General features: G+C 43.9%; 57 protein-coding genes and 1 pseudogene (1 of these 58 only partly in view). 37 read left to right on the top strand and 21 right to left on the bottom strand.

Annotated features, from left to right (window positions below; all coding sequences use genetic code 11):
* Together MKY16_RS26015 and MKY16_RS26010 are read left to right on the top strand one after the other, a co-directional pair.
* On the top strand, positions 1-230 hold the 3' end of the coding sequence (locus MKY16_RS26015) for a serine hydrolase domain-containing protein (RefSeq protein WP_069011683.1). Its footprint begins 1,672 nt before the window's first position; 230 of the gene's 1,902 nt are visible here — the last part of the coding sequence; its start codon lies beyond the left edge, outside the window; the stop codon is at positions 228-230.
* 99 nt (positions 231-329) lie between these two features.
* Positions 330-3,386, top strand: a complete 3,057-nt coding sequence (locus MKY16_RS26010; protein ID WP_340957795.1) for an endonuclease — start codon at positions 330-332, stop codon at positions 3,384-3,386.
* A gap of 220 nt (positions 3,387-3,606) precedes the next feature.
* On the opposite strand, the gene MKY16_RS26005 is transcribed toward MKY16_RS26010, so the two are convergent.
* Entirely contained in the window at positions 3,607-3,966 is a 360-nt protein-coding gene (locus tag MKY16_RS26005; protein WP_029514846.1) for a hypothetical protein, read from the bottom strand.
* Between the two features lie 363 nt (positions 3,967-4,329).
* Between MKY16_RS26005 and greA the strand changes: the two genes are divergently transcribed.
* Positions 4,330-4,809 (top strand): transcription elongation factor GreA, encoded by a 480-nt coding sequence (gene greA, locus MKY16_RS26000; protein ID WP_013310174.1) that lies wholly within the window; start codon positions 4,330-4,332, stop codon positions 4,807-4,809.
* Between the two features lie 134 nt (positions 4,810-4,943).
* On the opposite strand, the gene MKY16_RS25995 is transcribed toward greA, so the two are convergent.
* Entirely contained in the window at positions 4,944-5,483 is a 540-nt protein-coding gene (locus MKY16_RS25995) for a transcription repressor NadR (protein WP_039274627.1), read from the bottom strand.
* Positions 5,480-6,634 (bottom strand): IscS subfamily cysteine desulfurase, encoded by a 1,155-nt coding sequence (locus MKY16_RS25990; RefSeq protein ID WP_340957790.1) that lies wholly within the window; start codon positions 6,632-6,634, stop codon positions 5,480-5,482. The genes MKY16_RS25995 and MKY16_RS25990 overlap by 4 nt, the downstream gene beginning before the upstream one ends.
* A 166-nt stretch (positions 6,635-6,800) precedes the next feature.
* Between MKY16_RS25990 and nadA the strand changes: the two genes are divergently transcribed.
* The 4 genes from nadA to MKY16_RS25970 all read left to right on the top strand — a co-directional run bounded on the left by nadA (position 6,801) and on the right by MKY16_RS25970 (position 10,166).
* Entirely contained in the window at positions 6,801-7,907 is a 1,107-nt protein-coding gene (gene nadA, locus MKY16_RS25985; RefSeq protein ID WP_029514851.1) for a quinolinate synthase NadA, read from the top strand.
* Positions 7,908-8,076: 169 nt separating this feature from the next.
* Positions 8,077-8,397, top strand: a complete 321-nt coding sequence (locus MKY16_RS25980; protein ID WP_013310179.1) for a hypothetical protein — start codon at positions 8,077-8,079, stop codon at positions 8,395-8,397.
* Complete coding sequence (yidC, locus tag MKY16_RS25975) at positions 8,363-9,196, top strand: membrane protein insertase YidC (protein ID WP_039274618.1); 834 nt, start codon at positions 8,363-8,365, stop codon at positions 9,194-9,196. Before MKY16_RS25980 ends, yidC begins: the two co-directional genes overlap by 35 nt.
* 340 nt (positions 9,197-9,536) lie before the next feature.
* Positions 9,537-10,166 (top strand): phosphatase PAP2 family protein, encoded by a 630-nt coding sequence (locus tag MKY16_RS25970; protein WP_340957788.1) that lies wholly within the window; start codon positions 9,537-9,539, stop codon positions 10,164-10,166.
* Positions 10,167-10,252: 86 nt separating this feature from the next.
* Here MKY16_RS25970 and MKY16_RS25965 read toward each other — a convergent pair whose 3' ends face one another.
* Positions 10,253-10,903 (bottom strand): undecaprenyl-diphosphatase, encoded by a 651-nt coding sequence (locus MKY16_RS25965; RefSeq protein ID WP_340957785.1) that lies wholly within the window; start codon positions 10,901-10,903, stop codon positions 10,253-10,255.
* A 146-nt stretch (positions 10,904-11,049) separates the two neighbouring features.
* Between MKY16_RS25965 and MKY16_RS25960 the strand changes: the two genes are divergently transcribed.
* Together MKY16_RS25960 and MKY16_RS25955 are read left to right on the top strand one after the other, a co-directional pair.
* A complete protein-coding gene (locus tag MKY16_RS25960) occupies positions 11,050-11,763 on the top strand; it encodes a response regulator transcription factor (RefSeq protein WP_340957783.1) in 714 nt (237 codons plus the stop codon).
* Positions 11,760-13,136 (top strand): sensor histidine kinase, encoded by a 1,377-nt coding sequence (locus tag MKY16_RS25955; RefSeq protein ID WP_340957782.1) that lies wholly within the window; start codon positions 11,760-11,762, stop codon positions 13,134-13,136. The genes MKY16_RS25960 and MKY16_RS25955 overlap by 4 nt, the downstream gene beginning before the upstream one ends.
* 82 nt (positions 13,137-13,218) lie before the next feature.
* Here MKY16_RS25955 and MKY16_RS25950 read toward each other — a convergent pair whose 3' ends face one another.
* Positions 13,219-13,692: a C40 family peptidase gene (locus MKY16_RS25950; protein ID WP_340957779.1), complete on the bottom strand. Its 474-nt coding sequence runs from the start codon at positions 13,690-13,692 to the stop codon at positions 13,219-13,221.
* A gap of 353 nt (positions 13,693-14,045) precedes the next feature.
* Here MKY16_RS25950 and MKY16_RS25945 point away from each other — a divergent pair, with 353 nt between their 5' ends.
* Positions 14,046-15,080 carry a glycosyltransferase family 4 protein gene (locus MKY16_RS25945; protein ID WP_340957778.1) on the top strand — a complete coding sequence of 345 codons (1,035 nt, stop codon included), beginning with the start codon at positions 14,046-14,048 and terminating at the stop codon, positions 15,078-15,080.
* Positions 15,081-15,085: 5 nt separating this feature from the next.
* Positions 15,086-15,781, top strand: coding sequence for a succinylglutamate desuccinylase/aspartoacylase family protein (locus MKY16_RS25940; RefSeq protein WP_340957776.1), 696 nt, complete (start codon positions 15,086-15,088; stop codon positions 15,779-15,781).
* A 229-nt stretch (positions 15,782-16,010) separates the two neighbouring features.
* Here MKY16_RS25940 and MKY16_RS25935 read toward each other — a convergent pair whose 3' ends face one another.
* Together MKY16_RS25935 and MKY16_RS25930 are read right to left on the bottom strand one after the other, a co-directional pair.
* Positions 16,011-17,354 (bottom strand): sugar phosphate nucleotidyltransferase, encoded by a 1,344-nt coding sequence (locus tag MKY16_RS25935; protein ID WP_340957774.1) that lies wholly within the window; start codon positions 17,352-17,354, stop codon positions 16,011-16,013.
* 62 nt (positions 17,355-17,416) lie between these two features.
* Positions 17,417-18,253, bottom strand: coding sequence for a DUF6492 family protein (locus MKY16_RS25930; protein WP_340957773.1), 837 nt, complete (start codon positions 18,251-18,253; stop codon positions 17,417-17,419).
* Between the two features lie 208 nt (positions 18,254-18,461).
* Here MKY16_RS25930 and MKY16_RS25925 point away from each other — a divergent pair, with 208 nt between their 5' ends.
* Positions 18,462-19,301: a YheC/YheD family protein gene (locus MKY16_RS25925; RefSeq protein WP_340957771.1), complete on the top strand. Its 840-nt coding sequence runs from the start codon at positions 18,462-18,464 to the stop codon at positions 19,299-19,301.
* A 180-nt stretch (positions 19,302-19,481) separates the two neighbouring features.
* Positions 19,482-20,261, top strand: coding sequence for an ABC transporter ATP-binding protein (locus MKY16_RS25920; RefSeq protein ID WP_029514871.1), 780 nt, complete (start codon positions 19,482-19,484; stop codon positions 20,259-20,261).
* 18 nt (positions 20,262-20,279) lie between these two features.
* On the opposite strand, the gene MKY16_RS25915 is transcribed toward MKY16_RS25920, so the two are convergent.
* A complete protein-coding gene (locus MKY16_RS25915) occupies positions 20,280-21,206 on the bottom strand; it encodes an AEC family transporter (protein WP_039274593.1) in 927 nt (308 codons plus the stop codon).
* A 209-nt stretch (positions 21,207-21,415) separates the two neighbouring features.
* The gene (gene trhO / locus MKY16_RS25910; RefSeq protein WP_340957770.1) at positions 21,416-22,309 is read right to left on the bottom strand and encodes an oxygen-dependent tRNA uridine(34) hydroxylase TrhO; all 894 of its coding nucleotides are present in this window, start codon (positions 22,307-22,309) and stop codon (positions 21,416-21,418) included.
* 207 nt (positions 22,310-22,516) lie between these two features.
* Between trhO and MKY16_RS25905 the strand changes: the two genes are divergently transcribed.
* The 3 genes from MKY16_RS25905 (at position 22,517) to MKY16_RS25895 (ending at position 27,351) form a co-directional block, all read left to right on the top strand.
* The gene (locus MKY16_RS25905; protein WP_340957769.1) at positions 22,517-23,806 is read left to right on the top strand and encodes a glycoside hydrolase family 27 protein; all 1,290 of its coding nucleotides are present in this window, start codon (positions 22,517-22,519) and stop codon (positions 23,804-23,806) included.
* Positions 23,807-24,062: 256 nt separating this feature from the next.
* On the top strand, positions 24,063-25,106 hold the full coding sequence (locus MKY16_RS25900; RefSeq protein ID WP_029514878.1) for a carbohydrate kinase family protein: 1,044 nt from the start codon (positions 24,063-24,065) through the stop codon (positions 25,104-25,106).
* 505 nt (positions 25,107-25,611) lie between these two features.
* Positions 25,612-27,351, top strand: a complete 1,740-nt coding sequence (locus MKY16_RS25895; protein ID WP_029514880.1) for a proline--tRNA ligase — start codon at positions 25,612-25,614, stop codon at positions 27,349-27,351.
* On the opposite strand, the gene MKY16_RS25890 is transcribed toward MKY16_RS25895, so the two are convergent.
* Positions 27,348-28,112, bottom strand: coding sequence for a spermidine synthase (locus tag MKY16_RS25890; RefSeq protein ID WP_340957767.1), 765 nt, complete (start codon positions 28,110-28,112; stop codon positions 27,348-27,350). The two genes, MKY16_RS25895 and MKY16_RS25890, sit on opposite strands and share 4 nt — an antisense overlap.
* Before the next feature lie 218 nt (positions 28,113-28,330).
* On the opposite strand from MKY16_RS25890, the gene MKY16_RS25885 reads away from it, so the two are divergent.
* Both MKY16_RS25885 and MKY16_RS25880 read left to right on the top strand, forming a co-directional pair.
* Positions 28,331-29,050, top strand: coding sequence for a YebC/PmpR family DNA-binding transcriptional regulator (locus tag MKY16_RS25885; protein ID WP_013310214.1), 720 nt, complete (start codon positions 28,331-28,333; stop codon positions 29,048-29,050).
* A gap of 153 nt (positions 29,051-29,203) precedes the next feature.
* Positions 29,204-30,564 (top strand): IS1182 family transposase gene (locus MKY16_RS25880; RefSeq protein ID WP_340954273.1). Its coding sequence is split into 2 segments (ribosomal slippage): positions 29,204-29,771 and positions 29,771-30,564, totalling 1,362 coding nucleotides; the frame shifts between segments, so codons are not numbered across the junction.
* Between the two features lie 138 nt (positions 30,565-30,702).
* Here MKY16_RS25880 and MKY16_RS25875 read toward each other — a convergent pair.
* From MKY16_RS25875 to MKY16_RS25865, 3 genes are all read right to left on the bottom strand, one after another.
* The gene (locus MKY16_RS25875; protein ID WP_069011190.1) at positions 30,703-31,893 is read right to left on the bottom strand and encodes an oxalate decarboxylase family bicupin; all 1,191 of its coding nucleotides are present in this window, start codon (positions 31,891-31,893) and stop codon (positions 30,703-30,705) included.
* 86 nt (positions 31,894-31,979) lie between these two features.
* The gene (ybaK, locus tag MKY16_RS25870; RefSeq protein ID WP_069011189.1) at positions 31,980-32,459 is read right to left on the bottom strand and encodes a Cys-tRNA(Pro) deacylase; all 480 of its coding nucleotides are present in this window, start codon (positions 32,457-32,459) and stop codon (positions 31,980-31,982) included.
* Positions 32,460-32,476: 17 nt separating this feature from the next.
* Complete coding sequence (locus MKY16_RS25865; RefSeq protein ID WP_069011188.1) at positions 32,477-32,812, bottom strand: ribosomal protein L7/L12; 336 nt, start codon at positions 32,810-32,812, stop codon at positions 32,477-32,479.
* Between the two features lie 314 nt (positions 32,813-33,126).
* On the opposite strand from MKY16_RS25865, the gene MKY16_RS25860 reads away from it, so the two are divergent.
* The 9 genes from MKY16_RS25860 (at position 33,127) to MKY16_RS25820 (ending at position 43,723) form a co-directional block, all read left to right on the top strand.
* A complete protein-coding gene (locus MKY16_RS25860) occupies positions 33,127-34,035 on the top strand; it encodes an ROK family protein (protein ID WP_080658555.1) in 909 nt (302 codons plus the stop codon).
* 35 nt (positions 34,036-34,070) lie between these two features.
* The gene (locus MKY16_RS25855; protein ID WP_029515109.1) at positions 34,071-34,679 is read left to right on the top strand and encodes a DUF1349 domain-containing protein; all 609 of its coding nucleotides are present in this window, start codon (positions 34,071-34,073) and stop codon (positions 34,677-34,679) included.
* Positions 34,680-34,890: 211 nt separating this feature from the next.
* Positions 34,891-36,306: a glycoside hydrolase family 1 protein gene (locus tag MKY16_RS25850; protein WP_340957766.1), complete on the top strand. Its 1,416-nt coding sequence runs from the start codon at positions 34,891-34,893 to the stop codon at positions 36,304-36,306.
* A 232-nt stretch (positions 36,307-36,538) separates the two neighbouring features.
* A complete protein-coding gene (locus MKY16_RS25845; protein ID WP_069011186.1) occupies positions 36,539-36,919 on the top strand; it encodes a VOC family protein in 381 nt (126 codons plus the stop codon).
* Positions 36,920-37,272: 353 nt separating this feature from the next.
* The gene (gene yfcE, locus MKY16_RS25840) at positions 37,273-37,824 is read left to right on the top strand and encodes a phosphodiesterase (RefSeq protein ID WP_340957764.1); all 552 of its coding nucleotides are present in this window, start codon (positions 37,273-37,275) and stop codon (positions 37,822-37,824) included.
* 118 nt (positions 37,825-37,942) lie between these two features.
* Entirely contained in the window at positions 37,943-38,974 is a 1,032-nt protein-coding gene (locus MKY16_RS25835) for an agmatine deiminase family protein (protein ID WP_322252588.1), read from the top strand.
* A gap of 29 nt (positions 38,975-39,003) precedes the next feature.
* Positions 39,004-39,879, top strand: coding sequence for an N-carbamoylputrescine amidase (gene aguB / locus MKY16_RS25830; protein ID WP_029515101.1), 876 nt, complete (start codon positions 39,004-39,006; stop codon positions 39,877-39,879).
* Between the two features lie 705 nt (positions 39,880-40,584).
* Complete coding sequence (locus tag MKY16_RS25825) at positions 40,585-42,606, top strand: NAD(P)/FAD-dependent oxidoreductase (RefSeq protein ID WP_340932121.1); 2,022 nt, start codon at positions 40,585-40,587, stop codon at positions 42,604-42,606.
* 196 nt (positions 42,607-42,802) lie between these two features.
* Entirely contained in the window at positions 42,803-43,723 is a 921-nt protein-coding gene (locus tag MKY16_RS25820) for an aminoglycoside phosphotransferase family protein (protein WP_340957762.1), read from the top strand.
* A gap of 104 nt (positions 43,724-43,827) precedes the next feature.
* On the opposite strand, the gene MKY16_RS25815 is transcribed toward MKY16_RS25820, so the two are convergent.
* Positions 43,828-43,983: a hypothetical protein gene (locus MKY16_RS25815; RefSeq protein WP_245231687.1), complete on the bottom strand. Its 156-nt coding sequence runs from the start codon at positions 43,981-43,983 to the stop codon at positions 43,828-43,830.
* An 86-nt stretch (positions 43,984-44,069) separates the two neighbouring features.
* On the opposite strand from MKY16_RS25815, the gene MKY16_RS25810 reads away from it, so the two are divergent.
* The 4 genes from MKY16_RS25810 to MKY16_RS25795 all read left to right on the top strand — a co-directional run bounded on the left by MKY16_RS25810 (position 44,070) and on the right by MKY16_RS25795 (position 47,694).
* A complete protein-coding gene (locus MKY16_RS25810) occupies positions 44,070-44,519 on the top strand; it encodes an Imm63 family immunity protein (protein WP_029515094.1) in 450 nt (149 codons plus the stop codon).
* A 128-nt stretch (positions 44,520-44,647) separates the two neighbouring features.
* Positions 44,648-45,631 carry an ABC transporter substrate-binding protein gene (locus tag MKY16_RS25805; protein ID WP_029515092.1) on the top strand — a complete coding sequence of 328 codons (984 nt, stop codon included), beginning with the start codon at positions 44,648-44,650 and terminating at the stop codon, positions 45,629-45,631.
* Between the two features lie 33 nt (positions 45,632-45,664).
* A complete protein-coding gene (locus tag MKY16_RS25800; protein ID WP_069011182.1) occupies positions 45,665-46,690 on the top strand; it encodes a FecCD family ABC transporter permease in 1,026 nt (341 codons plus the stop codon).
* Positions 46,687-47,694, top strand: coding sequence for a FecCD family ABC transporter permease (locus MKY16_RS25795; RefSeq protein ID WP_029515089.1), 1,008 nt, complete (start codon positions 46,687-46,689; stop codon positions 47,692-47,694). Before MKY16_RS25800 ends, MKY16_RS25795 begins: the two co-directional genes overlap by 4 nt.
* Before the next feature lie 162 nt (positions 47,695-47,856).
* Here MKY16_RS25795 and MKY16_RS25790 read toward each other — a convergent pair whose 3' ends face one another.
* A complete protein-coding gene (locus MKY16_RS25790; protein WP_029515088.1) occupies positions 47,857-48,432 on the bottom strand; it encodes an NAD(P)H oxidoreductase in 576 nt (191 codons plus the stop codon).
* Positions 48,433-48,666: 234 nt separating this feature from the next.
* Here MKY16_RS25790 and MKY16_RS25785 point away from each other — a divergent pair, with 234 nt between their 5' ends.
* Entirely contained in the window at positions 48,667-49,038 is a 372-nt protein-coding gene (locus MKY16_RS25785; RefSeq protein ID WP_029515086.1) for a winged helix-turn-helix transcriptional regulator, read from the top strand.
* Between the two features lie 101 nt (positions 49,039-49,139).
* On the opposite strand, the gene MKY16_RS25780 is transcribed toward MKY16_RS25785, so the two are convergent.
* On the bottom strand, positions 49,140-49,568 hold the full coding sequence (locus MKY16_RS25780) for a VOC family protein (RefSeq protein ID WP_340957759.1): 429 nt from the start codon (positions 49,566-49,568) through the stop codon (positions 49,140-49,142).
* Positions 49,569-49,778: 210 nt separating this feature from the next.
* On the opposite strand from MKY16_RS25780, the gene MKY16_RS25775 reads away from it, so the two are divergent.
* The gene (locus tag MKY16_RS25775; protein WP_029515083.1) at positions 49,779-49,976 is read left to right on the top strand and encodes a DUF3934 family protein; all 198 of its coding nucleotides are present in this window, start codon (positions 49,779-49,781) and stop codon (positions 49,974-49,976) included.
* Positions 49,977-50,091: 115 nt separating this feature from the next.
* Positions 50,092-50,784 carry a pseudouridine synthase gene (locus MKY16_RS25770; protein WP_029515081.1) on the top strand — a complete coding sequence of 231 codons (693 nt, stop codon included), beginning with the start codon at positions 50,092-50,094 and terminating at the stop codon, positions 50,782-50,784.
* Positions 50,785-50,839: 55 nt separating this feature from the next.
* Here MKY16_RS25770 and MKY16_RS25765 read toward each other — a convergent pair whose 3' ends face one another.
* From MKY16_RS25765 to MKY16_RS25750, 4 genes are read right to left on the bottom strand one after another with little or no spacing between them, the layout of a single operon-like run.
* A complete protein-coding gene (locus MKY16_RS25765; RefSeq protein WP_340957757.1) occupies positions 50,840-51,940 on the bottom strand; it encodes a GerAB/ArcD/ProY family transporter in 1,101 nt (366 codons plus the stop codon).
* A gap of 12 nt (positions 51,941-51,952) precedes the next feature.
* Positions 51,953-52,180 (bottom strand): hypothetical protein, encoded by a 228-nt coding sequence (locus tag MKY16_RS25760; RefSeq protein ID WP_029515077.1) that lies wholly within the window; start codon positions 52,178-52,180, stop codon positions 51,953-51,955.
* Between the two features lie 6 nt (positions 52,181-52,186).
* Positions 52,187-53,395, bottom strand: a complete 1,209-nt coding sequence (locus MKY16_RS25755; RefSeq protein ID WP_318628355.1) for a Ger(x)C family spore germination protein — start codon at positions 53,393-53,395, stop codon at positions 52,187-52,189.
* A 14-nt stretch (positions 53,396-53,409) separates the two neighbouring features.
* Positions 53,410-54,837, bottom strand: coding sequence for a spore germination protein (locus MKY16_RS25750; protein ID WP_340932127.1), 1,428 nt, complete (start codon positions 54,835-54,837; stop codon positions 53,410-53,412).
* Between the two features lie 270 nt (positions 54,838-55,107).
* Here MKY16_RS25750 and MKY16_RS25745 point away from each other — a divergent pair.
* The 3 genes and pseudogenes from MKY16_RS25745 to MKY16_RS25735 form a co-directional block, all read left to right on the top strand.
* Positions 55,108-55,236, top strand: a pseudogene (locus MKY16_RS25745) (LysE family translocator); the annotation flags it as partial.
* Positions 55,237-55,394: 158 nt separating this feature from the next.
* A complete protein-coding gene (locus tag MKY16_RS25740) occupies positions 55,395-55,763 on the top strand; it encodes a hypothetical protein (protein WP_165150101.1) in 369 nt (122 codons plus the stop codon).
* A 125-nt stretch (positions 55,764-55,888) separates the two neighbouring features.
* On the top strand, positions 55,889-56,731 hold the full coding sequence (locus tag MKY16_RS25735) for an alpha/beta fold hydrolase (protein ID WP_340957756.1): 843 nt from the start codon (positions 55,889-55,891) through the stop codon (positions 56,729-56,731).
* 160 nt (positions 56,732-56,891) lie between these two features.
* Here MKY16_RS25735 and MKY16_RS25730 read toward each other — a convergent pair whose 3' ends face one another.
* Entirely contained in the window at positions 56,892-57,494 is a 603-nt protein-coding gene (locus MKY16_RS25730) for a TetR/AcrR family transcriptional regulator (protein ID WP_340957754.1), read from the bottom strand.
* Positions 57,495-57,671: the final 177 nt, after the last annotated feature.

The following is a 57,671-nucleotide window of genomic DNA, read 5'->3' as shown; positions in this document are numbered from 1 at the left end:
GTAACAATCAGATCGTGTATGGCTATTCCGCGTGGTATATCTGGGGAATTTGCACACTGCCACTCATTTCAGCACTCATTGCCGTGTGGGTATTGATCGTGAATGGCGCAAAGCTGATTACAGGGGAAAGAAGAACCCGGGCTGCCGGGAAAATCCTATTTGCGGTGCTCACATTGCTGCATACAGTGTATCTCTTTTATTGGAATTTCCTTCCTATCCATTATTCCTAAAGATTTACAAAACAATGCATATTCGAACATAAATGAATGCTAAAATTTGTATCTGATGCCCCCCAGAAGGGCTTTAAACCAACAAACAGGAGGGAAAGAATGGGAATCTTTCGTCGTTTTACATCCCGTAGCTTCAAATATGCAACTGCTATGGTTTTCACTTTATCGTTGTATGCTGGTGTTGCGGGCAGCATGCAACCGGTACGGGCAGAAGGTCCGGCGGACCCAGCCCCCTTCATTGCAGCGAAAGTGGTCAATGAGAACGCTGGTAAAAAAGTGCTGTTTGATAATACTCATGGACAGACAGCTGGCGCAGCAGATTGGGTGATTGATGGTGGATTTTCAGACTTCGGCCAAGCCCTCGCGAGCAATGGCTATGATGTACACGAGCTTCGCCAATCTACGCCCATTACTTACAATGATCTAAAGAATTATGATGTATTTGTTACAGCAGAGCCGAATATTCCTTTTAAACAGAGCGAACAGGCTGCAATGGAGCAGTATGTAAAAGCAGGCAATAGTATTTTTTTCATTGGAGATCATTATAACGCGGACCGCAACAAGAATCGCTGGGACGGATCGGAGAGCATTAATGGCTATCGTCGTGGTGCATGGGAAGACCCTGCGAAGGGAATGAGTGCGGAAGAAAAAAGCTCGGTAGCAATGCAGGGCGTAGTCAGCTCAGATTGGCTGGGCAGCCAGTTTGGTGTGCGCTTTCGCTACAATGCATTAGGCGATATCACGGCCAATCAGATTGTCGAGCCAGCACAGGCGTTCGGCATTACAGCTGGAGTGAGTAATGTGGCAATGCATGCAGGATCAACACTCGCAATTATCGACCCAGCGAAAGCCAAGGGAATCGTATATCTTCCTAAAACCAATCAGGCTTGGGGCAACGCGGTAGATCAGGGCGTGTATAACGGAGGCGGCATTCCGGAAGGACCTTATGCAGCTGTATCGAAAGTAGGACTAGGCAAAGCTGCTTTCATTGGGGACTCGTCTCCTGTCGAAGATGCAACGCCAAAATATTTGCGCGAAGAGACAGGAACCAAGAAGACAACGTATGACGGCTTTAAGGAGCAGGATGACGCCGAGTTACTGGTCAATATCGTAGACTGGTTGTCCAAGAAGGAGGAGTATACCAGCCTGACGGAAGTGAAAAGCTTACAGCTGGACCAGCCGACGGCATTACTGCCTTTTGAAGAGCCACAGGCTTCCACGGAACCACAAGCTGAGCCTTGGTCCGCTCCCGCAGCTGGCTACAAATGGTGGGATCAGCGAACCTTCAAAGCAGGGTCCTATGGCGGATCTACAGCCAGTGCGCAACCAGTGTACAGCATCGTTCGTCAAGAGCAGCTGCCCAATGCACAGCCTTTTCAAATTCGGATTACTGCCGACCAACTGGCTCCCAATAGTACGATTAGCGGATTCAGCACAGGTATTTATGTAGCGGGCGGCAATCAAGTAGCCCAAATTCAAAATCCGGATGGAAGCTGGCCAACCTCTTACGGCTATAGCGGAACATTTAGCCTGGAGTCCAACGGCAAAGGGCATGCCTATAAGGACTTGACGGTGCGGATCAAGCCGGGAACCAGTGGTTCAGCTAATCTTAGACTGAGGCAAAACGGCAGCAATCTGCTGACTCAATCCGTCGTGTTGGCTGATGTCCCGGCCCAGCCGTTGCCTGAGGAAGGAAATACGGTCCCAGCTCGTATCAGTGTCGCAGAAGCACGGAGTCTCCCGGCTGGCAGAGTCGTGACCTTAGAAGGTGTTGTGACGACGGAACCAGGTGCATTCGGTGGTCAAGCCTTTTACATGCAGGATGAAAGTGGCGGTATTTATGTATATCAGAACCAAAGCGGCTTTCACCAAGGGGATCGAGTAAAGCTTACAGCAAGCTTGGCACTGTTTAATAGTGAGCTAGAGTTAACCGATCCAGTGGCAATTGAAAAAACGGGAGAAGGACAACTTCCGGAAGCTGTACAAGTCACCCAACTCAGTGATGCGAACCAAGGACAGTTGGTTGAGCTTCCTACGGCAATGATTCGTAATGTGATAGACGCGACTCCCGTAGGTTCGTTTGAATTTGATGCAGTATCAGGTGAAGTAAGTCACCATGTGCGTGTCGATGCACGTACAGGCTTAACACGGACAACTTTTCCATACCAAGAAGGACAGCACGTGAAGCTAAAAGGAATTTCGGCGATTTTCAAAGGGAATTATCAGTTGAAACCGCGTGGACTGGATGATTTTTCAGCTCAGGCAGGTGCAGAGTTGCAAGAAGTAGAGCTTTCACTGGATCAAACGACCCTCAACATTGGGGATACGGCAGTGACACATCTCAAGGGTACGCTGACTGATGGCAGCAAAGCAGATTTAAACCGCGCTTCTGTTCAGTATGTCAGCAGTCATGAATCCGTTTCGCTGGATACGTATGGAGAACTTAAGGCCCTAAAAGAGGGGAGCGCGGAGATTACAGCCAGCGTTACCTTGGATGGTAAAACGGTCGTATCCAATCCTGTAACTGTTAGAGTCGAAAAGACTGCTGTAGGTGAAGTGCCGGGTAAACCTGTGCTGTCGCATGATAACGGGCAGGACACTGGGCTGAAGGATGGCAATTACAACATCACTATGGATCTGTGGTGGGGTACGAATGGTGATGAACTCAAGTTGTACGAAAATGACAAGCTGATTGGCACTCAATCGTTGCAAGCGGCTTCTCCTGGAGCACAGCATGCAGTCATTCCTGTTACAGGTAAGACCAACGGTACCTACACGTATACTGCAGAACTGATCAACGCTTCTGGTAAAACGACCAGCGACCCGTTAACTGTCGAAGTGACCGATGCTTCTCCTGGCATTCCAGTGCTGTCTCATGACAATTGGGATGGTGATGGTGCCTATACTCTTGCTATGAACATGTGGTGGGGCACAAATGCGACGAAATACAACTTGTATGAAAACGGAAAGCTGATCGACGCGCAGGATCTGCTGAGCCAAAGTCCGCAGGCCCAAAGTGCAGTCACCAACATCCAAAATCAAAAGCCGGGTACATATGAGTATCGGGCCGAGTTAGTCAATACTTCAGGAGAAGTTTCTAGTCAAACGATAAGTGTAGAAGTAAAGGGGCATGAAGTAGAAATGATGGGCCGTTAAAAAGTAAGAGCATCTATTGACCTCGTGAGAGTCTATAGATGCTTTTTTATTTTTTACGAAGCGGGAATTATCATCTTAGGATTGGGTTGGCGAAGCGGAAAGTCCCTCTATATCTGAGGAGCCATAGAAGAACATGGCAACTAGAATCACAATAATGACAACCTCTGCAAAATATTCTCCATCAAACTCACTCACCGCATAAGTCTCCTTTCGCCACTTGTTAATTATTTATTTTCTGTGAAAAGGCTTGTATCACCTGGTCCAGTGTCATATTCCCGTTATCATTTAAAAATTTCACCATATTATCGACATTGGATGGAGTGGATGCTAGTGTTTTGTATTTTCCTGTGAGTCCTAAAAACAATGTTGCTTGTCTGTATAAAGTCACGGAATCGACGTTTAGTTTTCCTGTTAGTAGGAGGGCTGCCACAAGGACCTCCACATTTTTTCCTTGAAGCGCGGAAAAGATAGCCGAATTACTGTTTAATCCATTTTTCTTTTGACCGTTAGGTGGGGATTTGGATTTACGATTCCCGTTTCCATTGCCATTCCCATTGCCGTTCTTTCCTAAGGAAGCCATTGAATCTTCCTCCCGCCATATACTGCTCCTGTCTGGTTTCCTGAAATTTGGGACAAGGGCAGCGGCACTACAGTGCTCATCAAAATACGTTATGATCATACGATATGCGAATAAGAGAGCATTGGTTACTATAAGAATCACCCTGGCTGAAGGCAGTTGGCTACTGTTATCCAGTAATTTATTTCGCATGTTGGTCCGATTTAGAGTAAACTACAATAAAGCAAGCCAAATGATCAATTGCATAAATCCCAGAGCGTTTTCAATCAGCAATGTTTAGACTAAAACGGTTTAGTTCGTTTATTGTATTTTTGAGCGTTGAATTGGAATTAAGCAAAATGCTGAAATAGGAGTTGTAGATAAAATATGTCGAATGAAGAAGTATTGTTAACTAAAGAGGGATTGGCCAAGCTGGAGGATGAGCTAAAGGAACTGAAGACCGTAAAACGCAAGGAGCTAGCCGAACGCCTTAAGTTGGCTATCAGCTACGGCGATTTGAAAGAAAATAGTGAGTATCACTCAGCCAAGGACGACCAAGCGTTTATGGAAACCCGCATTCTCATATTGGAGAAGATGCTGACCAAAGCCCGGGTCGTGGATGAGAGTAATTTAGACCTTAGAACCGTTAGTATTGGATCGACTGTCATTCTGAATGACATCGAATTTTCAGAAAAGATGGAATACAAAATTGTAAGTCCTGCTGAGGCGGATGTTCTTGATAACAAAATTTCCTATGAGAGTCCTTTAGGCAAGGCACTTTTGGGAAAAGAAGTGGGCAGTATCATTCATGTGGATGCACCCATGGCTGTAATTAAATATGAGCTGCTTGAAATTAAGCTCACATAGTTCATTCCCGATTCCCTTATATGAGGGGGCCGGGATTTTTTTATTTCTCGCTGCTTACATACCGTCCATGTGGAGCACAGTTGCACTCCACATACACTGGACAGGATTTTCTTTACTCCGCTAAGCGTACTAAGTTAGTCCGTCATTAGGAAGCCTGCTTGCTCCAATGCAGCGCAGGCATCATTAATTTTATCTTCATCCGAGGCATTCAAGGTGTGCAGGTGGATGCCTCCCGTCAGCTGGGACAAATAAGTGGCCTGGGTGGAGCTGATTTTACGGATAAAATCGTCCACTTCCTTGCGAGTTCCAACCCGTATCGGAGCAGTCAGATCCCCGTATACCGGATGCTCAACAATAACATCCTGCACACTTACACCGTAGTCCACAATCAGCTTTAGTTCCTCTTCTGTCTGTTCAGGTCGATGTTTACACACAATAATACGTGAGGCTAAGGGAGTTGCTTGACTCGCAGGCTCCATATAAATGTATCCTTGACTCGTTGCAAGGATAGGCTCTTGGCTTGCCTTTAACAGGGAAATATCCTGTACAATTACTTGTCGGGAGACGGAGGATCTGCGCGCCAGTTCGCTCCCGGTCAGTGGTGATTCGCTCTTGAGCCACAACAGTAGCTGTTCGCGGCGATCCGTACCTGACCGTTTTAAAGATTCAGTCAACGGGATAAGCTCCTTTCTTTTCGATGCGTCAGGTCTGTCAAAATATCTACCAATACATTCAATTCCTCGATGGTGGTCGTTCTTCCGAAAGAAACACGGATAAATTGTAACGCTTCACGGCCGGATGCTCCAAGCGCCTGTAAGGCAGGCGAAGGATCGTGGTGTCCGGCAGCACATGCGCTTCCAGTGGATATACAGACACCTCTGCGATTACATTCCAGCATAACATATTGTCCCTCGTAACCGTGAAAAAAACAGCCTACTATATGATGAAGCGCTGCTTTATTCTCGCTTTCCTGTACCACCCAACGTAACGGAATGGATCTTTCCTGAATTTTCGTAATAAAGTGTCTTCTCAGGGTAGCATATCGCTCCTGATACGACTCCATCTGTTCGGTCATCATTTCTGCCGCCGCGACAAAGGCTGCAATCCCGGGAACATTAACCGTTCCAGGACGAAATCCGTTTTCATGTAGTGTATCAGGGTACACGGGACGCCATGGGGTTCCGGGTTTGAGATATGCAGCACCGACGCCTTTGGGGCCATACACTTTATGGCTCGATACAGAGAGTGCATCTACTCCCATGGCTTCTACATCTACGAGAATATTCCCAAATGTCTGTACCGCATCACTGTGCAGCAAAATACCCCGTTCGCGTAGCAGGGGAGATAAGGCAGCAAGGTCCTGAACTAGTCCCGTTTCCGAATTGGCGTGTTGTACGGAGACAAGTCCGGTGTTTTCTCTCAGGTGAGGTAAAAGAGCTTCGCGAGACATTCGTCCTTCCCGATCCGGTTGCACAATGGTCAGTTCATAGCCCTGACGTTCCAGCAAAGTAGCAAGATTGTACATCGAGTGATGCTCCAAAGCGCTCATGATCCAATGCTTTTTATGCTGCGGCAACCCGTTCAGGATCGATTGCACAATCAACATATTGGATTCTGTTCCCCCTGTTGTAAAATAGATGCCTTCCTTTTGCCCGCCAATCATATTTGCTATTCGTTGCCTGCTGTAATCCAGCGTGTAGGCTGCTTGACCGCCCGCATCATGAAGGCTGCTGGCATTTCCGAACATTTCCTTATTTAATACGTTAAACATATTTAAAGCTTCACCACACATAGGTGTAGAAGCGGCATAGTCGAGATAAATCACACCAAATCCTCCCTGCTTAAAAATAATTCCATTCAAAAACTCTTGAGATTATTGTAGGCATGTGTAAATATAAGTGTCAAGACACTTGTAAATATGAATGTACACAAAGCGGTTATCTGTTCGCTGAGAGCGGAACGATCAGCCGCATCGATATGGAGGGATTCTAATGTCTATGCTTGACGTTTTACAAGGAAATCGAGGGCTTATGCCAGAGCATTATAAGACACTGACGGTTGCTGAAATGGAGCAGCGAGTGGCCGAACTGAAACAAAAATGGGGACCCAAGCTGCTTATACCGGGCCACCACTATCAGAAGGACGAGGTTATTCAGTTTGCTGATATAACAGGAGATTCTCTACAGCTTGCTCAAATGGCTGCACAAAATCAGGAAGCGGAGTTCATTGTATTTTGTGGGGTCCATTTTATGGCGGAGACAGCGGATATGCTAACTACCGATCGACAGACTGTTGTCCTACCGGATATGCGTGCAGGTTGCTCGATGGCAGATATGGCGAATGTGGAACAGACAGAACGAGCATGGAAGCATTTACAGGAGTTGGTAGGAGATACGATCATTCCGTTAACGTATGTAAATTCCACAGCAGAGATCAAAGCCTTTGTAGGACGGCATGGTGGGGCTACCGTGACTTCTTCGAATGCTAAGCAAGTGCTGGAGTGGGCGCTGAAGCAAAAGGAACGTATTTTGTTTTTACCGGATCAGCATTTAGGTCGCAATACAGCTTACGATCTTGGAATTCCGCTAAATGAAATGGCCGTGTGGAATCCGCTGGCAGATCAGCTTGAGACTGAACAGGACCCAGCAACCGTAAAAATTATTTTATGGAAAGGGCATTGCTCTGTTCATGAAAAGTTTACAGTAGATCATATTCGCAACGTTCGCGAGCGTGATAAGAACGTCCGGGTCATCGTTCACCCCGAATGCTCTTATGAAGTCGTACAGCTCGCAGATTGCGCGGGCTCCACAAAATTCATCATCGATACCATCCGTGCGGCAGAGCCAGGGACCCAATGGGCTGTTGGCACAGAAATGAATCTCGTGCAACGAATCAAGCAGCAGTACCCTGAACAGCAGATTGAATCGCTCAATCCCGATATGTGTCCCTGCCTAACCATGAACCGGATCGATCTTCCCCATTTGCTGTGGGCAATGGAACAGTTTGACCGGGGTGAGCCTGTGGGTGTGATTCGTGTGGATGCTCAGATCAGACAGGATGCTGTACTAGCATTGAATCGTATGCTTGCTATCCGTTAAGTTTTACCGTAATATAGAGCGTCCTTCCACCGGATTTGAGCATTAGACCGAAGGAGCAGAAATAATTATTTCAGTTGCTTGTGATCCAACCCGTATCTCTAATTAAAGATTAGTCGCTTGTCCGGTTTCGTGCTATAATTGTAGCAACAAACCGAAGGAGGTGAATCCCTTGTTTGAGCTTCAAGACCTACTCCCTTATTTATTTACAATCGGTTTGCTGTGCACAGTGACTTATACGTATCTCGCTCATTTGCACGGCAATGTACCCGAATGCTGGGTCGAAGGTGGGCCCGTGAGGTCTCATGCCTCTCCGCAGATGCCGATGTCTGCCCGTGGACAGGACATGCCTGTCCGGCTGGCCCGACATATCCGGCGTAAAGAAGCGCCGGATGAAGATGCATCCGATTGTTCTCCCTCGTTGAACGATGGCACAGCCAATCAACGAGGAGGAACATATGAAACGATTCAAGGGATTCACCTTTTGGGGTAAAAAAGAACGGATATTTGGATTAATGGTAGCGTTGGCGGTGGTCATGCTACTGTCTGGTTGTGGTGCGAATGCTGCGGAGATAAATGCACAGACACCCGGATTTTTTAATCATTACGTGGTGTTCCCGCTTTCTTGGCTTATTCAGCAATTGGCGCAATGGTTTGGTGGAAGCTTTGGGCTGGCGATTATGACATTGACATTCATTGTCCGTCTGGCCTTACTGCCTCTTATGATGCGTCAAACGCGTGCCCAGCAGGGGATGAAGCGCAAGATGAGCGCTATGCAGCCCGACTTGGACCGAATTAAGAAGAAGTATGAAAACAAGAAAGATACCACCAGCCAGCAGAGTATGCAGCAGGAAATGATGTCGCTTTACAAAGAACATCAATTCAATCCGCTTAATATCGGTTGTCTGCCTATTCTCATTCAGCTCCCGATCTTGAGCGGTATGTATACAGCAATCCGCTTAACCCCGGAGCTCGCATCTCACTCTTTCCTATGGTTCCGGCTCGGACAGCCGGACTGGATTTTGTCAATCGTCGTCGCAGTTGTATACTTGGCACAGGCCAAGCTTTCTCAGTTTCAGATGACGCCTGACCAGCGCAAGCAATTTGCGATCATGGGCTACCTTTCACCGATTATGATGGCGGTCTTTTCCTTCAATGCCCCTGCTGCCATGCCATTATATTGGACAGTAAGCGGCACCTTCTTGCTGCTTCAGTCGCTGTGGTTCCGCAGACGCTATCCAATAGAGGAAGCAGAGAGTAAGGTTAAACTTGGAGAAGTCACACCAACCTAATTAGTAGATGATGCTTGTTTAACTTGGGAATTACGTTTGTAGTATGCCACGTGTAATCATAGGATGTCATTCGAGCCGTTTATAAGGCTTGAATGGCGTCCTTTTTTGTTGCTGCTTTTTTCGCTACATTTCGCTTGAGATTTTGTAGTCAATATGAAATTCTTATATTATAAAATGATTCTGAAAGTGATATTTTTTGAAAACGGGTTTCATTATGTGGAGGATGCAACTAATTCTTTTAATGAAATGATAAGGGAAAAGTGGGCAAAGTAAGACCTATATGTAAGCCAATCTGCACTTTGTTTTATCACGCAATGAAATTATGGAGGAACTATAGAAAATGAAGCAAACATCAACAAAGCTGCCTATTTCCTTGGCTTTGCTCACATGTATAGTATGTGCATTCGGTTTTGGCTTAATCGCATTATGGGTGAGTGACCATCAAGTTCGGCATTTTGACCAGGAAATTATTTCGGTTATTGGACAACTGGAGTCGCCCGCCATGACCCGTGTAATGAAATTTTTCACCATGATCGGCAGCGGGATTCCAGTTGTGATCATTGTTTTAATGGCCATGTTCGTGCTCTATAGAGTATTGGGACACCGCAGAGAACTGCTTTTTTTGGCGGCTGGTGTATTGGGATCGGTAATGCTGAATACGATACTGAAAGTACTTTTTCAGCGTGCGAGACCGGAGATTCACCGTATTATTGAAGAGAATGGATACAGCTTTCCAAGCGGACATTCCATGACAGCTTTCAGCATGTATGCGGCGCTGACATTTTTAGTGTGGAAGCAAGTTCCTTCTAGGCTGGGGCGTATCCTTCTTATTGTACTCAGCAGCCTGCTGATTGTAGCAATCGGGACGAGCCGCATTTATTTAGGTGTACATTATCCGAGCGACGTTGTGGGTGGCTATTTTATGAGTGGCTGCTGGATGGCTGCTTGTATTTGGTTTTATCAGCGGTAAGAAGAACGACGAATGCTGTCACTTCGCTCTAAATCACAGCATAACGGGTTGCATAAATAATGAAGTTTCTAAATAAAGCAGACGCTTTAGCGTCTGCTTTTCATTTGGACAGAGGAAGTGTGTTCAGACATCTTAGTTCTGGCCTGTTCACCAGGCTTGAGCCCCAGCTTCTGCTCCCATTTTTCATAAAATATAATAGCCGCCTGCATAAAGATGCCAGGAAGCTTCCGACTTCGAATGAATTGATGAACGCCGACGGCACAACCTGCACCAATAAGCGCACCTGCCAAAATATCCGAGGGATAATGCACTCCGGTCCATACGCGGGATACTGCGATGAGTACAGCTAAGATAACCCAGAGAACACGAAATTTTTGATGATGAAGCCATAAAATGGCAGCCAGAGCAAACGCTCCAAGTGCATGGTTACTCGGGAATGAAGCATTGGGATCATGATGAATAAGCTGAATGACTGAATGTCCGACAAAAGGCCGATCTCTGTAAAACAAATGTCCAAGACCCCAACTAATTACAAAGCCGATACAAACCGTTATAGCGGCTTCTAAAACCATCATTCGATGCGGCATTTTAAAGGTGAACCAGTAAATCATCAAAGCCACTCCGAATAAATACGGTGCATATTGCGCTAAGAAACGCATGGTTCCATTCAAAAAGGCGAGGGAATTAGCCAGTTCATTGATCCAGTGAAATAAAGCATAGTCTACATTAATTAACATGAATAAATTACTCCTTAACATCAAAAAATTGAATAACAAAATTATATTATAGAGCGACTACACGGATAAAAGCTTAAAATCAAATAAAAAATGAATGTCCTTTCCGTTACTCATTTGTTTTTTCTATAGAAATAGGTGGTTTTGCGATGGAAAAGTCGGTGCTGGTCATTGATGATGAAGAGAAGATATCCAGATTGCTTCAGTTGGAGTTATCCCATGAAGGATATGCAGTTGAAATCGCACAAACGGGCAGAGAAGGATTGGAAAAAGCTCTAACTGGTAAATGGGATATCATCATTCTGGATGTCATGCTGCCGGAGATGAACGGGGTCGAGGTGCTGAAGCAGATTCGAAAAGTGGACAATCATACACCAGTAATTATGGTCACTGCACGTAACACGACTCCTGATAAGGTTTCAGGTCTGGATGAAGGTGCCAATGATTACATTACGAAGCCTTTTGAGATCGAGGAGTTATTAGCGCGGATGCGGGCCAGTATGAGGCATCAAATGGAGTCAACAGCTACCGCTTCACAAAAAGAGGACAAGTTATCGTCCAGGCTCCAAGTGGATAGTTTGGTGTTGGAACGCAAGACTAGGTCAGTGGTGCGGGAAGGAAACCGAATCGAACTGACGCCCAAAGAATATGATCTGCTTCTCTATCTGATGGAGCACAAAAATCAGGTATTGCAGCGGGATGAATTGATTCAGAACGTGTGGGGGTTTGATTTTGTTGGTGATACGAATGTCGTAGATGTGTATATCCGGTATGTTCGCAAAAAAATTGATCATGGATACAAAAAGAAATTAATTAAAACCGTACGTGGTGTGGGGTACTGCATCAGGGAGGAAGAACATTGAAGCTGCGGACCAAAATCACCCTGCTCAGTTCTATTTTAGTGATGATAATACTCCTGTTTGTGGATGTCACGGTTCATTTGTTGTTCGTCAAAATCGCTACGCGAAATGAAAGAGAAGTGCTGCAAAATAAGTGGACTGAAATCATTGCCGAAACCGGACACACCATGATTCTGAAGAATGCATGGAGTCCAAAACTGAAAGATGAGCTTTCCGGAGATACTATTCTGAGGGTGTTTGATCAGCAATCCCGACCTCTGTATGAAGTAAGTCGCCAGTCACGCTTTAAGCTGGGCGATATTCGTTTTAACACTTCTCAAAGCTCTCAATTGACTGATGTACAGGGTCATAAAATTCTGGTAATCCATCTCCCCGTGCTTTCTCCGGAGGGCAATCAAAAGGGAACGCTGGAGATCGTGGAAAAATGGGATGCACTCGAAACCAATCTCGATATTTTAAATACGATTCTCATCACTTCGACTGTAGGAGCAATGATGCTAAGTTTGGTAGGGAGCACGATTTTGGCGAATGCCATATTGCTGCCGATTTCCAGTAGTATTCAAACGATGCAGGAAATTGAGAGAAGCTTAAAATTTAAAAAAATCCCCGCTGGCAGTCATAATCAAGATGAATTGTCCCAAATGACCGCTACTTTTAACCGAATGATGGAGAGATTAGAAGAAAGCTTTCAAAGCCAGCAGCAGTTTGTTTCAGATGCCTCACATGAGCTGAATACCACACTTATGATTATTGAGGGCTATGCCAACATGCTGCGGCGGTGGGGCACGCTTGATGAGGACATTCGTAAGGAATCCATTGAATCGATCTATGAAGAAACTCAGCGAATGCGTACGATGACACAGCAGTTGCTGACTCTTGCCTCCTCACAGCAGAAAGGCCCTGAGCCGCATGAGCGGATAGAAATGATCGGTTGTTGTCAACAGGTAGTAGCGCATCTCAAGCCTGTACATGATCGTCAAATTTCTATTTTAACCGAAGAGAAAGAAATTTGGCTGGATGCCAACCTGACAAAAATGAAGCAATTGCTAGTGATCCTACTGGATAATGCATTAAAATACAGCTCGGATGAGATTGAAATAGGGTTATCTAAAGATGAAAAGGATGTCTATATCCGGGTTAAGGATTATGGGATCGGAATACCTGAGGGCGAGATCAAGCGGGTCTTCGAACGATTTTATCGGGTAGATAGCTCCAGGCATCGTAAAACTGGAGGGACCGGGCTGGGGTTGCCGATTGCCAAGGCAATTACAGATGCTCATCAGGGTACGATACGTATGGAGAGCGTAGAAGGAGAAGGAACGGTAGTCATCGTCACGCTGCCCCAAAGACAAAAGGAAAGGCTGTCCCTCCAGTAGAAATATCTACTCGAGGAACAGCCCTTTTTATTGTTATTTGTAAGTTAAGCATTCGGTGGATGGGAATCAACTGAAATTTATCCTAGAGGACACGACGTGCTGTTGTGTAATTGCGGCTCCACCATCCCGAATTTAGATCTGTAACCGTTACACCGCCTTTACCATACGTATGCAGAATTTTGCCGTTCCCCATGTAAATGGCTACATGATGAATTGGCGCATAGAAAAAGACCAAATCGCCTTTTTTTAGCTGACTACGCGGTACGAAAGTGCCAACAGTTGATTGCTGTCTGGACGAACGTGGAAGCTTGATGCCATTTTGTGCAAATACATATTGAGTGAACGAAGAGCAGTCAAAAGATCTTGTATTGCCTGCTGGGGCTCCATGCTCATAACGCACACCCATAAACTGGGAGCCTTTAGAAATAATCCGATCAGCTTTACTTGCCGAAGCGGCATGAGTGGTGGCTGGTCCAACGACGAAGCTCCCTGCGCTCAATGCCAAAGTCATAGTAAAGCAAATACCCATCCACAATTTTTTAGAAGTACGTTTCATATATAAATTCCTCCGTTATTCGTATTGTGTTGATGTCCTGAAATGACAATAACACAAATAAAATGTCCGGAATTTACCACTCATGGTTACAAACCTGTTACCCCAACGCTTTGTCCTCATTTATTAGAAAACGATGAGAATTTTCTCCTTAATTTCGGCTTGACAAATTGTATAGACTCCCCTTATAGATAGGCTCGTATGGCAAAAAACGACTTGCAGACGATTGGCACAAGCAATCACGCAAAATATACATACCTATATACTACAATTTATAACTTGTACGGGAGTATGCTCTGATTCCCGTTGACATCGTAAGGATCACACCGTATTTCCGGTCAGGAAGGGGAATTCGTATGGCTTCAAAGCAGAATAAAGCACTCGAAAAACGGCGTCTAACCATTGTTCAGGTCATTTCCAACTATCCCGATGCACAGCCGGTACCCTCTAACAAAGGCGGAACGGAAAAGGTCGTGCATGAATTAACTGAGGAATTGGTGAGACGAGGGCATCATGTATCGCTGTTTGCCGCCCGTGGGAGCAGGAGCAGTGCGCGGTTGATTACCTACCCCAAGGGTTTGAAACAAAGTCAGATCCCCCAATATGTACTCCGGCATATGCCTTCCAACACACATATCATTCATGATCATACTTTTCGTTCTTCTGTGGGACGTAGGAAGCTGCCTTGTCCATCAGTATGCACCGTTCATCTTCCAGTGAAGAGACACGGTAAAAACCCGGTATATGTCAGTAAACGAGCGCGTCAGCTGATGGGCAGGGGCAAAGGTTTTTATATCTATAATGGTATCAACACCCATGAATACGAGTTCAGCAGTGAGAAGCGTGGCTACTTGCTGTTTATGGGCAGAATCATACGAGATAAAGGTGTATTGCAGGCCATTCAGGTTGCAGAACGAACAGGAAAAAAACTGCTTATTGCAGGTCCTATCAAAGCTCCAGAATTTTTCCGTAAAGAGATTCAGAAACGAATTCAGCGCAATCCGAATATACGCTATGTAGGTGCAGTTGGAGGCGCTCAGAAACAGAAGCTGCTGAAACATGCAGAGTGTCTGCTGTTTCCGACACTGTGGGAAGAGCCATTTGGACTCGTAATGGTCGAGGCCATGGCTTGTGGAACACCGGTGCTGGCATTAAAAAACGGCTCCGTTCCCGAGGTACTCTTGGGCTTTCCACAGTTGATTTGCAAATCAGTTAGCCAAATGGCAGGAAAGGCACAGCAAAAAAATTATCCGTCACCAGCGCAGCTTCGTTCATATGTCAAGCAAAGATTTACCAACAAACAGATGACCAGTAACTACTTAAGACTATACCGTGAAATCATCCGTCGGCGAGAACAGAAGAGAGGACAACGACAGCCTATACGGAGGTGAAGGGGATGCAGGTCAAACGATATATGCTCGGAAATGGCTCTTGGGCAACTCCTTATTATATAGTCACAGGGGGGCAGAAAGGTCCGTGTGTGATGGTGGTCGCGGGGATACATGGTAAGGAAATAGCAAGCATACGAGCTGCTGAGAAATTGGTGAAGCTTTTGAATCAGCAAAAGCTGCGAATTAGCCAGGGTAAGCTTATAATTGTACCGATTGTAAATCAAGAGGCTTACCGCAAACGGATTAGAGGAATACCTGATCTTAATCGAACCTTTCTGCGCAAAAAAAAGCAGCTAGCAACACAACCGCTTTCCGCTGCTCTATTCAAATTAACACAAAAGCATCAACCTGAATGGTACCTCGACTTGCATGAGGCTAACGGATTGTCACAAAAGGATGCCAAGGTGCTTGGTCAAACGCTGATCTCCAACAAGGGTAATCCGGTGGTTCCTACGGTTCGTCGGATTATTAAGCGAATGAATCGCTCCATCCAGGTGAGCGACCGACATTTCAACATTCGGCTGCATGAGCTTCCAGGTTCCTCCCGCACCGCTGTAGCCCGTATTTTAGGTGCACGCGCGGTTACCGTGGAAACGGGTTGGAGCCTGCCTAAGAAAGTACGCATACACTATCAGTTGGAGATCGTTCAGCATTTTTTAAAAGAAGCCGGAATAGTCAAAGGTAACTGCATCACAAAATAATATCGCTTCTGGAGCAAGGGCTTTTTCACCTTGCTCAGAAGCGATTTTTTATGTGCGACCTGCGACCTTCGTTCAGAATCCGTAGCGTGCATTATATCTGAGGATTTTGCAAAAATCCAATAAGCGACTTCCAATGAACAATATATAGATCGAAATGGTCTAGTTCGTCTATATATTGCACTTTGGAGCGACTGGAATCAAATTTTGCAAAATCCTGATCTATGTGTTGTCAGGACTCGGATTTATAGAAGGCGTTCACCAAGCTGTTTCCCAGACGTACCTCAATCAGCTCCAGTGGTGTATCCAGATCGGCACGGATTGTGTGATGCGTATCGACTGGAATGCTAAATACAGAACCGCTTGCCGCAGCAAAACGTTCTCCGTTCAGCATGACCTCTCCCCGACCGGATACGATCGTCCATACTTTAAGTCCACTGCCGTGAATACGGCCATTCAAGCGTTGATCTGGCAGTACCGTCAGCCGTATGGCCAGTATATCGTTCAGACTCCGATGATTAAATTCGTCCAGCACTCGGTAACTGCCCCATGAGGTTTCACCATGCATGGGGTGAAGTTGAAGTTTACCTAGCTGCTCCTTGATTACGTGGGCATGGCTCTTGGACGCAATGAGAATGCCATCGGGACTCGCGGCAGCAATAATATCTTCCACACCAATGACATGAAGTGGATAGGGCAGCTCATTAACGATATGCGTGCCATGAGTCTGCCCACTAATCTGTCCACGCCCGATTACTTGACTGCTTAGCTGCTCTGTTAGAGCCTGCCAGTTGCCGATGTCGTGCCATTCGCCATCGTAGGGCAGGACGATGGCATGTTCGGCACGCTCTGCAATCTCTTCGTCGAAACTGCGAACGGGGAGGCTATCATACATTGCGCATAATGCTTTATCATTCAGCGGCAGATCACTTCGCTCCATACACGACAGCATATATCGTAATGTAAAAGCGTAAACACCACAGTTCCACAGCGCGCCCTGATGAATAAGCTGTTGTGCCCCGGAGAGATCAGGCTTTTCTGTGAAGCGAGCAACTTGCGCATAGGAGGTTTTCCCTTCCCGTATCATTTGCAGACCCGGCACGACATACCCGTATTGGTCGGAGGGATGAGTGGGCCTTGTCCCAAGCATAGCCAGATCGGCTCCGCTCTCAAGCAATAAGCCGGAGAGCGCTGCTATGCTATGGAAGAAATCCTCCCCTGCAAACATGTCCGCTGGAGCGATGCAGAGAACTTCATCCAGCCCCGTGCCTCTGGTGTGAAAATAAGCAGCCGCCAGTGCAGCTGCGGTGAAGGTTCCACGTTTGGCAGGTTCGCCTAGAACGGGCAGACGACCTTCTGTATGGCGAAAGGCTAGATTTACCTGACTCCGATGAGCCAGAAGCAGGGCAGAGGAATCCAGCCCGGCTAAGGTAAGCTGACGGTACACCCGACTGAGCATAGATTCCTTATGCCCGTCAGGAGCGGACAACAACCGGAGAAACAGCTTCGACCGGATTTCGTTGGATAGTGGCCATAGCCGTTTTCCGGCACCACCGCATAATAATACGATGCGCACGGACGTTTCCTCCTTCAATGCAGATCTATTTTGGACTGCATCATTTTGCAGGATTTTAAAAACTATTTTAGCGATGATTCAATCTTTGTTTTTGGAGTAAGCTGGTACACCTTGCGTTGATGAAAAGATAAGGAGCGATAGCTCTTAGCCAAGACATCCAATTGTTTTTGCGACAGGGAAGAAGCCCGACGATGAAGCGCTTTATTCAATGACTTGCGCAAAATCATCCGAGAGGGCTGATTACTGTATAAATAGTTGGCATACGTTTCATATTCGGAAAACCCAAACTGTTTTGTCCGGTCTATACTGTGGATAATTGCGTTGTACCAAGGTTTTCCATGACGGGCCTCGATAACTTGCTTGAGCTGGGAAAGCCGCGCTTTTTCAAAAAGCATATAATGAGTAACAAAGGACTTTGGTGAGGGAGCTTTAACGCCCATCAGCTTGTGATAGGTGCGAAAATACTCAGGCTGGCTCCAGCTGCGGTAGTAAAAAATCGTTTTTCCGTCTTTACGGAACGTATGTGGACGAATCAAAACCGTGTCCGCGTCAATGACGAGGAAAAAAGAGGCTTTACTGATTTTGTCGCCATTCATTTTGAGCAATTGTTGATACAGCCAGCCTGAACGGTCCCAGCGCGTTGTTCCGTAATGGATATGTTTTTTGGTAATGGGCAGCACCGTTTTTTCGTCTATAAATGTACATTTCTTGTTTACGCACAGACGGCGAATCCCGGTGCTTTGCGGTGAAACGATATAAATATTTCCAATTGGGTGCTGCACGTGACGGCGCAGACTGTCAATTACCAGCGGTAGTGTGGCAATATCTTTATCAATTGCGGGAATCAGAACATCGATTGTAAGGGAACCCTTCCGTGGACCATCCGATTGCGCTGACATGTTATTCACTCCCTATATGTGCAAATATACGCTCCCAGCGTCTCCCAATATCGTATGCTTGGACAGGCGCTTTCGACCGGGCAAGGTCAAACGTCCATTTCTATGCAGGACAGGGCTGATGAAGCTTCGAATGGGGAGTTAGCGCATACGATAGATTGATCTTTTTTAACAAGAGCGTTCTACCTGAGAGTAGAGAGGAGAGGGGCAAGTGAATTCTTCACAAGCGCAGGCGTCGCGCAGCAAATGGCATAAAACCCAATTGTTGCTTCAGAATGGAAGCATCAAACCTTTTGTACCAGAAACTCGCAAATATAACAAAGCAAATTTGAAGTCAATGCTGGAGAAATACGGTATGGTCTATGTAAAACCCGAGCGAGGTACCTTTGGTAAAGGTGTAATGAGAGTAGAGCAGGAGGCTGGCCAGCGTTTCGCCTATCAATATGAGGAAACGCGTCAAGAATTTAAACATTTGGATGCACTATATACCAGCCTATCGAAACATACGGGGAAGAAAAGTTATCTTATTCAAAAGGGAATCCATTTACTACGCCATCAAATGCGTTATTTTGATATTCGGGTCATGGTGCAGCGTAATGAAAAAGGGCTATGGGAGTCTACTGGAATTATTGGACGTCTGGGTCATCCCCGTAAAATCGTGACTAACTATCATAGTGGTGGTAAGCCGATGGCCTTGGAGCAGTTACTAAAATCCCATTTATCGCAAAGCAAACAGGCGGAGCTGGTCAAGAAACTAAATGAACTGGGTCTTACCATCGCCAAACAACTGCAAAAAACATATCCAAATTTCCGGCAAATTGGTGTGGATATTGGACTGGATCATCGCTTTACCCCATGGATTATTGAGGTGAATACGAAGCCAGACCCATATATTTTTAACCAATTATCAGATAAGTCGATGTACCGTAAAGTATTAAGCTATTGGCGGCTGGCTAATGAAAAAAGGAAAGTCACCGTCCCAAGCAAAGATAAAAATAAAAATAAAGATAAGAAAGTAGTTAAAGATCCTAAAAAAGAAAAAATATCTTGACCAGTAGATTACTACATTGCCAGCCCACTCCTATATGAACAATGGAGTGGGCAATTTAAAATTGAACAACCTGTGACCCTGTGCTATGCTTACATGAAAGAGAAGCTAGACGTACGAACGATGATCTTTACTATGCGTATAAACATCAGATGATACGATGAATAGAAAGGATGTACAGCCATGAATTCTGTCATTGAACTTAACAATGTAAGCTGGAAGAGAGATAACCGCACCATACTAGATCAAATCAATTGGCAGGTAGCTGAGGGAGAGCACTGGGCTGTACTCGGCTTGAATGGGTCAGGTAAAACAACGATGCTCAATATGATTAACGGTTACATATGGCCAACCACAGGTAGTGTTGGTGTATTGGGCCATACCTTTGGGGATGTGGATCTGAGGGAGCTGCGCAAATCTATTGGTTGGGTCAGTTCCTCTTTACAGGAAAGAATTAATGGGAGTCAGCGTACGCAGGATGTTGTTATTAGTGGCAAATTTGCCTCCATTGGACTTTATGATCAGACGACGGATACAGATTATGAACAGGCCGTTCAGCTTATGACGCAACTGGGGTGTGCTCATCTCGTGGATCGGTTGTATCAGGGATGCTCACAGGGAGAAAAGCAGAAAGTGCTTATCGCCCGCGCATTAATGGCCTCGCCCAAGCTACTGATTTTGGACGAGGCGTGTAATGGTTTGGACTTTTTTTCCCGGGAAGCATTGCTGGATAGCATTCGCCAGTTATCGGAGTCGCCGGCTTCGCCGAATTTACTGTATGTTACACATCATATCGAAGAAATTCTACCGATGTACACGCATACGATTTTAATCCGCCGGGGCACGGTATTTGCTAAAGGTAAAACGACTGATATTCTAAGCAGTGAAACGCTTAGTGCTTTTTTTGAAACGCCTGTGCAAGTAGAATGGAGACAGAATCGCGCATGGCTCTCTATGGTGTAGAGAGTCTTTTTTTTCTCGCTAACCTGCTACCAACATAATCAGAATAGGCAATATCAGGAATGAGGCAAGCGTGCTCCACAGGATGCAGGTGGAAACCAGTTTTGGCGATGCATTAAATTTTTCTGCTAAAATGACAGCATTTACAGCAACCGGCATTGAGGCGAGAATGAAGAGAACGGAGAACAAAAGACCTGAAATTCCCAGTATCAGCATAGCAAGACAAGCCGCAAGCGGGGAGAGTAGAAGCCGAATTGTTAGTCCGGCGTAGCTGGCTTTTTTAATAGACGACTCCAACTTAAATATTTTTACATAAGCCATCTGGGTACCCAGAATCGCCAGCACGACCGGAGAATAGGCAGCAGCAATCATCGAGACGCCTGATTGAATCCCTGAGGGAAGATGCCAGTCCAGTAGCCGCAGTCCCATGGCGAGTAGAGCTGCATAGATCGCAGGAAGTGAAAACACCGACTTAACAGCACTTTGAACAGAAAATTCAGAGCGGGCTGCAAAATAAACGCCAATGGTATTGACCATAATTATCTGGATGACGACATACACGGAGGCTTTATCCAGACCGAGCTGCCCAAAGGCAAGTAAAATTAGGGGCAGGCCATAATTTGCACTATTGGTGAGTGTGGAGATTAAGGTAAGTCCAGCCGTTTCCGGAGTGCTCAGTCTAAAGATTTTCCCTGCTAATTGTGCAATTCCCCACAACAGCAGCAGGTTTAATATTGAAAAAGCGGCAGTCTGCGCCACATCATGCCAGGTAAGCTGTGCTTTGAGTAGCGTGTCCAGAATCATGGCGGGGCTTAAAAAATATAAATACAAAGTCGAGAGCGGTTTCGTTTCCAGCTTCATGAATTTTCCAAGTAAAAATCCGGCGATCACCGGAATGGACAGCGGAACGATAACCGATAATAGAGTTGAAAGTACGATTTGAATCATGAATTCCACCCATCCTTTCTGTAATGACATTTTCCATTATAAGACGCTACTTTCGAGCCCGTCCAAGATGAAAATACAATCAAGGCCATAGGTATATACTATGAAGCCTACGACACTTATTGCGAAAATAACAAAAGGGATGCCCACAGCCATGATGAACGGCTAATAGGGCATCCCTTTTATTATAATGAACCAATAATACTGCCAATTTATGCAGTAGCTACGGTTTCCGCTTTGGTTCGGCAATCGTCAGAGCAATAGTGCTGATGCTGTTCTTCGCAATCCGGACATGCAATATGCTGGAGATTGCACACTGGGCAGTTGATATAATGATCGCTCGGCGTTTCACAATGGAAGCACTTGCCGACAATGACGTCCTCATCCGTATGATTGATCGGAATCGAGATTCGTTCGTCAAATACGTAGCATTTACCGTCAAACAATCGTCCTTGTACTTCCGGGTCCTTGCTGTAAGTCACAATGCCGCCATCCAACTGGCCTACATCGTTAAATCCTTCTTTGATCAGAAGACCCGATAACTTTTCGCAACGGATACCTCCGGTGCAGTACGTCAGAATTTTCTTGTCTTTGAACTGAGTCATATTGTTGCGAATCCATTGTGGAAATTCACGGAACGATTCGACTTCGGGGCGAATCGCCCCGCGGAAATGACCGATGTCATATTCATAGTCATTACGTCCGTCCAGAACAACTACATCTTCTTCTTGAAGCTGCTCATAAAACTCCTTTGGGGACAGACGCTTACCGCTAATTTCATTAGGGTCCAGCTCATCTTCATGACGCAGCGTAACAAGCTCCTGACGATGGCGTACAAATATTTTCTTGAACGCATGACCGTCAGACTCATCTATTTTAATAACGATATCGTGGAATTTCGGATTGGCGCGCAAATCACGCATATATTGCTCCGTTTGCTCTACTGTACCAGACAGTGTTCCGTTGATTCCTTCCGCAGCAATCAAGATTCTTCCCTTGACGCCCAGCTCCTTGCAGTAAGCCAGATGCTCTGCCGTAAAGGTGGCAGGATCTTCAATGTTGACATATTTGTAAAACAACAAAATTCGATAAGTATGTTCACACATGTAAAATCACCCTCTGATTCAAGTCAAAGTTTTTTAAAAGCAATTTTAAATGTACCACATTCTTTTAGTTAGTCAACTTAAATGTATAAAAAGTGGAAATGAAAAAGGAGACGAGCGACAAAAGTAAGGGTTTACATTATAATAGTTACGTACTGATGAGGGGATTTTTGGTAGCAGGATGAGTTATTAGATGAAAGGATGAATGAAATGAAGCATCATTTGACAGCGCATACACCACCTATGGGATGGAATAGCTGGGATTGCTACGGTGCAGCAGTACGGGAAGAGGAAGTACGGGGAAATGCTCAATATATGGCGGAGCATCTGAAGGAATACGGTTGGGAATATGTCGTGGTGGATATTCAGTGGTATGAGTCAGGAGCAGTATCTTCACAGTATCGCCCGTTTGTCCCATTGGCAATGGATTCATTTTCACGTCTTATTCCAGCGGTAAATCGGTTTCCTTCGGCAGCAGATGGACGAGGCTTCCAAGCTCTTGCGGAATATGTACACGGTCTGGGATTGAAATTTGGTATACATATTATGAGAGGCATCTCCCGCCAGGCGGTGCATCAGGATACCCCGATTTTGGGAACCACAGCCACGGCGAGACAAATTGCGCATCCCAACTCTATTTGTCCCTGGAACACAGATATGTATGGGGTAGATGCATCCAAGGAAGGCGCACAGGAGTACTATAATTCGTTGTTTGATCTGTATGCGGAATGGGGTGTGGATTTTGTCAAAGTAGATGACATTGCTGCATCACGTCTCTATGGTATTCATTTGGCGGAAATTGAATTGATTAGGCGGGCTATCGCCCAATGCGGACGTCCGATGGTGTTGAGTCTATCGCCTGGTCCTGCACCGCTGGAGTATGCATCTGATTTAATCGCAAACGCGAATATGTGGCGTATGACTGATGACTTCTGGGATGTATGGCCTTTACTGTATGGTATGTTTGAGCGCTGCGAGAAATGGGCAGAACATGTAGGTCCAGGTCACTGGCCGGATTGCGACATGCTGCCACTGGGTCATCTGGGTATTCGTTCGGTAGATTCGGTAGATTCCGGCAGCCATGACAGATGGACACGCTTTACTAAGGATGAGCAGCTAACGATGATGACCTTGTGGAGCATTTTCCGGTCTCCCCTGATGTTCGGGGGCGAACTGCGGGATAATGATGCATGGACTCTTTCTTTGCTGACTAATGAAGAAGTGTTAAATGCTCATCGCAACGGTTTGAATGCACGGCAGGTGTATAGAAAGGATGAACATATCGTTTGGACTTCACATAACGGGAAAGGGCATGTATATGCAGCTTTGTTTAATGCTGGGGATGAATCTTCAAAGGTGCGTGTATCCTTAAAAGACCTTGGTATTGAAGGTCAGGCAAATGCCAGAGATTTATGGAACCATGTAGATTTAGGTGTTTTAACACAAGAGCTGTCCACAGATTTACCTCCTCACGGAGCAGCTCTATTTATTTTGAAATAGAGGATTTTGCAAAAATCCTGAATAACATAATGTAAGGAAGAACTATGCTGTAGTTCCAACCCAATCACCCTATCGTAAAAGTGAAAGATATCTTTACAATAGGGTGTTTTTTTGCATGTGTAACTTTAGGATATTTTAACGAACTCGACATTATTCTTGGGAATATGACATTTGGAACGTGTTAATTTTATATAGTGCCTATTTCTGTACAAATTTAAATCATTTTAACGAATAGACTCGAGAAAGGAGTCAAATGATGAAATTAAAAAAAATCCACCAAAATGAACAGGACGAGCCTTGGCCCTCTAGCAAACCAATACTATGTATCGGGGGGGCCAATTTGGATCGTAAAATCATGATTAAAGGTACATTTCAGCTTCATACCTCCAATCCGAGCAGTACAAGACTGCAATCTTGCGGTGGGGTAGCACGAAATGTAGCCGAAAATTTAGGGAGGTTGAGCCAGCGGGTCAGCCTGCTGACCGCAGTTGGGGACGATGCGGAAGGTGAATTTATTATCGAACAGTCCAGCCGTTACATGCACGTGGTTCCTCTGCAAGTCCAAGGTGAACCGTCAACTGGGGTTTATACTGCCTTGCTGAACGAGCGTGGTGAACTGATTGTAGCGACAGCAGAAATGGAGATTTATGATCAGATTCGTCCTTCAGTAATTTTTGAAAATGCTCCTTTAATTGCCTCATCCCGACTCGTTCTGCTGGACACTAATTTCTCTATGAACGTAATTGCAGCCACCATACATGTCTGTCATGAGCATCGGATTCCGATTGTCGTTTCTTCGGTATCGGCCTCGAAGATGAGAAAGCTTCCCCGAAATTTGCATGGAGTGGAGTGGCTGGTATGTAAACCGGTGGAGGCTGAAGCCTATTTGGAGCTAGAACTTACAGATGATCAGCATATGTTGGATGCCACCCGAATTTTTCACAAACTTGGAGTTCAGAATGTCATTTTTATCTGCGGTGCTGATCGTGTTTTGTACGCCTCTCAGGATGGAACTCATGGCCAAATTCCCATTCATCCCGTTCAAGAGGTCATTGATGTCACAGGCGCAGATGATGCTTTTATTGCCGGGATGATATATGGAATTACCCAAGGTTATCCTATGGAGCAAGTGTGCCAATTTGGAATTAGCTGTGTCGACTTGACCCTGCAAACGGATCGGACGGTCTCAGAGACTCTTTCTATGAATAAACTTCATTCTAGGTTTCAGGAGCTGTATGGCACACATACGCAAAATTTTGTGTTTTTCAAGGGCGTGTATTTTAAAAAGAATGATACATAATTAATCAAGAGAACTCTAACCTACAACAGCGCATATTTGGAGCTTCACGTATGTAATGGCCTCAATTATTGAATTTGTAAAAGGAGCATGTTGTATGATGGACAGACTGATCTATTCTATGCGGCCCTTACAGGCAGAGCAGGGTAACGAGTTTCTTGCTGTGTAGCAGAAGATTATCTCCTTGACTAGAAATTACATTTCGTGTAAAGTGGTGAAAATTGTAATATATAGGAATAGTGTAGACCAAGGATCAAAGGTTCAATACTCGCTATACAGAGAAGAAACTCATGGGCTGAAAGGTTTCTCGCCGCGAATGAACGTTTCCCTGCCTTGCGAGCTGTAGCGGTTTGTATGATAAACCGTTACCGGCTAGACGCCGTTATCTAATGAAGGACCGTTCCGTGTATGGCTACGGTCAAATGAAGGGTGGTACCACGACACATTCGTCCCTGACGGATGTGTCTTTTTGCGTACATTTTATCGTCCAACAAGGAGGAAGCTACACATGCGCCAAAGCCAATTATTACTGACAACCTTGCGTGAAGCACCCGCAGAAGCTGAAGTGATCAGTCATCAGCTTATGCTGCGGGGAGGATTTATCCGCCAACTGGCGGCTGGAATGTACACCTATATGCCCCTGGGCAGACGGGTGCTCAGAAAAGTAGAGCAAATCGTACGGAATGAAATGGATCGCGTAGGGGCTGGGGAGCTGCTGATGCCTGTATTGCAGCCAACGGAGTTGTGGCAAGAATCAGGAAGATACGATGTTTATGGTCCTGAGTTGATGCGTTTGCAAGATCGGCATGGTCGGGAGTTTGCTTTGGGGCCTACACATGAAGAGGTCATTACGTCTTTAATACGAAATGAAGTGAATTCTTATCGCAAATTGCCTGTAACGTTGTATCAAATTCAAACCAAATTTCGGGATGAACGACGTCCGCGATTTGGCCTGCTTCGCAGTAGAGAATTTTTGATGAAGGATGCCTATTCGTTTGATGCACATTGGGAAGGACTAGATCATACCTATTCGACCATGTTCCAGGCATATCATCGCATTTTCACTCGCTGTGGTCTAAACTTTCGTGCAGTAGAAGCAGATGCGGGTGCCATTGGTGGCGAAGGTGAAACCCATGAATTTATGGCTCTAGCTGATATTGGAGAGGACACCATTGTAGCATGTACCTGCTGTGAATATGCAGCTAATCTTGAAAAAGCCGTGGCGCGATCGACGGGAAAAATAGAAATATCTCCTGTCTCATATAAAAATGAACAAGTCAGCCCTCCTTCTTTTGATACAGCTAAAATGGAAAAATTCCATACTCCAGGCCTGTGTACAATAGATCAACTGGTTGAATCGCTTCACATAGAGCCCAAAGAAATCATCAAAACACTGATTTATATGGCTGACGATCAACCTATTGCTGTAGTTGTTAGGGGGGATCATGAGGTTAACGAAGTGAAAATTAAACATATTTTAGGTAGTGAAAAATTCGAAATAGCAAGTACAAACATCGTGTCAAAGGCGACTGGAACCCCCTCGGGGTTCATAGGCCCATGCGGATTGACAATCCCTGTGTGGGTGGATTACGCCGTTGTCCAAATGTCCAGCGGTATCGCAGGCGCGAACGAGCTGGATTACCATTATCGACATGTAAACCCAAGGCGCGATATAGATCTTCGGCATGTGGCTGACTTGCGCAATGTCATAGAAGGGGATAGATGTCCTCGATGTGACGAAGGGGAATTGAAACTTCATCGTGGAATTGAGATCGGACACGTATTTAAATTGGGCACCAAATATAGTGAGAAGCTGGGTGCGACCTTTCTGGATGCGTCTGGAGCTGAGCAAGCGATGATTATGGGCTGCTATGGCATTGGCTTATCCCGGATCCTTTCTGCCATTGTAGAGCAAAATCACGATCAGAACGGAATGATATGGCCTTATGCACTAGCCCCGTTTCAAGTTCATATTATTCCGATTTCTGTGAAAGACAGGCTTCAGATGCAAATAGCCGAGAAATTACACAACCAGCTGCAGGATCGCGGTGTGGAGGTGCTGCTGGATGATCGGGAGGAACGGCCTGGGGTTAAATTCAAAGACTCCGATTTAGTAGGTATTCCCGTGCGCATCATCGTAGGTAAAGATGCCGAACACGGGAAAGTAGAGTTAGTGGAACGAAAAAGCTGCAACAAAGAGACGATTCGTATTGAAGATGTAGAGAGACGAATATTGGAACTACACTAAGCATCTATATCCCGTAGAATATGGCCTTCTCCGAGTGTAATCTCATGAAAGTCCGCCATCTGACGTGCCTGAAACCGGATTGGCTTGTCCCGACCTATCATAATGATATTTTGAACGTCGGCAGCGCCTTCCGAGGGGAGCGAGAAAGTTGAGACATAGGCAAATTCTTCACGCAACGTTGTATGAATGGCATGGATCAAATGGTCGTGTTCACTTTTGCCCATTAAATTCATGATCAGGGAGCCTTCGGAATCCAGCTTTTCTTTGGCCATCTTGAAAAATTCCCAGGATACTAAATGCAAGGGCGTACCCAGCTCCGTGAAGGCGTCCAAAATAACATAGTCATAAGCATCCGGCGCTTCCTTCTCCAGAAGGCGTCGTCCATCGCCAACAGTCACATTATCCTGATCGTATCCAAAGAATGTTCGGCTGAACTCTACAACTTGTGCATCCAGCTCGGCAATCTTAAAACGTTTATCTGTAAAATGACCCGCTATTGTACCTATACCGTGCCCGATAACAAATACATCTTCAAATGATGGATCGTTCAGCTCCATAAGATGGATAATTGCTCTCGGATATTCGAACAAAATGCGTTGTGGATGATTCAAGTCCACCGCGCCTTGGACGGCTGTATTTGAAAACTGCATCACCCGAAATAATCCCTTTTCACCATACAGCTCGGTGGTTTCGTATACTGTGATTTCATGATTATGGCTCAACTTTTTGTACAAGACATCCAAGTGAATGATCTCCTTCAAGTCAGACTTCCTCTTCATCTTAGACATGGATAGGGAGATTGTCCATAGATGAGGAGAAATGAAAGTACACATTTTCAAGCATCCCTAATTAGGTAGAATTGTTTATTTTTCCATAACAGAGTTGTTTAAACTTGTTCGTATGTCCTTTAGGAGATATAATATACAAGGATATAATGAAGTTCGTTGTGTATATTCATACAGGAAGAGAGCGGGATATTATGGGACGTAAGTGGAATAACATTAAAGAAAAGAAGGCATCCAAGGATGCTAATACGAGTCGTATATATGCTAAATTTGGCGTGGAAATTTATGTGGCAGCCAAACAAGGCGAACCTGATCCTGAATCCAATCGGGTACTAAGAGTAGTTCTAGAACGTGCAAAAACGTACAATGTACCCAAAGCAATCATTGACCGTGCTATTGAAAAAGCAAAAGGTGCTGGCGATGAAAACTACGTAGAGCTTCGTTATGAAGGTTTCGGACCGAACGGTTCCATGGTCATTGTAGATGCGCTGACCAATAACGTTAACCGTACAGCATCGGATGTGCGTTCTGCTTTTACTAAAAATGGTGGTAGCCTGGGCGTGAGCGGATCTGTAGCCTACATGTTTGATTCAACAGCAGTTATTGGTCTGGTGGGTAAAACCGCAGATGAAGTGCTGGAGCTACTGATGGAGGCAGATGTAGAGGTACGTGACATCATTGAAGAAGATGAAGCCGTCATCGTATATGCAGAGCCTGATCAATTCCATGCTGTGCAGGAAGCTTTCAAACAAGCAGGAGTAACTGAGTTTACCGTTGCGGAGCTCACCATGCTTGCCCAAAATGATATTTCTCTTCCAGAAGATGCACAGGTTCAATTCGATAAACTGATTGATGCATTAGAAGATTTGGAGGATGTTCAGCAGGTTTACCACAATGTAGACTCTGAGGAATAGTCTTTGTTAATTAGTTTGTAAAAACACCGTATTTAGATACGGTCAGGCTGTCGAGAAAGTCTCGACAGCCTATTTTATGTTAATTTTGTTTAAGACGACACCGCGTTAATGTTGTATAATATAGGTAACTATTGTAGAACGGATGGTGTTGATATGCTACGCTCCAACCGCGAAAAACAACAATCCTACGAATTTGTTTCCATCGAAGATCTGGTTCCTCAAGATCACTTGCTCCGCAAAGTAGATAAGTATATCGATTTTTCGTTTATCGATGATAAAGTTCGACCACTGTATTGTGCAGACAACGGGCGTCCTGCCATTGATCCTACCGTATTGTTTAAAATGATCTTTCTCGGTTATTTCTATGGCATTCGCTCAGAACGGCAACTCGAGCGAGAAATTCAGACGAACCTAGCTTATCGTTGGTTTCTGGGGTTGGGCTTAACGGATAAAGTTCCGGACCATACGACGATTAGCTGGAATCGTCGCACTCGCTTTAAAGACACCACGATCTTTCAAGATATCTTCGATGAAATTGTGCTGCAGGCGATCTCTCACCGAATGGTGGGTGGGCGTGTTCTCGTCACCGATTCCACACACGTCAAAGCCAATGCTAACAGGCACCAGTACATCAAAGAACAAGTGTTGCAGAATACTAAAGACTATATGGACGAGCTGAACGAAGCGGTGAAGGATGACCGGAGAAACCACGGAAAAAAGCCTTAAAATCCCGAGAGGAAGTGAACGAAGAAAAAGAAATTAAAGTGAGCAAAACAGACCCGGACAGCGGCTATATGATCCGTGATGGCAAGCCCGAAGGCTTCTTCTATCTGGACCACCGCACGGTGGATATGAAGTACAATCTGATTACGGACGTGCATGTGACACCAGGGAATGTACATGATTCTGTCCCCTATTTGTCCCGTTTGGATCGCCAAAGAGAACGTTTTGGTTTTCAAGTAGAAGCTGTTGCACTAGATTCAGGTTATTTAACAACGCCGATTTGCCGAGGTTTGCAGAACCGAAAGATTTTTGCCGTGATTGCTCACCGAAGATTCCATCCCAGACAAGGACTGTTTCCGAAATGGAAGTTTGAATACGATGCCAAACGCAATGCGTATAGATGCCCAGCCCAACAGGAACTGCCCTACCGAACGACGGACCGTAAGGGATACCGGCAGTATGCCTCTGACCCAGCTCAGTGCCAGCATTGCCCACTGCTAAGTCAGTGTACCCAGTCTCGAAACCACCGCAAAGTGGTGACTCGGCATGTCTGGGAAGACAGCAAAGAGTGGGTACGGAGCAACCGGCTGAGCCCATCTGGTAAAAAGCTGTACCGCAAACGAAAAGAGACGATTGAGCGAAGCTTCGCGGATGCCAAAGAGCTCCATGGGTTTCGCTATTGCCGTTTGCGCGGTCTTCCAAACGTCAGGGAACAAGCCCTTATGACGGCAGCCGTGCAGAACATGAAGAAGATGGCGATCCACCTAGATCGCCTGGAGAAACAGGGGTAACCCCCCCTGCTTCTCCAGAGACCAGAGCATTATGATGTAAAAAAGAAACCCACGTCTCAAAATGACGGGGTTTCTCGACAATCTGACCGTATTTAGATACGGTGTTTTTTTGTATAGTAATCATCGGACCTCTTATGGTTATTTCTTTTTAGGGTCATAAGAATAACTGGGATATTTGACAACGGGCCATTTTACCTTTCGTAAATTTGAGATCACATCAGTACCTACATGTAAATTACTCTGAATCAGTTCTGTAGGCGTAAGGGCCATCCATTGATTCAAGGAAACATCTGCAAAACGGTCACTTTTAAACATTTCAAGAAACCAAAGTGTGCTGGAGCCTGTATTTTGAATGTAATGACCGTAAGCAAAAGGCACATATCCAACATCTCCGGCTCTAAAATCAAACGTACGGGCTGCACCATTACCGCCAAAGACAGTCATCCGTCCTTGCCCGGCAAGATAGTATTGCCATTCGTCATTATTAGGATGCCAGTGCATTTCTCGCATGGCGCCGGGCTCAATCTCAACAAGAGCAGCTGCAATGGTTTTGGAAATCGGAAAATTGGAGGAGTCGACGATTCGTACGCTTCCGCCCGGCGTTTTGATTGGGGGCTGGGCTAGTAATTCATGCTTGAAGGACTGAGGTATCGTACCATAGGGAGAGGAAACCGCTTGGCTTTGAAGAGAACCGGGAACGGAATCCTGATAGATATATACTTGGTCTTGAGGAATTGCTGCAAAATCAGCTTCTGGTACACCAAAATTTGCAGAAAGTACGTCTTTGGGAGTATGTGCGAACCAATCGGAGATGGATAGGGTGTTCAGATCGGAGAAACTACCATCATCAAAAACCAGCAAAAATTCGCACCCATCCTCAAGTCCCTGTATAGAGTGCGGAATGCCAGGAGGGAAATACCAGAGATCTCCGGGACCCACATCAGCAATAAAATTACGTCCATTTTGGTCTACTGCCGTAATGCGAGCACTTCCCAACAGCATATATGACCATTCCGCTTGCTGATGCCAGTGAAGCTCACGTACACCACCCGGTGTCAAACTCATATTCACCCCGGCAAGGGTTGTAGCAATAGGTAATTCCCTTACCGTTACTTCTCTTGACCACCCACCGTGATTAAGCTGCATATGGGCATCAGAAAAAGAAAATCTCATATTTGGAATGAGACCATTGTCCGTTACGGGGGGAACCAGCATATCGGGATTCTGTAGATCCCTCATCACATCACGTGGACCCTTGTCGATGCCCCCAGCACCATCACATCTGATGGGTTGGGGGATTCTTGCATTTTTAGGGCAATCATTATGCATCATTAAATCTTCCTCTCCAGGTTGAAGCTTGATGAAGTATGGGATAAGAAAATACGCATAAAGATTTTATGATCATGTAGTGAGTTTTATGCTGTATGCGTTAGATCTGTAAACTGAGCCTGAATGATTTGAGCTAAATCGTGCGGACTTAACTCCAGTTGGGTCCCAATTTTCCCACCGCTTACAACGATGGCTTCCAGTTCCAATGCAGGCTGGTCGATAAAAGTGGGGTAGAGCTTTTTCATTCCAATAGGGGAGCAGCCACCGCGAATATATCCCGTAAACTTTTGCAAATCCTTAACTGGAAGCATTTCAATTTTTTTCTCTCCCGCGGATTTGGCTGCTTTTTTGAGATCAAGCTCTTTATGTACAGGAATTACAAAAACAAACAGATTTTGTTTGCTGTGTGCAACCAAAGTTTTGAAAACTATCTCCGGGGCTCTATCGATTTTCTCAGCCACATTCATACCGTCTATTTTTCCATCTTGATGATCATAACTCAAAATATTGTATTGTATATGTTGCCCGTCCAATATGCGCATGGCGTTTGTTTTGCTGGCACTCATCTTATTTCTTCCTTTCTTTAGAGTTTTTCCAAGTGATCCACATAATCCTTTGCATCCTTAAGGGAAAGATCCTTAGCCGTTCTCAGTTCTTTTATGGCTTGAATCTTTTTTCCTTCCCTAATGAGCAGGAGCAACCTTTCATTGATATCTTCTGAAGCTCCTGCATCTAGAATATGTGGAGGAGAGGCAGGGATGGTGCCTGACAGCGATGTTCCTTGTATTCCTGAACGATTTTCTAGACGCTCCACGTCGGATTTCAAGTCATTAAGCCGAGATTGAAGGCTGTAGACCTTAATTAAAAGTATGACGGAGAGGAGCAATGCGATGATTGCTATATACTCAATAGCTGACAACAGAATTCCCCCCTATTTAAGTGACTTTCAACGCAGAAATGCTGCACTAAAAATTTATTTCTTATTTATAGTATAGCATGATGATAGAGGAGAAGAGGAAAAGGCGTACAAATTGACTTTTTACAGGCAGAGCGTTATATTACAACTTATTATAAACCTTTTAATAAATACTGGAAAAGGAGTGTATTCAAATACAACCAGTCTCCAATAACACCATTCGGGTTAAACAAATTAATGTAGAGTTAGTTAAAAACACACTGAAATCCAAGGAATATGCAACCAAGTCATCGATAGCCAGTATCACAGGTCTTAGTGTGGCAACCTGCGGAAATATTCTGAATGAGCTTCTTCAAACCGGGGAAGTATTAGAGACGGAATTGGAAGAGTCGAACGGCGGACGTCCGGCTAGACGTTACAAATATAACGCTGATTATTCTTATATTATCTGTTTAAATGTGAAAACGGAAGGCGGTATACATTCTCTTACTTATGCTGTTGCTAATTTGCTTGGTGATATCATCATCGAGAATACTTCCATTGTGCCTCATATTGATTATGAGGTCATAGAAACCAAAATTGGAGAGCTGATTAATAACTATGGAAACGTCAAAGCCATTGGAATTGGCATCCCCGGGGTTGTTCATCAAGGAATTATCGATGTTTGTGATCTCGACCTGCTCATAGGAGTCCCTGTAGGTCCACAGCTTCAAGATAAATACGGATTAGAAGTTACCATTGAAAATGATATGCATTTAACAGTCTACGGATTTTATAACATGCAGAATTATGATGAGGATAAAACCTTTGCTATTGTTACGTTTCCAAAAGACAATTTCCCCGGAGCGGGTTTTATTGTCGATGGACATTTGTTAAAAGGAAATACCAAATTTGCGGGGGAAGTTTCCTTCTTACCTTTTGATTTAACAAGAGAGGAACAGCTTAAACAGTTAAATAGCACAGAGGGATTTGTTCCTCTGGCGATCCAAACGATAACTTCCATTATTGCAATTATAGACCCTGTATCTATCGCTTTGACTGGAGAGTTATCCAAGCCGAATCTGTTGGACGATATTTATAACGGCTGTCTAAAAGATGTACCCAAAGAACATATGCCCGAAATTTTTGTGAAAAACGATACTCATGATGAATACATGTTTGGGTTGATTTCAGTGACCCTTGAAAGTCTGACGTACAATTTGCAATTGGTGGAGAAAAGGAAATAGGGCATCGTTCAATAAAGCATGAGAGGATGAGATTAATGAATCAAAAATCGATTGCATGGACTACAGGGACATGGACTAATCATCCTGTATCATCCATAGAAGAAGACCAGTTCCTTAAAGTTGAAACCAGAGAAGGAAGCGACTACTGGGAAAAAACTTTGTATGGGTTTGAACGCAGTAGCGGACATTCCCTGCTTACAGACTGGGAAGAAGGCTCTGCCATCGAAGTCACGTTTCAATTAGGCTCATTTACGGAGCTTTACGATCAGGCCGGTATAATGCTGTATCAAGGACAACAAAAGTGGATTAAAGCCGGAATCGAATTAAATGACGGAATTCCTCAACTGGCAGTCGTAGTCACAGATGGCTATTCCGATTGGTCATTAGCTCCTGTACCCGATTGGGTAGGGAAAAATGTCACGATCCGTGCTTCACAACTACAGGACGCGGTTATCATTAGAGCCCGAACCGAAAATCAAAGCTGGCGCACTGTACGTGTAGCACGTTTTCCTTATGAAACGGGACAACAGGCAGGTCCTTTTGCCTGCGCGCCGACTCGAGCCGGCTTTCAGGTTATCTTTACACGCTGGGTAAGTACTGAACCAGATAGAGATATTCATGTAGATCCGCCATTTGAAGAATAGTCATTTTACTCAATAATAGAAGAGTTATAAATATGGGAGTAATTATTGGAGATAATACTATGATAAGCTCTGGATGTTTTTAAAATAAAACTTGACATGAAACGCGTTACAAACCTTAAGATTCAATTAGAAGTACTTTATAACACATTTGCATAAGGGTAACGTGTTTCTATCCTAGTTAATAAAAAACATCAGCAAAGGCGGAGAAAATATGAGTACACAGTTTCCAAAAGATTTCCTGTGGGGCGGAGCAGTTGCTGCTAATCAGCTCGAAGGCGCTTATCAAGAAGATGGAAAAGGCTGGTCCATTCAGGATGTAACTCCTCGTGGTGGTTGGGGGCCCGTTACGGATGTACCCACAGAAGATAACATGAAATTGATCGGTATTGATTTTTATCATCATTATAAAGAAGATATCAAACTCTTCGCGGAAATGGGTTTCAAAGTATTCCGTACTTCTATCGCATGGTCACGTATTTTCCCTAAAGGTGACGAACTGGAGCCTAACGAAAAAGGCTTGCAATTTTATGATGATTTGTTTGATGAACTTCACAAATATGGAATTGAGCCACTCGTTACACTATCTCACTATGAAACACCTTTACATTTGTCCAGAGAATACGATGGTTGGGTAAACCGTAAGCTTGTTGATTTTTATGAGCGCTATGCTACAACTGTATTTAATCGCTACAAAGATAAAGTTAAATACTGGTTGACTTTCAATGAAATCAACTCCATTCTTGAAGCACCATTCATGAGTGGAGGAATTAGCACACCAAAAGATCAACTTAGTGAGCAAGATCTTTATCAAGCTATTCACCATGAGCTTGTAGCGAGTGCAAGAGCGGTAAAAATCGGTCATCAGATCAACCCTGATTTCAAAATTGGCTGTATGGTGCTGAGTATGCCTACTTATCCGCTGACACCAAATCCAGACGATGTCATTGCTGCGATGGAATTTGATCACAGAAACATGGCATTTGCCGATATTCACGCAAGAGGTCAATACCCAGGTTACATGAAACGTTTCTTTAAAGAATACGGAATTACTATTCACTTTGAACCAAGTGATGCCGAAGATTTGAAACATACCGTTGATTTTATCTCGTTCAGCTATTATATGAGTACTTGTGAGACAGCTGACGAAGCTAAAAAAGTCAAAGGTGAAGGTAATATTCTTGGTGGTGTCATCAATCCGCATCTTGAGGCAAGTGAGTGGGGCTGGCAAATTGATCCGCAAGGTTTACGTTATGTCCTGAATACGTTCTATGATCGCTTCCAAAAACCACTATTCATCGTTGAAAATGGTCTGGGCGCCGTTGATGAACTGATTACAAATGAAAAAGGCGAAAAAACGGTTGAAGATGACTACCGGATCAACTACCTGAATGATCATTTGGTTCAAGTTGGAGAAGCTATTGAGGACGGAGTAGAGGTTTTGGGCTATACGTCTTGGGGATGTATTGACCTTGTCAGCGCATCGACCGCTCAGCTTAAGAAACGTTATGGCTACATTTACGTAGATCGTCATGATGATGGCAGCGGTACACTTGAAAGATATCCGAAGAAATCGTTCCATTGGTATAAAGAAGTTATTGCTACGAACGGTGAAAGCTTGAAACGTTAATTTATAAATAATCCAGTGATTAATTATATATAAATGAAGGCTTATAGATAGCGACCGCTTTTTTTCTTTTACGAAGCGGTCGCTAATTTTTTAGGGGTGTTAGAATTGGACAAAAATTAATTACTAATATATATTAAGACTTATTAAAACATTAATAATAACTATACAGAAAATTGAGTCCAGTATAAATTAATGATTTTTTAATGATGAGGGCTGCAGAAGGAGGAAAATAATGAAGATTGAGCATGTAGCGATCTGGGTGAGAGACTTAGAAAAGATGAAGAGCTTTTACGAGCAATATTTTGATGGAAAATCTAACGATAAATATTATAACGCTACAAAAGGATTTGAGTCCTATTTTATCACCTTTGAGGATGGAGCAAGGTTAGAAGTTATGCGTAAAACGGGAGTAGATCATTCTCCACAGATCAATATTACGGGCTGGGCTCATGTGGCATTTTCCGTTGGAAGTAAAGCACTGGTGAATGAAAAGACAGAGCAGCTCATGCTTGCAGGATATGAAGTAGTGGGTCAGCCAAGATTGACAGGTGACGGCTATTATGAAAGCGTAATTAAAGATCCAGAAGGTAATTTAGTGGAAATTTCAATGTGAGTAGCTTTTCAGTTCTGAAGAGTGAGCATGTGGAATCCTACAATGAAGCTTTAAAAGAAATCTGACTTTCTGTATCTAAATAAGCGAAGCGAGGATGGATCGGTGGTAATGTGCCTTCTGGTGTGATTGCGGTTGAAAACCCTTGCAAGGTCACCCGTAAAATCACCGAAGATGATAAGTACAAATATAAAAGGAATAACAATAAACTACAGCTCACTCGGAGCTGTAGTTTATTGTCTTAAAAAGAGTATGACCAAACGAAAGAACATTTTTGCACAGATTTGTTTAGGGAATAATGCAATAATGTGCTTAAGTGGAATATTTTCAGCCTATTCAGAAAGGAAAGAATAATTATGAAATTGATGTTTATATCAGATATTCACGGCTCACTGCATTGGTTGCAATTGGCACTGGAAAAGTTCAGGGAGGAGAAAGCCGATCGTCTTGTCCTGCTCGGAGATTATATGTACCACGGACCACGTAATCCGTTACCAGAAGGGTATAATCCGGCAGAAGTCGCCGCACTGCTGAATAAGCACAAGTCCCATATTGCGGTTTCTGTGCGCGGAAATTGCGATGCAGAGGTGGATCAGATGCTGCTGGAGTTTCCTATGATGGGTGATTATGCTTTGCTATACCATGAAGGACGGAGAATCTATGTCACGCACGGACATGGCTTTAGTATCGGAAATTTACCACCACTAGAAGCGGGAGATGTGTTTATCCAGGGACATACTCATATTCCGGTAGCGGATGTGGAAAATGGGATCTTTATACTGAACCCCGGTTCGATCTCGCTGCCAAAAGAAAACTATCCATCCTCTTACGGTGTGTTGGAGGGGGCACAATTCACTGTGAAGGATTTTGATGGGAATACAGTGAAAGAAATCACATTTTCAAAGTAATTTACTCCAATGTGAATGTAAATTATTGAAAGTTTTCCGCTTCGATTGAGACAAAGATCATATTATTGTATGATAGGAGCGGAGTCTACATTATGAAAAAGAAAGAGAGCTTCAATACATGCAAATTAAGGATTCACATTATAAGATGCCGCCTGAATGGGCGCCACATGAACGCACGTATATTTCTTGGCCTGTAAAATCTTCAATGGTTTACCCGGATATGCATGCTGATGTATGCAAGGGCTATGCCGGAATTGTACGCGCCATGGCGGAATTTGAACCAGTTACTGTGGTCGTAAATCCGGAAGATTTGGAGAGCGTTAAGACGCTTGAACTTGGGGAACGGGTAGAACTGCTGCCGATTGAGCACAGCGATGCGTGGCTGCGTGATAACGGCCCTACTTTTCTCACAGACGAGCATGGTCAGTTGGCAGGTGTTAACTGGAAGTTTAACGCCTGGGGTGGCAAATACGCCCCATGGGACCTGGATGACCAGGTTGCACCGCAAATTTTGGACCAACTTGGAGTTCCACGGTTTGATGCACCGCTTGTGATGGAAGGCGGCTCACTGCACGTAGACGGCGAAGGCACACTGATTACAACCGAAGAGTGTTTGCTCAATTCCAACCGAAATCCGGAATTAAGCAGAGAAGAAATTGAACGGCATGTATGTGAGTATACAGGTGCCGAGAAGATAATATGGCTAAAACGTGGTCTTAGTGGCGACGAAACAGACGGTCATGTGGACAATATTGCTTGTTTTGCAGCTCCTGGGAAGGTCATTATGCAAGTGTGTGATGATCCTGAGGATGAAAATTACGAAATCACGCAGGAAAACCTGCGCATTCTGGAGCAAGCAACGGATGCCAAAGGCCGTAAGCTAGAAGTGATTCGAATCGGTCAGCCGCCGCGTGTGGATTATGAAGACAGCCGATTGACACTGAGTTATATTAACTTCTATTTTGTGAATGGCGGTATTATTTTGCCAGTGTTCGGCGGCACTGCCGCTGAGAGTGATCTTGCAGCTGAGCAAGTGCTGGCAAATGTATTCCCAGATCGCACCATTCGTACTGTAGACGGTATGGCGGTCATCCGTGAAGGCGGTAACGTGCACTGTACGACCCAGCAGATGCCTGCTGTAAAGCGTTGAACGATACAACATCTAAAAGGAGGACTAAAGTGAGAAAAGTAAAAGTTGCAGCAACTCAAATGAGCTGTTCTACCAATATCGAAGAAAATATTAGTAAAGCAGAGAAGTTAGTACGTGAAGCGGCTGCGCAGGGCGCACAAATTATTTTGCTACAGGAGTTGTTCGAGACTCCATATTTCTGCCAGAAGGAAAAGTCTGATTATTATTCATATGCCACTGAGCTGGAGCACAACAAAGCGGTTAACCATTTTAGGAAAATCGCCAAAGAATTACAGGTTGTGCTGCCAATCAGCTTCTATGAAAAGAAAAACTACGCGCGCTACAACAGTCTTGCCGTCATTGACGCAGACGGTGAAGTGTTAGGTAAATACCGCAAAAGCCACATCCCGGACGGTCCTGGGTATGAGGAAAAATTTTATTTTAATCCGGGCGATACCGGTTTTAAAGTATGGAATACACGTTATGCCAAAATTGGGGTAGGCGTGTGCTGGGACCAATGGTATCCTGAGGCGGCCCGCTGTATGGCGCTCATGGGCGCAGAACTTTTGTTCTATCCGACAGCTATTGGCTCGGAACCGCAGGATTCTGCCATTGATTCCAAGGATCACTGGCAGACTTGCATGCTGGGTCATGCGGCTTCCAACCTGATTCCAGTCATAGCTTCCAATCGGATCGGAACTGAAACGGACGAAGACTCCAGTATTACATTCTACGGTTCATCCTTTATTGCCGGACATCAAGGTAACAAGATCGCAGAAGCGGGTCGTACCGATGAAGAAGTGCTTACTGCTGAATTTGACCTGGATGAGCTGGAAGTAGGACGGATTGAATGGGGCATTTTCCGTGACCGTCGTCCTGAACTGTACAATATGATTGCCACCTATGATGGTGATTTAAAAGTATAATCTTGATACGGATAGACAAGTCTCCCTTGACGTCAAGCCGGGGTGTTTCCTTTCATTGGACTCACCCGGCTTTTCGGGCAGGGGATTTTTGGTTTCTGAATGGAGCACTTCTAGTGATGGATAGGAGGAAAGAAAACAGCAATGAGACATGAGGGGATAGACCAATCATTGTCTGTTTATGAATATTGGGGAGCATCACCCAGAACGGCATACATCTATTGAGGCTTATATTTACGATACCCAGGTGATCGACGAAGGATTTTTCCTTAAATATCTGAATACCTCTCCTAAAGCCTCAGCCTACGCACCTTTATTCAGAAAAAATGGATATGCCACAATGTGTGGGCTGCTGGACAGATATGTTAGGAAAGGGATTTTGGAGCGTGTACCCAATGGTTTCAAAAGAACGGATCGGTAGGTGGATACCGGAATATAAGCATGTTTTTTCACACCAAAGGGACATTCCTCACAGGATTGTTCCTTTTTTATTTTATTTCTAACTCCAGTTAATCTATAGATTGAAACTATGATTTAGTACATAAAATAGCATTAGAATTTATGGATTAGATGATATAAAATCAAGTCATAAGGAATGATCGTACTCAATAACATCTCGATATTCCCAAAAGTGAAATAAATCACATATGAGAATGCTTTAATGGAAGCTTGAACATGAAATTTGTACACTCGCAAGGAGGAAGAACAATGAACCACTATCCTGCTATCTTTGAACCTCTAACCATACGACGCATGACCTTGAAAAATCGGATTGTTATGCCCCCAATGGGAACTAACTTTGCTGCCATGGACGGAAGCTTTGTTCAGGATCATATTGACTATTATGTGCAACGGGCCAAAGGTGGTACCGGCTTGATAACAGTAGAAAATGTTTGTCTGGATTTCCCAATGGGTACAAACGGAACAACCCAGCTGCGTATGGATAACGATCAGTTTATTCCCGGACTGTTTAGATTAACAGAAGCCCTACACTCTTATGGAGCTTGTGTTTCTGTACAAATTAACCATGCGGGTGCTTCAGCTTATGCGGGACGACTGAACGGAATTCAGCCTGTATCTTCTTCCAATATTCCTTCTAAAAAGGGCGGAGCGATTCCAAGACCTTTGCAAAAAGAAGAAATTTACGCCATTGTGCGCAAATACGGAGAAGCAGCGGGAAGAGCGCAACGAGCAGGATTTGACTGTGTTGAAATTCATGCGGGACACTCCTACTTGCTGAGTCAGTTTCTTTCGCCGATGTATAATAAACGCACGGATGAATTTGGCGGCAGTGCAGAAAACCGTACCCGTTTTGCCAGATTAGTCATTGATGAAATTCGTTCAGTGGTAGGCCCATTCTTCCCTATTTGCTTACGTTTTAGCGCGGAAGAGTTCACAGAAGGTGGGAACACACTGGAAGATACACTCGAGTTATTGGAGTATCTTAATGATGAGGTAGATATTTTGAATGTTTCTGCTGCTCTGAATGATTCCATCCAGTTCCAGATTGACGGGATGAACCTGCCAGATGGTTGGCGCTCATATATGGCCAAAGCGGTAAAAGAAAAATTCGGGAAGGTAACGATGACCTCAGGTAATATTCGGAGCCCACAGGCTGCGCAGGATATTTTGGTGAGAGGTGACGCGGATCTTCTGGCAATGGGTAGAGGCTTGATTGCAGAACCGAACTGGGTGCTTAAAGTGCAAAACGGCTACGAACATTTGCTTAGAAAATGTATCTCTTGCAACATTGGTTGTGCCGATCATCGTATCTCCAAAAGTAAACCGATTTGCTGTACGGTAAATCCGGATCTGTTCAAGGAAGCTGAATACCGGAAACAACGTGTTAAGAACAATGTTCATGTTGTTGTGATCGGTGGGGGTACCGCTGGGATGGAAGCAGCATGTACGGCAGCCGAAGTAGGCTGCAAAGTAACCCTCTTTGAGGAGAAACCAGAGTTGGGCGGTTTGGCCCGTGATATTGCCCGCTTGCCAGACAAAACACGCATCAATGATTTCCCTGATTATCTGATTCAACGCACCAAACAGTTAACCAATCTGAACATTGTAACAGGGAGCCGAGCCGATTTGGCGATGATTAGTGCCCTGAATCCTGATATTATTGTCAATGCGACGGGGGCCATACCACTTCTTCCGCCTATTGCAGGTTTGCATGAGCAACTGGGCAAACCGGGGACAAAAGTGTTCTCCATCTTTGATCTTTTGCACAACATGGAGAAATTCCAGGAGTTTGAAGGTAAACGCATTGCTGTAGTTGGTGGCGGGGCTGTGGGACTGGATGTCGTCGAATATTACGCAGAGCGTGGAGCACAAGAGGTTTCCATTATTGAGATGATGCCGCTACTCGGTAAAGATCTGGATATGATTACCCGAATCTCCATGATGAAAATGGTAGAGGAGCGGGAAGTGAACGTCCATACGGAAACAGCTTTGACAGAAGTGTGTAGCGACCGTTTCAAAGTAAAGCATGGAGAACAGGAGTTTGAGATTCCTTTTGATCTTGGATTCGTATGCTTGGGTATGCGTTCATACAGTCCGCTGATGGACAGCTTGCTCGAATATGGTAAAAAACATCAAGTAGAAGTTATTAATATTGGGGATAGTAAACAAGCTCGTCGTATTATTGATGGTACACGTGAAGGTCGCAATATTCTCAAAACCATTCAACGGGTAGACGAATTTAAACATGAGTTTTCGTATTCTTACTGATTTTATAATATAAGTGATGGGTGTTCACGATGGCAACTCAGTGAATATTGAGGTTGAAGAGACAGCTTGTCTTTTCAGCCTTTTTTATTTGAGTTTTTTCTGGAAGAAGATTGATTCCTCTGTCATTTCAAAGGTAAACTATGGAAAGCATATAGTAAGTTAGTAAGTAAGGCTATTTTAACGTGGGGGGATGAGCGTGAATCAACTCTTTAGTGAAATACCGGGTGCCAGCAAGTGGAGCAACGTGGAAGAGATTCATAGAGGCTGGTCCAGTGACAAAAAATATTATATTCGAACCACTGATGGTAGAGACTTGCTGCTAAGAATGGCGGATATGGTTCATTATGATAAAAAGAAACGCGAGTTTGAAGCTGTAAAAAAGCTGAATCACGTGGAGAATCTGTTCATGTCCCGGCCGCTTGAATTTGGGTTTTGTAATGAGGGTCAATCTGTATATTCCTTGTTCACCTGGATCGAAGGGAAAGATGCTGAAGAGATGATCCCCACGTTAGCTGCAGCACAACAGTATCAACTTGGAGTTCAAGCGGGAGATGCATTGAAAAAAATGCATGAGATTCATGCAGAGCCAGATCGAGTCCCATGGGCTGAGCATTATAATGGCAAAATCAACAGGTATATTACAAACTATAAGTCATGCGGTATTTTCTTAAAGGGAGCAGATCAAGCCATAAGCTTTATTGAGCAAAACCGTCATCTATTAGAAAATCGTCCTCAAACATTTCAGCATGGGGATTATCATGTGGGCAATATGGTGGTTACCCCATCTGGTGAACTGGGTATCATCGATTTTAATAGAATGGACTATGGTGATCCTTGGGAAGAATTCAATAGAATTACCTGGTGTGCAGCATTAAGTCCTTTATTCGCTTCGGGCCGAATCCACGGTTATTTTAATAACAATGTACCTGATTTATTTTTTAGATTAATGGCTCTGTATATTGCAAGCAATCAGCTTTCATCGATCCACTGGGCCATTCCATTTGGCAAAGAAGAGGTAGACGATATGGTGCAACGAGCTGAAGAGGTATTGGAGGCATATGATGACTTTCAATCCTATATACCGAAATGGTACCTGCCCAGTTACCGCGACTTGTAAATATGAAGACCGCTGCTCCTGGGAGTGACGGTCTATTTTTTAGCATTCTATTATCGTCACTTTTAGCTTAACGGTAGAACCTTTGGCAGAAACGGAGGAGGCCTTTACGCTGTTACCTTCACTAATGGATTGACCTGCCACCTGGACAGCAATGGCCTAATCGTGCCTACGTGATCGTTGTATACCAAGGTTGCTTGTTGAAACGTAACGATAAACGTTGATGTTGCTGAAGCTGCGAGCGCGTACGTTCCATTGAACATCAGGGATACCACTACCCATAGAATAGCCGATGCTTTCGTCCATATGACTTGAATTTATTTAGTAGAGAGAGGGAAGGGAAAATCTGATGAAAAAAATATATAGCGAACAAGAACTCATAGATATGACGATTAAACTGCTTGAACAAACTTCAATATATGAAGAGCAGTATGAGCAATATGTAAGACGACCTTTCTGTACGGATTTTTATGATGATCTGAGTCCGTATGTGCAAGTGAGCAAGCGGGGTTATACGCTCCAAATGTATGAAAGAGGCATACAGATGCTGAACAAGCTTACGAAAGAGGAAGAGGATGTGATTTATTGGATCATCGAAGATACAATTCACATCATTGCCCATCTGAATCTGCTTCGCAAATATAAAGTGGATAACATAAATACTCATTTAAAATATACAAAGGAGATCATGAAGGAGCTGACAACTTCAATGAACAAAGCATTTTATGAAATTGGAGGAATCTATCAGGAATGGCATGAAGCGAATAGAAGAGCAACACTGGAGAACCCATTAAAGTAAAACAAAACAAGAAACAGTTGACAATCAGTGAGGTGAAATTTACAATTTTATATTAGTGATAATGATTATCAATATCATTAATTTTAAGTATGCTTTGCACTTACTATATTTCAAAGGAGATTTGCAACATGCATCGTATGATGAACAAGAAGTTTCACATGATTTTATGTGCACTATTCGTAGTGATTTTCGTTATTTCAGGTTGTGGGAATGCTGGCAGCTCGTCTGATTCATCTGCTAAATCCGCGTCGTCCACGAAGGAAGAGGTAAGCAGTGATTCTGATACACGTACAGTCTCTACGGTAAAAGGAGATGTGAAGGTGCCCGCTAATCCTCAACGGGTAGTCGTGAACTGGTATGTTGGTGATGTATTTACACTAGGGATTAAGCCGGCCGCAGTCATGGGGTGGAAACAAGAAACGATGCCTTTTTACGATAAGTTTAACGACGTCCCCAATATTGAAAAGTGGGAAACTGAGGAAATTATGAAGTATGATCCTGATCTTATCATTACATATGATACAAAGGATTATGATAAGCTGTCTAAAATTGCGCCTGTTCTTGTGATACCTGAGGATAAAATGACCTCCCTAGAACGTTTGAAATTTCTTGGTCAGGCCACAGGACATGAAGCAGAAGCGGACAAAGTGATTTCACTGTTTGAAAGCAAGCTGAGTCAGGCCAAAGAAAAACTAAATTCCGACATATTCAAGGACAAAACGTTTAGCATTTTCGAGGACTGGGGCAGTGGCTCCTACGGAATTTATTATGAAACAGGCTCACGCGGAGGAACGTTGCTTTACAATTATCTTGGACTTCACAAACCGGAAAAGCTCAACACATTGGTTAAAAACTCCGGAGAGAATCGTGGTTCTTTATCCTACGAGGTAGCTGCTGAATACTTTGGAGATTATGTCCTTTGGTTTAAGCAGGAAGGCAAGGAATCCGAATATGCGAAGACAAAAATCTGGAGCAGCATTCCAGCCGTTAAAAACGGACATATCATCGAAATTCCAGCGAAATATGCAGGACTGTTCTATTATTCGGACGTTGCTAGTATGACGGGACAGCTAGATTATATGATTAGCAAATTGCTGGAACAGACGAAGTAATGATGCATAATTGACCAACTAAGGGTGTAATCGATGTCTACTCACAAAGAACCAAATAAAAAAGGAATATTTCATTTTATAGGCTGCATGATCGTGGGCGTGTTCCTGCTTCTGGTGGTTACCGCAGCATCCATTACCTTTGGTGCTGCTGAAATGAGCTTGAAGCTGGCGTGGGGGGCTATATTTCAGTTTGATCCCTACATTACGGAACATCAGATTATTCACACCTTGCGGTTTCCACGCACCGTGGCAGATATCATGGTAGGGTGTAGCTTGGCTGTGTGTGGGGCGATTATGCAGGGAACCACTCGTAATCCACTAGCGGATTCGGGACTCATTGGCATAAGCTCAGGCTCGACATTTGCTATTGCGTTATGTATGGCCTTTTTGCCTGGTCGCACCTACGGAGAAACCATGCTGTATTCTTGCCTAGGTGCAGCAATCACTACGGGCATTACGTATTACATCGCATCTATAGGCAAGCGAGGCATGACGCCTCAGCGACTGGTACTGGCAGGAATGTCCATCTCCATGCTTTTTGGTGCATTTAGTACGTTTATCGCTATTAAGTATGAGATTGGCCAAGCCCTTGATTACTGGTCTGCTGGTGGTACAGCCAGTGCCAAGTGGGGTGAACTAGCTTTCATTGCTCCACTGTTTGTAGTGGGTTTGGTCTGTGCCATCGCGCTTTCTCCCTCAATTACGATTTTGAGCTTCGGGGAGGATGTAGCATCAGGCTTGGGTATTCGTGCCAATAGGATTAAGTTGTTTTCAACCCTAATTGTATTAATTCTAACAGGATTATCGGTAATTGTGGTCGGTCCTGTTGGCTTCGTGGGTTTGATCGTGCCACACATTATGCGCCATCTGGTCGGAACGGATTATCGGTATATTATCCCGGCCTCAGCTTTGTATGGAGCAGTCTTTCTGTTGGCAGCGGATTTACTTGGACGACTGATCAATCGCCCTCACGAAACACCCCTTGGCATTATTTTTGCCTTGGTGGGCGTACCCTATTTTCTCTACCTTGTGCGCAAGCAAAGGAGGGAGTTTAGTTGAAGCTGTCCCGCAATAGCAGGGGTATTAGCATTATTTTACTGTTAGTAGTGCTGACGCTGTTAGTGGCTATACTCAGTATGAATGTTGGGAAAATGAACCTTTCTCCACTCGAAGTTTTCAAGGTCATCATGGGCGAAGGAACGAGCAAACAGAACCTGATCGTGTTTGACTTTCGACTGCCACGTATTGTGCTTTCTATATTGGTAGGTATTGGCATGGGGATATCAGGCTGTATCATGCAAAGCTTGCTCAAAAACGACATGGCCAGTCCCGGGACACTCGGCATCAGCTCAGGCTCGGGGCTATTTGTACTTATGTATATTACGTTGTTCGCTAGTGAAGGATTGCTATCGCCGATTCTTCTTCCAGGGTTAGCTTTTGCAGGCGGCCTCACGGCAGCTTTCTTGATTTTTATGTTTGCTTTCAGGCGGGGAAGAGACATCTCGCCTACAGGCCTAATTTTAACCGGTGTCGCTATGGGGAGTGGCTACAGCGCATTATCTCTGATGTTGACACTCCGGCTAGACAAGCAACAGTATGACTTTGCTCTGAGATGGCAGGCTGGAGACCTGTGGGGGGACGACTGGAGCTATATTATGGTGCTGCTCCCGTGGGTGTTTATCATCTGTTTTTACGTTTTTTACAGGTCTAACACACTCAATACGTTGAATTTGGGGAATCAGACAGCATCGGGCCTCGGTGTAGCAATTAAAAGGGAGTTTATCGGCTTGACGATTGCTGCCGTTGCGCTCGCTTCTGGTAGCGTGGCACTTGGAGGGAATTTCTTTTTTGTAGGCATGGTCAGTCCCCATCTAGCGCGCAAGCTAGTAGGGCCCAATCATAAGCTATTGCTACCTACGACAGCATTAGTTGGTGCACTCGTCATTTTGATTGCTGACACACTTACTCGGACGATCAGCTTTGGTGCAGATATTCCAACCGGAATTATTATCACCATACTGGTTACCCCTTATTTCCTTTACTTGCTGTCGAAAGCTAGTTAAATGCAGAATAATGAAAAGACGCTAACCCATGTCCATGCAAAATATGGCTGGGTTAACGTCTTTTTTCGCGTTACTACTTAGGTCTCCTTGCGGAAAGATAATTCTTTCTCGCATTCTGTTAGGATTTCCGGCCTTCGTGTCGGAGGGGATTGTAAATAAAGCCTAATCCTTGCCATAATTCAAACCAAAGTGATAAGCTTGGTCCAGCAGCATTACAAAATGACCGGAATTTGAACTCAGGGTCTCATCTAAGAATTCAACCTTGGAATTGGAAACTCCGCAATAATCTGCAATTCCCACATTCAGCAAATGAGTAATCATTTCATCATAGTTACGCTTTTTCAACTGTTCTTTCGAAACGCCGGCCAAGCCAAGCCACAAGATATGCTGATGATGCAGGTGATTCGAACCGTACGCAAACCCATTGTTCCATACACGGTCAATATAACCCTTCAGCATAGCTGGCAAATTCCACCACCAAAGTGGAAAAATAAATGCCAATGCATCATGCTCCTTCATCCGCCTTATTTCCATTTCTACTTCAGGGGAAAAGGACTGTTCCGCAACTGTCAAATCCGGTTCATCTACTCCTTTTAAAATAGGATCAAAACCAATCCCATGCAAATCTAATATCTCATAATCGTGGCCTGCATCGGCAAGACCCTGTACGAAACGATCAGCAACCTTAAAGGTCAAGGAATCTTTTCTCGGGTGTGAAACAACGGTTAATACTTTCATGCTTCTTCACTACCTTTCTCAATAGCTTACTTCTAGGAATGCTCAATGCTTGATGCTATTATATACAGTAGGAAAATAATCTGGAAGTACGCACTTCTAAGTTCTATAGGATGATACAGGTGCCATAGGAACATGGAAGTGCCCTAGGTAGATTCCCTAGAAACTGATCTGAGTAATGAATTGAAGTGATGGGTTGTTCTGAGCAAACGAAGCCTTCTAAAGGAGGATTAAGAAATGACTGAACAGACAAAAAATAGGGTTCAAAAGAAGTATCAAGTTGGAGTGGAAGCGGCTTTAGAGGTGATGGGAGGGAAATGGAAGCCTTTAATTATCTACCATCTGATGACAGGACGGAAACGAACGTCTGAGTTTCGTCGGTTAATACCCGGCATTACACAAAAAATGCTGACCACTCAGCTCAGAGGCCTAGAAAAGGATGAGATCGTTACACGAAAGGTTTATAATGAAATCCCTCCTAAAGTAGAGTATGAGTTAACGGACTACGGCTGGGGATTAAAACCCGCGCTAGACCATTTATGCTACTGGGGAGAGGATCACCTGGATAAGATTCATGGAGACAAATTCAAGGTTTTGGAAGAATTCTAAGGCTGCTGTATAGAGTAACTTTAAGCTGATATTAAGCCCTCACAAAGTATTCAATTAGAATAGCTTGCGAGGGCTTAACTATCGCAGGGTAATATAACAGACTAACTGTCGGTCATTCCGTTATCATAACTTAATTGCCATTCAATTCCGAACTTATCTTTAAGGCTACCGTAACATTTGCTCCAGAATGTTTCTTGAAGTTCCATGTTTACGGTTCCTCCTTCTTTTAATTTATGAAAGTACGATCGAATTTTCTCTTCGTCCTTATTGACGATGGCGAGGCTGATGTTGTTTCCGGTTACGAATGGCATACCAGGAAAAACGTCTGAAAACATGACATTACTACCATCAATTTGAAGCCGCGTGTGCATGACCAGATTTTTGGCTTCTTCTTGTAGAGGATAATCAGGATTGGGCGGTGCTTCACCGAACGTCATAATTTGTGGTTTCTCAGTCCCAAATGCCTCTGCGTAAAACTCCGCTGCTTCACGACAGTTTCCATTAAAGTTAAGATAAACATCAACAGACATGTGTTTCACTCCTTTAAGAATCATTATTTTTCCATACTATATGGCCTTATCTCATTATTAACCTGTAAACTAACAAAAATACAGTAAGATCCGTTTTGCGAAAGTATTTGCGGCTTAACATGTTCAATTTTTAAAACAAATGGGCATTATATTCAAAGTAATGGTATGATAGCTTAGTTAAATCTGAACGACTAGTAATGGAGTGATCATATGGGTGGAAAAAGCAAGGGCGGCGGGACCGGCAGAGGCACAGGTAGTAAGGGATGGACACGCTGGAACAAAACTGCGAAGCCAGTAAGGACAAAAAGCGCTTCTACAAGCGCACCGGGAAGCAAAGCGGCAGGTGGCACAAAAGGCGGCACTGCCAAACCAACAAGGAATAAAAACGGCGGCAACAGTAGCAAATAAGCCGGGAAAGTATAAGTTGTCGTAAACGGCGAACATCTGATTAAGCAAGAACAATCAGGTGTTTTTTTAATTATTTTATTTAAACTCACATATTATAATCAGAAGCAGGTGAATCGTGAGAATTAACAAGTACATCAGTGAGACAGGATTCTGCTCACGTCGGGAAACCAACAGACTGATTGCAGCAGGACGAATTACGATTAATGGCATTGTCTGTGAAGCGGGCGCGGAAGTAGAGCCACAGGATATCGTGCTGATTGATGGGGAAGTTATTCCGTATAATTCCAGTGAACCTGTATATTTGGCTCTGAATAAGCCTATAGGCATTGTTTGTACCGCAGCAGAACAGGTTGCTGGTAATATTATTAGTTATGTTAACTACCCTTCGCGGATTTTTGCCATTGGCAGGCTGGACAAAGCGTCAGAGGGACTCATTCTATTAACCAACGATGGAAGCATTGTCAATCAAATGATGCGTTCCGAGCATGGTCATGAGAAGGAATATGTAGTAACTGTAGACAAACCTGTTACAAACGAGTTTACGCAGGCTATGTCTTGTGGCGTTGAAATATTGAACGTTATTACCAAACCGTGCAAGGTTGATCGTACAAGCGAATACGAGTTCCGCATTATTTTGACGCAGGGTCTGAACTTGCAAATTCGCAGAATGTGTAAGGCCTTGGGGTACAGGGTGCTCAAGTTGGAACGTGTTCGAATTATGAATATTACCTTGGATCATCTGGAACGTGGGCAATGGAGACATCTTGAGAGGGAGGAACTGGAGTTGCTTCTTGCTAAATTGCAATAATGAGTACAACAAAAGTTTATTTGAAGGACAGTATGTTCATACGGCCAACGCAACTTTAGTGATACTTTTTACGAAATTTTAGCGAGCCGCCTACCTTACCCACCAGCCATAGCACAATAGGAAACACGATACCGAAAATCATGGCGTAAAAAGGCCATACTGAAAAAAACTTGGTTAAAAATTGCATATTTGGCCAAATAGAGTGAACCATTGCCAATGCGATTAGGATCAGAGGAACTAAGAGAGAGTTAGCGCTTCGAAGACGAAAAGCATCTGCAAGCCCTTGCGCTGAAACATATAAAAGTAGTGCGAGTCGAAAAAATATGGTGACAAACCAGAACACTGCAACAACAATTTCAAACCGTTGAAGAAACTCCCCGTTACTGATTGTTCGGCTAATAAAATAAGTGGGAAATGTCAAATTAGATACAACACCTTCACTCATCACGGCGATTATTTGTAGAACCATGAAAAAATACATGCCGCCGCTAATCAATGCAGAGGTAATCACTGTCTTTCTCCACTTTTTTGGATCGGGGATGTACTGTGCAAAAAAAAGATACAGAATTGCTTCAAGGTAGGGAAAGGCAAACAAATTGAACGAAGCGAGAACGATAGGGTTCAAACCATACTCGAAAATAGGGAGCACATTATCTATGTTGGTATCAGGAAGGAGGGTAATCCTGACCAAAAGATACAGAGCAAGAAGGAAGAAAAACAGGATTTCCGCGCAACGGCCAATTACAGCAGGGCCTGATCGAACGGCGAAATAAATGACTATTAGCATGATGAAATATATCGCTTCGGAGGGAGTTTCCGGCATAATAGCTATCGTGATAAAGTCGCCCAGATTTCGAAGTGTCATAATGAACACAAGAAAGGGAAACAAAAAAATGAAAACGATGCTGATCGTCCCGCCCAAGGGACCGAAGAGGCAACGGAGATGCTCTACAAAAGATTTCCCCTGTATTTGCCTAGCGATGGAGGCATATAAAGGTATCAATAACAGATGGAAACCTAAGGAGACTGGAATGGAGAGCCAGGCATCTTGTTTAGCGACAGCGGTAATTGCCGCTGGGAGTACCAGATATGCGCTTCCTATTTGATATAATGCAAACCACATAATAGCTTGTCGAACGGTCAGGTTGGAATTCATCCCAATGCCTCCTTAAGATAATATTTCAGTAAGTAACCGGCTTATCGGTTGAAATAGGATTTGGATGCCCGTCAGTGGAGTCGGCAGTTTAATATTGGCGATCCGTAGGATAATCAATATAACGCCTATAATCAACAATATCGAGCTGAATACAATTTCACGCACATATTGTTTCGCCTTAAATTTTTTAAACTCATACAACGATGTTAAAATGGAAGTTACGAGAATCACATAAAGCATATGCATTCACTCCTGATTGTGTATTCCCATATCAATTGGACTGGTAATGTCTCCGAACCGGACTAAACGATAGTTGAGCTGAATATCCACTTTAAGCGTTTGAAATTTTTGTGGCCAATCCTCTTTCCATCTATGCCATTCACGTGGGAACTTGCGGTGAAAAGCTTCTCCAAACCCGAATATATCGGAACCGATTTGTTGTGCGTGCGAAATGCCTTTCTTCAAAGACTGTTGCAGATGCTCTTTAGCTGATTCTTGAAGATCTCTAAATGTCTCTTCATTCTTAGGGTTGGCATTGCACGAGATCGTTCCGATATTGGATTCTGTATCCACAATAAGAGAAATGTGCGGCTCATGGTCTATTATTTCTGGACGCATCTTTACTTTGGAACGGATTACTTCAACAACAAATTTCCCTTTGGAATTCGGACAATCGATGGAAGCTACGGTGCTGGAAACACGGTTGGATATATATGTAAAGGCTTTACTTTGTGAATCATCCATCCAATTGATAAGTCGGTCGCCCTTGAAAACACCAACTCCAGTAAAAAAATATTTAACATGTTGGGGCGACTTTGTCACATTATCAATAGTTAGACCTTTTTCTACGTTTGTCAGTCGAATACCGGTGAGAACCGGTTCAATGCCATCCTCTGTAAATTTCTCTAAAATATCTTTCACATTGACCGCGGAAGTTGGAGCCCATGCTTTTTCAGAAAGCCTTAATGCCTTATACATATCCATTGCAGGCAAGATCTCGGTTGGAGCTACAAAAGTAACGGCCTCCTTTGCCGAGTTTCCTCTGACAACGGCCAAATAGAAATCAGGTCGAACTTCATGATCACGGAACAGAAAGTCCAGCGGCTCCTTGATTCCTTTTTTTGCCGTTTTCTCATCAAAAATGACAAACTTTAAGTGAGACATATACATTTTTCGGGACGATTCCGTTGTTAATTTTCGAATAGCTTCAAATATGGTATCGGCGCGCTTGGAAAAAACGATCGTTGGCGTCCGTTCCATGGGGGAATTCTGCGACATTTTCGATGGGTCAACCACTTGTAAACTGACTTCATATTGGTCATCAACGGCATCAATGCCCAGAGCCATCACGACGGAAATTGCACTCAATTCCTTACTGTTCCAGCAACCCGTAAGAAACACCATTAGCCAGATGCACATAAACAGTAATAAAATGGTGGATCGATACGAGTTCATGATGGTTTACTCCTTTAGTTTTTACGATGTTTTTTAGTTCTATATGGAAAACGCAATATGGCGTCCCTCTGCTCCGACGATTTGTAATTGGCAAAGGGGCTCAAATACGGTACACCGAATGAATGAAGCCCATTCAGATGTACAAAGAGCATGAGAATACCAACAGTCAATCCGTACACACCAAACATAGCGGCTATGCCTATGAAAGCGAAACGTAATATCCGGATTGGAATAGCAAAAGTGTACGAGGGAATGACAAAGCTCGAAATGGCAGTTATTGCAACAACAATGACCATAACAGCCGAAACGATGTTTGCTTCTACAGCTGCTTGGCCGATCACTATTGACCCGACAATAGAAACGGCTTGACCGACCGTCCGTGGCATACGAAGACCTGCCTCCCTCAGAATTTCAAAAACCACTTCCATGATCATCGCCTCAATAAATGCTGGAAACGGTACTCCTTCACGTTGCGCGGATAAGCTTAATAACAAAACGGTTGGAATCATATCCTGATGGAATGTCGTTAATGCGACATAAATGGCCGGAGCCAACATACAGATTGCCAGGCAAATGTACCTTAATATTCGAATGATACTACTGTAAACAAAGGATTGATAATAGTCTTCTGCGGATTGAAGGAAATCTGCAAACACCGCAGGTGCAAGGATGGCGAAGGGAGATCCATCCACAAATATCGCTATTTTCCCCTCCATAATTCCTGCTGCAATAGAGTCTGGGCGATCAGAATTATAAAAGAGCGGAAATATCGTGAATTGTTTATCTTCATGGAGACATTCTTCCAAATATTCGCTTTCAAGCACGCCTTCCACATGCATGTTCTTTAACTTGGATATCATGTCCTGCACCTTTTTTGGGTCAGCGATCCCATGTAAATACATGACCGATATATCGGTCTTAGTTTTTTTGCCAACTTTTAGGGTAGTTAGACGTACTCTTGTATCCTTCACCCTTCGACGAACCATAGTCGTATTCGTACGTAAAGTTTCTGTAAACGCTTCTTGCGGACCTCTGACCACTGGCTGTGTCTTCGAGTCCGAAATGCTGCGTTCTTCCCATCCAGGCAAAGAAATGATCAATCCTTCATCCATATCGTTCAGGAGTAGGAGAAGACCACCGGAGAGGATCTGTTCCAAGGCATCTTCAAAGTTTTGAGTAAAGTTTGCTTCACCAATGTCCAAAATTGCGTTTTTCAATAACGGTAAAGTGATCTCGTCAGAGGAGACACGATCATGCAACGGACGGATCACGTTATCCTGTACCTTTTGCATGTCAGTCATGCCGTCCAAATAAAAAAGAGCAGCGTGTTTATGGCCAGTCGTGATCTCACGAACAACAAAATCCGAACTGTTTCCCATGAAGTCACAAATGAGATCAATATTCTGGCATAATTGTCTTGAAAATTTGGTATGTAACTTCATTTTCACCCTCCTCAGATACGTAGTATTAACAATAATCCAAAATAATACCACAATAATCCATAATTGCGTTGTTGTCGGTAAGGTCAATGACATCTTCAACGGTGGAGGATAAAGGCTATTCTCTTTCTTTGAAGGCTTGGTATGATGAGGAAAAGCAAAAATGATGGGATAACGTGACTACGAAGGATACAATATCTGCAATAACATACTATATGCTATTTATCTTAAGATGTAATATTTCATGAGAATACGCTAAAAGGAGTTTTCCTTATGAATATTACATCAGTTTTAATTTATTGTTTTATTGCTACCTTCACACCAGGCCCTACCAATATCGTCATATTATCCACAGTGCATCATTTTGGAGCAAAAAAGGCAATGAAATATACGTTTGGAGCATTTGAGTATATGTCACATCTAAAGTGAGGAGGAGGGAGTATGTTTAAATAGGCTACAGATGACTATCCTTTTTTGGAATAGTTTACTTGTGTAGTATAATATTTTTGAAGGATATTCTATCAATTCATTTAAACATCCAAATAGAGAGGTAGTTGATCATGCTATTCATTACAAAAAAAACGATCAATAAGCTAGCAGAACCTTATAGAGAATCTGACATGCTTATCTGCTATTCAACTCCACAAAGCTTTTCGGCATATACAAGTCGAGCCATATTACTCTTAAATAATGATAGGATTATTATCCTTTTCCTCAATCTATTTTCCACAAAAGTAGTACAAAAAGTTGAATATGAAGTTGCTGATTTACAAGAACAAAAATATCATTCTGGACACCTGTCTTCTGCAATATGGTCATTTAAAATCAAAGGCCAGCATTGTAGGTTTAGGATAATCAAAAAAATTCTTACTCTTGGCTCTATGCAAAGAGATTTTCTGAATTTCTTGCAACAAAATAATTTAAACTAGCGACCGAGTAGATCGGTAATTTCTGTCTGCCTAAGGCGGGGCACCGTAAGTACTTTATGGGGATAAGTGATGAAGGTAATATTCGGTGTTTTTTTGTTATATATCATTGAGGGGAGGAATTCTACATGAACGAACAACTCATAAAAAGCGATGGAATAGAAATCTGTAGTGAGAGTTTCGGCGAGCAAGTTAACCCGGCAATATTACTGATTATGGGGGCTCAATCCTCATTGGTCTGGTGGGAGCAAGAATTTTGTCAGCGTTTAGCTGAGACAGGTCGCTTTGTCATTCGCTATGATAACCGAGATGTTGGACGTTCTACAACCTATGAACCTGGTCAACCGGACTATACCTTCGAAGACATGGCAGATGATGCGATTCGAGTATTAGATGCTTATAAGATTGAGCAAGCGCATATCGTAGGGATGTCTATGGGCGGTATGCTGACTCAGTTGATAGCTCTACGACATCCAGACAGAGTATTAACCGTGACTCTTTTAGCAACGTCAAATTTTGCTTCCGATCTTCCACCGATGGAGAAAAAGGTTATGGACTATTTCTCGAATATGGGAGCAATAGATTGGTCGAACGAACAATCGGTGGTCGATTTTGTGGTGGGTAGATCAAGAATTTTAGTCGGTTCAAAGCATCCTTTCAATGAGAAAAAGGTTTATCAATTAGCAAAAGAAGAATGGAAAAGAAGCAACAATATGGCCAGTATGAATAATCACGCTATGCTGTCAGGCGGAGAATCCTATTTGGCTAGAACAGGGGAAATAAACGTTCCTACACTGGTTATACACGGTACTGAAGATTCGATTATCCCTTATGAACACGGAATAAATCTTGCTAAAGCAATTCCGCGTGCGGTTTTACTGACATTGGAAGGTGCCGGGCATGAGCTTCACTATGACGACTGGGATTTAATAATCGATTCTATCTCAAAACACACTTCGATACTCAATTAGGTCAGCTGATGTGTAGGATAGCTGAATAAAGCCGTTTACGAGAGAAGCAATCTTCCTGAATAAAAAGGCAATCTCCTTTTTTAAGGGGATTGCCTTTTGCTATTTGTATGCCCTTATTTTCATGAAGACTGGGCAAGTCTCAAGTCTCAAGTCTCAAGTCTCAGGCACAAGTATCCCAAAGCTCCATCAATTTAGTTATGGCTGTATCAATGTTGTCTAGGGACACACCATCTCTGGCTTCCGTAGATATACCTTCCAGAAAGGTAACGAATAGTGTGGTTAACATGCTAACATTTGTGGATTCTTGAAGTTCTCCATTCTTGGTAGCTCGCTCAATACGAGCATAGAACTTGTTCCTAGTCACTGCTCTTTGCCTGATCAATAGTTCTCGAATATGAGTGTTTTCTGGGGAACATGTATTTGCAGAGAATATGACTAAACAACCCAAGGGATGGGTCTGCTCAGTCTGCATGATTGCTGAACTTCTTAAGGCTAATTCAATAGCTGTGCGCGATGAAAGTGAATAGTTTGTAAGGCTTGTCGATACTTGTCCGTATGTAGCCAAATACCGGTCCAGCGCTTCTTTGAATAATGCGTCTTTTGATTCAAAAGCTGCATAAAAGCTGGCTGAGGAGATGCCGCCCATCGCCTTTTTGAGTTGAGCCAAAGAGGTTGATTCAAATCCATGCTCCCAAAACAACATCATAGCTTGGGAGATCGCTTCGTCGCGACAGAATTTACGTGGTCTTCCGGTTCTAACCATGGAGTCGCCTCCTTATATCTTGTACTTATATACTAATCGATCCAAAAGTAATTGACAAGACAGAGAGGTATCTTTAAAATGTGGATTGATCGATCCATAAGTAAAATAAAAGGAGAGCAAATCATTGGCATATATGCTTGATTTTTCGCTTGAACTTGTTTTGAAATTGATTTTAAG

This window comes from Paenibacillus sp. FSL L8-0641, assembly GCF_038006265.1.
Classification (GTDB): domain Bacteria; phylum Bacillota; class Bacilli; order Paenibacillales; family Paenibacillaceae; genus Paenibacillus; species Paenibacillus polymyxa_D.
This window is presented reverse-complemented; position numbering and strand designations above follow the sequence as displayed.

Bases quoted from the DNA above. Each gene is read 5' to 3' on its own strand.
- trhO (WP_340957770.1), bottom strand. From the start codon at position 22,309: ATGTGTGAACATACTTATCGAATTTTGTTGTTTTACAAATATGTCAAC.
- ybaK (WP_069011189.1), bottom strand. From the start codon at position 32,459: ATGAGTGCCAGCAAAACAAACGCCATGCGCATATTGGACGGGCAACAT.
- greA (WP_013310174.1), top strand. From the start codon at position 4,330: ATGTCGAATGAAGAAGTATTGTTAACTAAAGAGGGATTGGCCAAGCTG.
- MKY16_RS25775 (WP_029515083.1), top strand. From the start codon at position 49,779: ATGGGTGGAAAAAGCAAGGGCGGCGGGACCGGCAGAGGCACAGGTAGT.
- MKY16_RS25780 (WP_340957759.1), bottom strand. From the start codon at position 49,568: ATGTCTGTTGATGTTTATCTTAACTTTAATGGAAACTGTCGTGAAGCA.
- MKY16_RS25765 (WP_340957757.1), bottom strand. From the start codon at position 51,940: ATGAATTCCAACCTGACCGTTCGACAAGCTATTATGTGGTTTGCATTA.
- MKY16_RS25885 (WP_013310214.1), top strand. From the start codon at position 28,331: ATGGGACGTAAGTGGAATAACATTAAAGAAAAGAAGGCATCCAAGGAT.
- MKY16_RS25785 (WP_029515086.1), top strand. From the start codon at position 48,667: ATGACTGAACAGACAAAAAATAGGGTTCAAAAGAAGTATCAAGTTGGA.
- MKY16_RS25730 (WP_340957754.1), bottom strand. From the start codon at position 57,494: ATGGTTAGAACCGGAAGACCACGTAAATTCTGTCGCGACGAAGCGATC.
- MKY16_RS25790 (WP_029515088.1), bottom strand. From the start codon at position 48,432: ATGAAAGTATTAACCGTTGTTTCACACCCGAGAAAAGATTCCTTGACC.
- MKY16_RS25900 (WP_029514878.1), top strand. From the start codon at position 24,063: ATGAAATTAAAAAAAATCCACCAAAATGAACAGGACGAGCCTTGGCCC.
- MKY16_RS25750 (WP_340932127.1), bottom strand. From the start codon at position 54,837: ATGAAGTTACATACCAAATTTTCAAGACAATTATGCCAGAATATTGAT.
- MKY16_RS25965 (WP_340957785.1), bottom strand. From the start codon at position 10,903: ATGTTAATTAATGTAGACTATGCTTTATTTCACTGGATCAATGAACTG.
- MKY16_RS25945 (WP_340957778.1), top strand. From the start codon at position 14,046: ATGGCTTCAAAGCAGAATAAAGCACTCGAAAAACGGCGTCTAACCATT.
- MKY16_RS25895 (WP_029514880.1), top strand. From the start codon at position 25,612: ATGCGCCAAAGCCAATTATTACTGACAACCTTGCGTGAAGCACCCGCA.
- MKY16_RS25755 (WP_318628355.1), bottom strand. From the start codon at position 53,395: ATGAACTCGTATCGATCCACCATTTTATTACTGTTTATGTGCATCTGG.
- nadA (WP_029514851.1), top strand. From the start codon at position 6,801: ATGTCTATGCTTGACGTTTTACAAGGAAATCGAGGGCTTATGCCAGAG.
- MKY16_RS26010 (WP_340957795.1), top strand. From the start codon at position 330: ATGGGAATCTTTCGTCGTTTTACATCCCGTAGCTTCAAATATGCAACT.
- yfcE (WP_340957764.1), top strand. From the start codon at position 37,273: ATGAAATTGATGTTTATATCAGATATTCACGGCTCACTGCATTGGTTG.
- MKY16_RS25800 (WP_069011182.1), top strand. From the start codon at position 45,665: ATGTCTACTCACAAAGAACCAAATAAAAAAGGAATATTTCATTTTATA.
- MKY16_RS26005 (WP_029514846.1), bottom strand. From the start codon at position 3,966: ATGGCTTCCTTAGGAAAGAACGGCAATGGGAATGGCAATGGAAACGGG.
- MKY16_RS25855 (WP_029515109.1), top strand. From the start codon at position 34,071: ATGAATCAAAAATCGATTGCATGGACTACAGGGACATGGACTAATCAT.
- MKY16_RS25760 (WP_029515077.1), bottom strand. From the start codon at position 52,180: ATGCTTTATGTGATTCTCGTAACTTCCATTTTAACATCGTTGTATGAG.
- yidC (WP_039274618.1), top strand. From the start codon at position 8,363: ATGAAACGATTCAAGGGATTCACCTTTTGGGGTAAAAAAGAACGGATA.
- MKY16_RS25850 (WP_340957766.1), top strand. From the start codon at position 34,891: ATGAGTACACAGTTTCCAAAAGATTTCCTGTGGGGCGGAGCAGTTGCT.
- MKY16_RS25960 (WP_340957783.1), top strand. From the start codon at position 11,050: ATGGAAAAGTCGGTGCTGGTCATTGATGATGAAGAGAAGATATCCAGA.
- MKY16_RS25905 (WP_340957769.1), top strand. From the start codon at position 22,517: ATGAAGCATCATTTGACAGCGCATACACCACCTATGGGATGGAATAGC.
- MKY16_RS25805 (WP_029515092.1), top strand. From the start codon at position 44,648: ATGCATCGTATGATGAACAAGAAGTTTCACATGATTTTATGTGCACTA.
- MKY16_RS25825 (WP_340932121.1), top strand. From the start codon at position 40,585: ATGAACCACTATCCTGCTATCTTTGAACCTCTAACCATACGACGCATG.
- MKY16_RS25835 (WP_322252588.1), top strand. From the start codon at position 37,943: ATGCAAATTAAGGATTCACATTATAAGATGCCGCCTGAATGGGCGCCA.
- MKY16_RS25875 (WP_069011190.1), bottom strand. From the start codon at position 31,893: ATGCATAATGATTGCCCTAAAAATGCAAGAATCCCCCAACCCATCAGA.
- MKY16_RS25735 (WP_340957756.1), top strand. From the start codon at position 55,889: ATGAACGAACAACTCATAAAAAGCGATGGAATAGAAATCTGTAGTGAG.
- MKY16_RS25740 (WP_165150101.1), top strand. From the start codon at position 55,395: ATGCTATTCATTACAAAAAAAACGATCAATAAGCTAGCAGAACCTTAT.
- MKY16_RS25940 (WP_340957776.1), top strand. From the start codon at position 15,086: ATGCAGGTCAAACGATATATGCTCGGAAATGGCTCTTGGGCAACTCCT.
- MKY16_RS25970 (WP_340957788.1), top strand. From the start codon at position 9,537: ATGAAGCAAACATCAACAAAGCTGCCTATTTCCTTGGCTTTGCTCACA.
- MKY16_RS25810 (WP_029515094.1), top strand. From the start codon at position 44,070: ATGAAAAAAATATATAGCGAACAAGAACTCATAGATATGACGATTAAA.
- MKY16_RS25845 (WP_069011186.1), top strand. From the start codon at position 36,539: ATGAAGATTGAGCATGTAGCGATCTGGGTGAGAGACTTAGAAAAGATG.
- MKY16_RS25930 (WP_340957773.1), bottom strand. From the start codon at position 18,253: ATGTCAGCGCAATCGGATGGTCCACGGAAGGGTTCCCTTACAATCGAT.
- MKY16_RS25915 (WP_039274593.1), bottom strand. From the start codon at position 21,206: ATGATTCAAATCGTACTTTCAACTCTATTATCGGTTATCGTTCCGCTG.
- MKY16_RS25920 (WP_029514871.1), top strand. From the start codon at position 19,482: ATGAATTCTGTCATTGAACTTAACAATGTAAGCTGGAAGAGAGATAAC.
- MKY16_RS25815 (WP_245231687.1), bottom strand. From the start codon at position 43,983: ATGTTCAATGGAACGTACGCGCTCGCAGCTTCAGCAACATCAACGTTT.
- MKY16_RS25950 (WP_340957779.1), bottom strand. From the start codon at position 13,692: ATGAAACGTACTTCTAAAAAATTGTGGATGGGTATTTGCTTTACTATG.